The organism is Cryobacterium lactosi, from assembly GCF_004403945.1.
Taxonomy (GTDB): Bacteria; Actinomycetota; Actinomycetes; order Actinomycetales; family Microbacteriaceae; genus Cryobacterium; species Cryobacterium lactosi.
The window spans coordinates 115,055-170,394 of sequence record NZ_SOHM01000012.1 but is presented as its reverse complement, the minus strand read 5'-3'; the positions used below and the strand labels follow the sequence as shown (position 1 = coordinate 170,394).

Below are 55,340 nucleotides of genomic sequence, written 5' to 3'. Positions count from 1 at the left end.
GGTTGTTCGCGTTGGTCATCCTGGCAGTGAATCTCTTCAGTGCCGCCGCAGCGTGGATTGTGCTCCCGTCCCTGATCGTGCCTTTCGCCGCTATTCCTCTCTTCGCCTACAAGGCGTTCACCCTCGGATCAGGCCTGTTCCCGACCACCGAGATGGCCGCCGTCGGTTGGATTCCACATTCGTTGACCGCGTTGATCGAATTCCACGCGTACTCAATCCTGGTCTTCGGCGCCTACCTCCTGGGCCGGTCATGGCTGCGACCCGCGACCATCGGCGCACCCACCCGCCGACAGGGTTACCTTCGCGGACTTGGACAGTTCGGATGGCTCGGCCTTCTGGCACTGGGCTGGTTCATTGTGGGCGCGATCTGGGAGGCATACTCCCTCCGCTACCTCGTTCACCCGCTCAGCGAACTACTGCTCTAACAGCGGTCCCCGCCATCTCGCATCTCCGATGCCGGGAACCGTTAGCCCCCCCCCAACTTCAACCTGAAAGAGGCAATCTATGTCCAATCCAGTCGCTGATCTCGTCGCCGGCTTCCAAGAGCTCGTCGGACAGGTACCCGACTTCTTGCAGCCGCTCATCGTCGCCGCAGCCGGGGCCGTTCCCTTCATCGAAGGTGAAATCTCCGCCCTCATCGGAATACTCGGCGGGCTACACCCGCTCGTCGCCATGTCTGCCGGTGTTCTGGGAAACCTGACCTCGGTCGTGCTGGTCGTTCTGCTCGGCTCTCGTATTCGGTCGGGTGTGGTGGCCCGCCGTTCACGGAATGCTCCGGTCCCAATGATGGCGTATGCCGGGGCCGTGGAAACGGGGCCGGTCAACGAAGAGGACACCGCAGTCGCACCCGAGGAGGTCAAGCCAGAGTCGAAGGGGCGGCAGAAGATCCGCCAGTGGCTGATCCGATTCGGAGTGCCTGGCGCCAGCATCCTGGGACCTCTCGCGATCCCGACTCACTTCACCGCCGCCATTTTTGTCGCCTCCGGCATCAGCAAGGGCAGGGTCATCTTGTGGCAGGCCGTTGCTATCGTGATTTGGACGGGGATCACCACCGTCTCTGCCACACTCGCCACCCTGGTCATCGGGACCTAGAACCAGCACCAGCGGGACGCCATCCCCCGTGCAACCCTCCTGCTGAGCCCCCGGAAACGGGGGTTCAGCAGTTCGTCGTTGCATCCCTGAACTGTGTCGGCGACGCTATGCGGGTTCGGCCAGCCCCGTGTCGTAGGCGAAGATCACAGCCTGCACCCGGTCGCGGGCACCGATTTTTGCCAGAATCTTGCCGACGTGTGTCTTCACCGTCTGCTCGGCGATGAACAGCGATGCGCCGATCTCCCTGTTTGACTTGCCCGCACCGATGAGCACGAGCACTTCGCGCTCACGATCGGTGAGGTCTGCAAGCGGTGCCGAGGTGCGCGGTTTGTGGAGCTTCTGGGCAGCGAACCGGGCGATCATCCGCCGGGTAACGCTCGGGGCCAAAAGTGCGTCGCCCGCGGCGACGACGCGGACCGCATGCACCAGTTCCTCCGGCAAGGCGTCCTTGAGGATGAAACCGCTCGCGCCCGCCTGAAGCGCGTCATAGACGTAGTCGTCGATGTCGAACGTGGTGAGCATGAGGATGCGTGGCACGTGCGCTGCTGGGTAGGTGGAGCCCAGGATCCGCTGGGTCGCTTGGATCCCGTCGAGCTGCGGCATCCGGACGTCCATGAGGATCACATCGGGGTCGAGCCGGGCGGAGAGGTTCACGGCCGCAGCACCGTCGGCGGCCTGGCCCACGACGCGGATGCCGTCGTGTGCGTCCAAGAGTGCCGCGAAGCCGGCGCGCACCATCGCCTGGTCGTCGACGATCAGTACGCTAATTGTCACGGTTCCTCCTATTTCGTACCGGGCTCAGGATGCCACTGAAGCACTGCGTCGACGGTCCAACCACCGTCAGCATCAGAGCCGGCCTCAAAGGTCCCGTCGAGGAGCGCGACGCGTTCACGCATCCCTGTCAGTCCATGGCCTTCGCCCTGTACTGTCGGCATGCCGGAAGCGATGTTGTGCACGCGCAGTCGGAGCATCCAGGGCTCCGTCCGGACATGGACGGATACAGAGGCGCCCGGCGCGTGGCGGACCGCGTTGCTCAGCGACTCCTGGACGATGCGGAACGCCGCGATCTGCACGGTTGCCGGCACGTCGGGGGTCAGGGCGATGAGCTCGAGTGCAACGTCCACGCCGGTGCGCCGGGTGCTGTCGATCAGGGCGGGAATGTCCTCGATGCCCTGTTGCGGGGCGAGTTCCGCGGTCTGGTCGTCGGTGCGCAGCACGCCGAGAAGTCGGCGCATCTCGGTGAGGGATCCGCGGGCCGTGGTCGCAATGTCCGCCAGTTCTTTGGCGGCGTTGTCGGCGAGATCGGGCACACGGTACCGTGCGGTGGACGCCTGTACCTGGATGAGGGACAGGCTGTGAGCCACGACATCGTGCAGTTCGCGGGCGATGCGGTTGCGTTCCTCGATGAGGACACGGCGGGACTGCTCCTGCGCGGTGAGATCTCGCTCGCTGGTGAGTTCCTTCATGGCGCGGATGCGTCCGGCCAGGAGTGTGGCGACTATATATGCGACAACGCTCATCGACGCGGCGACGATGAGATCGGCTGTCGGCGGGTTCGCCGCTGCAACCTCGGGTTGCAGCAGAGGAGCCGCGAGCGAACCAGCATTGCCGACGAGCAGTGGGGTGAGGCCCATTCTCCAGCCGTGCAGGAAGGTGATCACGCCGACGAATGCGACGAACGTGATCAGCGCAGGTACCGTCCATGGCCACGGACCGACACTTTCCGGAATCACGAACAGAGGGAGCAGGAATGCCGCGAGCGAGAACAGCCCGATGGCAATCCGGGGGCTGGGGATGGCGACGAGCAGGGAGCCAGTGAGCATGATGCCGAGCAGGAGCGACACCGGAACAGCAGTACCGTAGATGGCGGCGTGGACGGGGACGAGCACGGCCGCCAGCGCGACGGCGGCGAGCACCAGGAGGATCAGTTGAACTGCGCCCCTCCTGTTGTGTCGCACGGTGCCATCCATGTCGGTCATCTTGTCACGCTCGGCTGGCGAGCCTCGGCCACGGTAATCGTCTCAACGCGTGTGAGGGTACGGGCGAGGCTGTGGCGTCGACGGAAGTCCATCAGCCGATCGATGACCAGGCCGATGACGAGGGCGAGTACGATGCCGAGAAGCGCGCTCAGCAGCGGCTGGTCTTCAAGCCACTGGCCGGCTACGAGACCGAGGCCCGCGCTGTACGCCGCCCACGCAACTCCGGCGACAACGCTGAGTGGGAGGAACCACCGCCAGGGGTAGCCCACGGCACCCGCTGACATGTTGACGGCTACCCGTCCAATCGGGATGAAGCGTCCAGCGACGATCAGGCCCGCGCCGCTGTCTCGAAGACGTCGCTGCGCCCACTCGAAGCTCGCCGCCACTCGCGGTCGCCGCATCCAGCGGAAGCGGGTGCTCCCGACGCCGCGACCGATCGTGTATCCGATGTTGTCGCCGATCATCGCGCCGAGGGCCGCCACGGCACCGAGGACGAGTAGGTTCGGGCCGCCGGCGGATACCGCGACGGCCGCGGCGGCAACGAGCACAGTCTCGCTGGGGATCGGAGGGAAGAACCCGTCGACAATCGCTACCGCGAACATGACGAGGTAGAGCCACGGGGAGGCGACCGCCACAGTGATGAGCTCATTGATGAAATCCATAGCCTCGACGCTACGAAGAGTGGTGATGCCAGGGCATCACTCGGAGGTATCCGCGCACCCATACCGCGGAGCTGTCTTGCTCGTTCACCACGCATGTCGCCACACGATCAACGAGTGTTCGCTCTGACCGCCGCAGCAATCGGCATCGACCCAGCGTTGAGTTCGAGAATCTGCCTGCCGATGCCTGGAGTGTGGAGGAGCTGCGCGAGAGTGCGGGCAACGTCCTCACGAGCGATCTGGTCATGCAACTCTGCTGGACCGAGGGATACGGTGCCGATACCGGGCTCGTCAACGAGTAGCGACGGGCGAAGAATCAACCAATTGAGACCGCTCCGGCTGAGCGCAACATCCGCCGCCTTCTTCACAGCGAAGTAGTACTCGACATCATCGCCGAGGTCGCGCTCGCGCCAGGACTCTGGGAGCACCGACACCAGGGTGAAACGCTCGATACCCGCGATCTGTGCTGCGTCGATTGCTTTTTTGACACCGTCTCCGTCGATTGCTTTCGACGCGGCTCTGCTCCCACCGTTCGAGCCCGCGCTGAAGACGATCGCATCGGCATCACCGAAAACCACCGCAAGGTCGTCCGCCGACAAACTCTCCAAGTCGCCAACCTGCGCTTGGATGCCGCGAAGCTCCAGCACGGCGCGCTGGTCCGGTTGGCGAACCAGCCCTCGGACTGCATCCCCACGTCCGCGGAGCTCATCAGCCAGCAGGCTGCCGACCCCGCCAGAGATTCCGATGATGAATATCTTCATTGTGAATGTTCCAGACACCTATTCGTGCTTCGGCACCGTGACCCTTGTGAAGGAGCTCGGCAAGTTATTGACTATTTAGACAAATTCTACGCCATCGACCGGTGGAATTGGGGCCGTGCGGGCTAGCATGAATGCATGGCCCGCCCGCGTAAGTTCAAAGAGGAAGACGTTGTCGCTGCCGCTTCCGCAGTATTCGCGTCCAAGGGGTACGCGGGTACCACGATGGACGACCTCGCTGCAGCTACGGGTTTGGGCAAGCAGAGCATCTACAACTCGTTCGGGGGCAAGCTGGAACTGTTCATCCGCGCCTTCCAAGCCGATGGGGCGGATGCTGTGGCGATTGCAGAAGCTGCGCTTGACGATTCCGAGGGAACTCCTCTGCAGAAGATTCACGCTCACGTGATCATGACCGCGGTGACGGCTTCCACGAAGGCTGGAACCAGTTCACTGTTCACAAAGGGAACATCAGAGCTCTCGGCGTCCTTGTCCGAAGTGGCCGGAGCCGCTCTGAAGGTGTACTCCGATCTGGAGACTGTCTATCGGGGCTGCTTGGTCGATGCGCAGGAGTACGGCGAAATCGACCCGGCATCGGATGCTGAAGCCCTCGCGACCTTTTTTGTCAGCTTCCTGCGTGGGATCGAAGCCCTCGGATCGGCTGGAGTCTCACGCGACCGCCTCTTGGCGGCGGCGCTCACGGCGATCAACTCCCTGCCGCTCACGGAGCACGGTCAATCTGTCGTGGCCAGCGATTCCATGGCGCCGGAAGCGACGATGCCCGTCTAAGCCATAGAGGCGACCGAGTTTGGATCGACAATCCTTCGGTGCCCCCGGATGCTTATTCCACCTTGTCGAGCAAACGGGAGATCCGCGTCTCCGGCCGGGCGACGATCTTCAACCTACAGATCGGGCTCGACGACTACACGATCTCGACGGGCATCATCAGTGACGACCTCGACCCGGAGATTGTCTCCGTCCCACTCGATGTTGACGAACGCATCGAGATCGGCTGGATCGGCCATTTCGCGATCCCCCTCACCGAACAGGCACAGCGAGACCTCGCTGAAGCATACGTGGAACCACCAAGATGTGAGGCACGTGGGGGAGGGACACGGAGAGCACCTCCATACCGCGGCCGAGATGACAGAACGACTCACTAAGGTGGGTCGAACCGGAGAAAACGCGACCACAACCAGAAAGCCGAAACGATGACCAGAACGCAGCTTCTGGCAGAGATCGTCGGGTTGCCTCACGGGCGGGCGCGACAGATCCTGGTGACTGGTGAGGCCGGCATGGGGAAATCGACCGTGATTGGCGACGCCGCTGTTGGTTTTGCGAGGGCGGGCTTCATCGTCCTGCGGGCTGCGCCGTCGTTCGCCGAGCGTTACACGTCATACAGCATGCTGTGGGACCTGTTGGCGCCGCTGGATTGGACCTCGTTCACCAGCGTGCCGGCGGAATACCGGTCGTTCCTGGAAATCGCACTGGGTCGCCGACCCGCCGCTGCCGAGTTGCCGTCGCTCGCGACAGCTATCGCGTTCGAGGGGATCCTGGCCGAAATCTCGGCGAGAACACCGGTTGCGATCGTGATCGACGATGCCCAGTGGGCGGATGCCGAATCCCGGGCAACGGTCGAACGCGCTTTCAGGCGATCGGCCAGCCACCGCGTTTACCTTGTCGCAGCGAGTCGGCCGACCGCCGATTCCCCCAGCAGAGCCCTCGATCTTGGATTCGACCTCGGTGATGAACGCGTTCTTGAAGGTCTGTCGGTGGAGGAACTCGACGGTGTGATCCGTCCAGGTTGGCCGTCGACCCTGACCCGGGCCCAAGTGGTGTCCCTGCGCGAGCATACGGGTGGCAACCCGCTCTGGGCGCTTGAGCTGATGAGCCGTGGTTCCATCGCGGACATCGGTGCCCGCATGCTCGGCACGGTGGCGGTACCCCCGTCGCTTGCGGGGACTATCGCTGAACGGTTGGGCGGCTTGGGTGCAGAGGCCAGCGAGGTTGTGTCGATTGTCGCGTTGCTGGGGCATCCGAAACTGGATCTTCTGGCAACCGTGCTCTCCTTCGCCGGAATCCCCCATGACGCCGTCGACGCCGCGGAGGCCGCCGGCTTCCTGTCCTTGACCACGGAGACTGCACGGACCCGGCATCCCCTTCATGCTTCGGCCGCGGCTGCCAGGCTCACCCCCGGCCGTCGGCGAGACCTCCATCGATTTATCGCCGATGCGGTGCACGATCCCGTCGTCAAAGCGCAACATCTTCACCTATCGAGGCCAAGTGGGCCCGACGAGCTGATCGCCGCGGCCCTCTCGGAAGCGGCGGTCGTCATGCGCCAGCGAGGAGCCCGACTTCGTGCGGCGCACTTCGCTGCCCAGGCGGTCGGGCGCACGGATCCTGCTTCCGACCGCTACCCGGCTCGAGTGCTCAGTCAGGCGCAGCAACTCTCCTCGGCCGGTGACCTGGCTGCGTGCCTGAGCGCCCTCGAGCAGCTGAATGCGAACCGTCTTGATCTGCACCAATATGACGCTCTCCTGGCGCTGTCGACCAGTGCCCTCGCATCCATCCGTGGCAGGGACCCAACGACAGCTTTCCTGCGCCAGCGCGAACTCGAGGCTGTGGGCGATCCAGAGCGGCTGGCTGTTGTGCAGGCACACATGGTTGCTGACGATCTGATGACGGTCACCGAGCGCGGTGAACTCTCCAGTGCGTCATTCAACCGGCTCACTGGAGTCGACACGCCGAACGCCGTCCACCGTGCACTCCGGGGCACCATTCGGTCTCAACTCGATGCCGGAGGTGGCCTCAACTCCGACCTTGTCGAGGACTGTACCCGACGTCAAGGTATCCAGATCGTCTCGGGCCTCGAGGACACGGGCCTGGCCGCGACCGGTTTCCTGGCCCATCTCACCGACGACGTGGCCAGGTCGCGGGTGGCGCTGAATGAACTCGTCGCCTGGGCGAAGCGGGAGGGGAAAGACGGGATTGAGCGAGTCTTTCTCGCCCACGCCGCGCATGTCGAGCTGACCGGTGGCAACGCCGGGGAGGCGAGGATTCTCCTGGCCGAGTCCGGTCACGCTGCCGAGGCGGCTAGGCTGCCCGCAAGCGTGTTGCCGATAGTGGGCCTGATGCTGGTGACCGATGCCAAGCACGATGCACTGCGGCAGCTGATCGAGCGGTGGCAGCATTCAGATGTCGGCACGGGCCAGTTCGTTGAACTCATCGTTCCAGCCCTGCGCGGGTTCTCGGCCTTCGCCCTGCGCGACTGGCCGGCTGCCGTGGACCTGCTCAGGCACGCCGCGGCAGTCGCGGATTCGCTGCAATTGGTCGAACCCGGCAGTCGGTTCCGCATCGACCTGCCCTTGATCGAGGCACTCGTCATGACGGGGAACAACGATGAGGCGCGGGATCGCCTCGCCATCCTCCGCTCGTTCCTCGAAACGAGGAACCGTCCGCTGTCCCAGATTGGCCTGCACAGGCTCAGTTCGATGGAACTCGCGGCGGCCGGACGGCTTGAGGACGCACTCACTGAAGCGGGGCTTGCGGTCGACGCTGCTGTCCGGGCCGACCGGTCGGACGAAGAGGCGCGGTGTCGCCTCCAGCGGGCGCGGGTACTGACGCGACTGCGCAAGGTAACGCTCAGCAGACGAGAGCTCCAGGTTGCGTCAGAGCGCGCGGAAGAGAGCGGGAGCGCAGGTGTGCGCGAGCAGGTCGAGTGGGCAGTGGCTGCATCTCGCAGGTCCAGGCCGGGCACAGAGCTCACCGCGGCTGAGCAGCGAGTGCTGGTGGCGCTGGTGGCGGGACAGACCAACAAAGAGATCGCGGCCGAGCTGTTCGTGAGCATCCGTACGGTCGAATCGCATGTCTCGGCGATCCTGCGCAAGACCGGAGCCACGTCCAGGTCCAAGCTCAGAATTCCGCGCTGACCCGTCGCGCCAGAACGCGGGGCCCCGACGGCTCGGCCTGGCCGACTCGCCGGGTATCCGTGGCGATGTCAAGGAGCGCGCCTGAGCCGGCACTCGGACGTGGCTGACGAAAGGTGCTTAGCGCTTGATGAGTTCAGCCGCGCGTTCAGCGATGGCGTACACCGTGGCGTTCGTGTTAGCCGAGACGGGAGACGGCATGATGGATGCGTCTGCCACTCGAAGGCCCCGGATGCCCCGGACACGAAGCTCAGGGTCGACCACGGCGAGCTCGTCGGTACCCACCCGGCAGGTGCCGGCGTAGTGGAAGTAGACCAGCAGGCTCTCCTTGAGATAGTCGTGCACGTCATCCTCGTCAGCCAGCGGTCGCCCGGGCTGGGCCTCGTTCCCACGCCACGCGGACAGAGCCTCAGCGCGACCGATGGCTCGGGCGACTCGGAGCCCTTCCTTCATGACCTCGACGTCGCGAGGGTCCGAGAGGTAGCGGGGGTCGATGAGCGGCCGATCGGCAGGATCGGCGCTCCGCAAGCGCACCGATCCTCGACTGCGCGGAAGCATCGCCGAGAAGCCGATGGCGTACCCGTTATCGGGGCCGGACAGGGTCTGGGCCCGGTAGGGCTGGCTGATCAGGAGGATCTGAAGATCAGGTCCGGCAGCCGAAGGGTCGGTGTGAACCAGTCCGATCCCCTGACCCCAGACGTTGCTTGGATTGGTCTCGAGCGGGGATGCTGCCTCGTAGAGCACCGTCGACATCGGGTGATCATGAAGATTGGTGCCGACACCGGGAAGGTCCAGCGCGAGGTCGATGCCCAGCTCGGCCAGATGATCGGCCGGACCAACACCCGAGAGCAGCAGCAGCTGAGCGGAGCCGATCGCCCCCGCGGTGAGGATGACCTCCCGGTGGGCAGTCGCGGTCACCGATCCTCCTGCGAGGGTGTATTCGACCCCGGTGCACACGCCGTCGGAAATCACCAGACGATTCACTGTCGCCTCGGTGACGACGTCGAGGTTAGGCCGTCCCAACGCGGGACGAAGGTACGCATCGGCGGCGCTCTGGCGAACGCCGTGGTGTACGTTCACGTCCGCCAGCCCGAAGCCGGTCTCGAGTCCACCGCTGATGTCTTCGGCCGGCGCGTAGCCGAGCTCCGCGGCGGCGGCCAAGCCAGCGATGACAACGGGGCTCGGATCAGGGGTGGGGCCGACCGTCAGCGGGCCGTCGGTACCGCGGAGGGATCCGTCGCGCTCGACAGCGGACTCGCTGCGCCGGAAATAGGGGAGTAGGTCGTCAAAACCCCAGCCCTCTGCGCCCTGCTGCGCCCAGGAGTCGTAGCTGGACCGGTGTCCGCGAGCATAGGTCAGCCCGTTGATGCTTGACGAGCCGCCCAGGGCGCGTCCTCGCGGTGCAGCGATGGTCCGGCCCGTGAATTCCTGCACGACAGTAGTGTCGCCCCAACTTGCAGACGATCCGAGGAGCATGGGCCACACGACCGGAGTCGCCATGTCGGGCAGCGGAGTGCTTGCTCCGGCCTCGAGCAGGAGGACACGGATGCGAGGGTCCTCGGTCAGTCGTGTGGCGATGACGCTGCCGGCGGTGCCGGCCCCCACCACGACGTAGTCGTAGGGGGTCTGTGAGAGTGCGTGGTTGGTTGTGGCTGACTGAATGGTGGTTGACATGGGTCTCCGTTGGTAGGGGCGGAATGTCGACGCGACATCCTTCCCTTACGAAGTTAGGGATTTCCGGCAGCGATTCCATCGGTGAAAACACTGACCTGTCACCCCCTCAACTCCCTCGAGACAGAACTCGGTAGTTCCACGGGTGCCTGAACAATCCGAGGCTCCTAACTTGGGTGTTCCAACCGAAACCCAACCGAAAGTTCTCGATGGCCCCCTGCAGTCCCAGGAACAGATCCAATTTCATGAGCCGGGCGACTCCGCTCACAATCGACATGGTCGCCGTGCAAAGGCGAACCGTCGCGGTTCTCGTCGCCGGTCAAATCCTCGGCGGCCTGGGGATAGGGGCGACGCTCTCGCTCGGTTCGGTGCTTGCAGCAGATGTGAGCGGGAACGACGCCTTCGCGGGTGCTGCTGCCACCCTCAGTACCCTCGGAGCCGGATTGGCCGCGCTCCCGCTCGCCAGGCTCACCGAGCGATTCGGTCGCCACACGTCGCTCGCCGTCGGCACGATGATCTCCGTCCTCGGCACGATACTGAGCGTGCTCGCAACGGCGCTGGTTGTGTTCCCCCTCCTGCTGCTCGGATTCACCTTCCTCGGCGCCGGAGCCGCCGTGGGCCTGCAGTCACGCTTCGCGGCGACGGATGTGGCCAGCACCCGGCACCGCAGCCGAGACCTATCGATCGTGGTCTGGTCTGCGACTATCGGGTCTGTGGCGGGACCAAATCTGGTCGGTCCCGGTGAGGTCGTCGCGGCCTGGGTAGGGATGCCCACACTCACTGGTTCATTCTTGATCGGGGTGGCTGCTCAATTGGTGGCCGCGATCGTGTATTTCGCGGCGCTGCGTCCTGATCCCTACTTCTTGGGCCGCGCAGGCACGGACCAACTCGAAATAACCCAGCCCGAGGTTGCCAGCCGTAATCGTGGCCGGGTGCTCCTGGCCATCTCCGTGCTGGCGATCAGCCATGCCGTCATGGTGTCCGTGATGTCGATGACTCCAGTGCATTTGATGCATCACGGCGCGCCACTGGCTGAGATCGGCGCGACATTGAGTGTTCATATCGCGGGAATGTACGGGCTCTCCCCGATATTCGGTTGGCTGAGTGATCGGGTCGGTTACCCAGCCGTCATCCTGGGGGGACAGATCCTCCTCGGACTTGCTCTTGCCGTCATCTCTCAAGGCAGCGTCGGGATCGGTCTCGTGTTGCTCGGGCTCGGCTGGAGCGCGTCGACGGTGGCCGCCTCTGCGATGCTCAGTAGCCTGCTCTCGGGAACCGCGCGTGCCCGGGTTCAAGGGCGTAGCGACCTGGTGATGAACCTGGCGGGCGCGCTGGGCGGAGCGATCGCTGGTCCGGTGCTGGCGACTGCCGGTTATGAGGGCCTTTCAGCAGTGGCCGCGATCCCCGTGGTCATGGTTGTGGTTGCGGTCACTATCGATGCACTTAGGGCAACCCAACCATCCCCCCTACGACTGAGATGAGACGCCATGCCGAACCCCCACATCAGAATCGCGAATGCACCTGGGCTCCTCTCGAGGCGCCCCACCAAGCACCCTGGAGAAATCATGAGATCTAAGAAGCGCATTGTCATCACCGGGGCCAGTGACGGTATCGGCGCGGCGGCTGCCCGCCGGTTCCGAGAAAATGGACACGATGTCGTCGTCGTCGGACGTTCGCCGAACAAGACCCGCGCTGTTGCCGAGGCGATCGACGCACCGTACTTTCTTGCCGACTACTCACGTCTGGACGACGTGCGGTCGCTTGCTGCGTCGCTGGCGGAGGCGTATGGCCGGATCGACGTTCTGGCCAACAACGCCGGCGGGGTCTTCGGGGCGAAGACGACAACCATCGATGGCTTCGAAACGACCTTGCAGGTCAACTATCTTGCGCCGTATCTTCTCACCAACCTCCTCCTCGACACGCTGATCCGGAGTGAGGCGACCGTCATTCAGACCTCAAGTGTGGCGGCTCGGTTGTTCGGAAACGTTGATCTGAGTGACTTGAACAACGATCGGCGCTACACGCCACACAAGGCATACGGCGACGCCAAACTGCTCAATATCTTGTTCACACGCGAACTCCACAACCGATTCCAGCGTGTTGGGGTGAGCGCCGCCGCGTTCCATCCCGGATTCATCAGGACTGGGTTTGCTGCGGAGTCGAGCAGCATCATCATGCGGCTGGTTTACAGAAACCCCCTGGTGAAGGGTTTTCTTGGCACTTCCGAGAGGGGTGCGGACCAGCTCGCGTGGCTCGCGGAGGCACTGCCACATGACGAGTGGGTGCCGGGGAACTATTTCGAAGCGCACGCGGTGGCACGGCGAATCAATCCGCAAGGGGCCGACGATGACATGGCTCGTTCCCTCTGGACCGCCAGTGCCGAAATGCTCGGGCTTGGCACCGGGGTCCGGCATTTGGGCTGAAGACGAGCGGTGGTGAGGCACGTTCGCGTTCGTCCGTGGTTCCACGGATGCAGGCTCCCGCTGCTTTTTCTAATCTCAACAGATGACTACACCATCAACATCAAACGAAACTTCAATCACACCAGGGGGAGTAGTGCTCATCTCGGGTGCGTCATCAGGCATCGGTATGGCTTCGGCGTTGGCGCTCGCTCAAGCGGGATGGAGGACTATCGCGACAGTGCGCGACCCCAACGGATCGCGGAAGCTGCTTATCGCTGCAGAGGCCCAGGGAGTGGCGCTCGACGTGCAGCACCTTGACGTCACTGACCCGGAGTCGGTTGAGAAGGTCCGGAGCTACGTCGACGATACCTATGGGCGACTGGACGCCGTCGTCAACAACGCTGGTTCAGCGGGCCTGGGCACTATCGAGCTGATGACGATGCAGAATTTTCGCGCCTGTATGGAGGTCAATTTCTTCGGCGCGGTCACAATCACGAAATCAATGTTCCCGCTATTGCGTGCATCGCGCGGTCGGATACTCAGCATCAGTAGCATCGCCGGCGCCCTGGGGCAGCCGTTCAACGAAGCGTACTGTTCGTCCAAGTTCGCCCTCGAGGGCTTCATGGAGAGCCTGCACCCTGTGGCGAGAACCGTCGGAGTGACGGTGTGCCTTGTCGAACCGGCGGCCGTCGCCAGCGCCTTCGTCGCGAATGCGGACGTCGACATCCCGGGAATGCTGGACGACGCCGGCCCCTACCGTGCGGCAATGGAGAAGTCGCTCGCTCGCACTCAACGCCAATTCGAGCCGTCCAAGGCGGAGACGTCAGAAGCGGTGGCTGCCGTAGTGGTCGACCTGCTCGAGTCGGCGGAGCCACCTCTGAGAACCCAGACGACACCGAATGCTCGTGCGATCGTTGCCTTGAAGATCGCCGATCTGGACGGGAGCCGGGTGACTGAGCTTACGCACTCCTGGCTGGCCGACCCGGTACGAGAGCCGGCGAGGGTCGCTGGCCTGCGTCCGCAAGGCGCCTCCCCGCTTCCTGAACCGGCTCCAATCTGGCCCTGACGGATACCGTGACGACCGCCCGGCTCGGAGGGGTCAGGGTGTGCCCCGCCTCGCCCTTGACCGGAAGTGGCTCGCGGGCGGGGCGGGGACTTGGGCGGATCAGCGACCCGCGGAATGGTCCAGAGCTGGAATGCCGGGGTCTGTGAACAGAGGTTGGCCGTCCTCTGAGCCGGTGTGCTCACCGTGCTCGTCGAGCGGCAACCATGATTCGAACACTGACGCTTCCAACGGGAGGGGACGGGCGCCCGTGACGGTGATGGCACCCGGTCGGTCACCGCCCGCGAGGAACTCCGACACCACAGTGTCGACGCCGTCAGTGCCGTACGGGAAGGCGCCGTGCGCTCCTTCGTTGTCGATGAGGAGGAGGCTGGTGTTCGGTAGCTCCGTGCCGGTGGTTCGACCGCTCTCCAGGGGGGTGAGCGCGTCGAGTTCACTCTGAATAACCAGCGTCTCGGGGAAGTCCGCCGGCGGGTCCGGCATACTTAGCTCGCTCGGCCACCACGCGCACAGTGGCGGCGCGTCGAGTCGGCCCAGTTGCTTGGTGAACGGTGCGACGGCGGCGGTCTTCGCGTTCTCGGCAGTCCAATACTCCGCCCCCTGCGTCCACTGACCGTCGTTGCAATAGACGAAGTCAACGGTGCTGGCGAAGGTGCGCGTCTCCGGCTCTGCGGGAGCGGGCTGTGATTGAAGAGCGATCTGTGTGCGTGCGGCATCGACAAGTGCGGTGGGAATAACCTCCGGGTCGAGTCGGTCCAGGATTCGGGAGGCCGCGCTTGCAGAATCGACTGTCGGGGCTGCCGGGCTGTCGGCGTCCGACTCGCCCTCGGCGATGATCTTTTGCACGAGTTCGGCCGCGACGGGGTAGGCGACATTCTTGTTGAACGTGATCAACGCTCCCGTGTTGGTCCAGACGAGCCCGGCCGCTTTCGAAAACGCCGGTTGCTCGGTGGCCGCGAAGTATCGCGTCCAGATTGCTTCGGGATCGTCCCCGAGACCGTAGACGGCGTCGTTGCGAGCGATCCAATTCATGAGGTGGAGGCGGAACTGTCGATCGAAGCCGGTGTATTGCGCCGACAGGAAATGCTCCATCGAGTCTTGGGTGACATCCAGGGCAGAATCGAAGACCATCCGGTCGATGTTCTCAGGAAAGAGCGACCCGAACCACGTGCCGAGCCAGGTGCCATACGACGAGCCGAAGTAGGTCACCGAGGGCGCTCCGACCAGATGGCGGATGAAGTCCATGTCGTAGGCGGTCTGTTCGGAGGTGACGGTGCGCACGTCGGGGTCGTCGGAGCAGGCCGTGGCGATCGCCTCGAGCTCACCCTCCTCGCCCGCTGCCGGGTCGTACCGGTACTCGCACTCCACGATGCTGCTCTGGCCGATGCCGCGCTGGTCGAAGCTCACGAAGTTGGTGGTCGCTCTCAGGTCGGGCGTTCCTTGCTGGATCTGCGCGGCGAAGGGTAGCCCGGGCGCAGCCGGACCACCCGGGTGGATGAGCACCGTGGAGTTGTAATCGGGATCGTCGGTCTCGATGTTCTTTGCTTGCGAGATGCGCAGGTCCCAGGTCTTTGTGGGGTCGGGGTTGTTCCAATTCCGAGGCACCTTGATCGTGGCGCACTGCACATTGCTGATGTCGGTGTCTGCGGGATCGAGCGCGCCCACGTACTCGCAGTCATCCCACGAGAGTTCCTGGTCGGCGAGCGGGCCGGCGAGTGCGGCGACGTCGGGCATTTTGGTGTGCTCGCTTTCGGCAGCGGTAGGGCTGCAGGCGCTCAGCAGCCCCATGCTGACCACAGCGAGCACGGCGATCAAGGGCCTCGCTCCGGATCGATTGTTGGCGGTCGATGTCATGCAAATCTCCTTGTATCGGCGTGAGATTCCATCACACGCTATGACCTTGGGCCCAGGTCAAGCCGGGCCTCAACACGCTCCATAAGATTCAATTTCCTCGACCGATCGGCGACGTGACCTCACGCCCGCTTGACCGTCGCGGTGGGGTGTGGCCGTCGCGCTGCATCCTGAGAGCAGCACGGTCAGCGAGACTGCTGCCGTAGTGCCACCGCGTCACCGGGATCCATGACACGGTGTCACTACCGTCACAACCGGGCGGCGAGGAGAGTTGCAGACTATGAAACTTCTCAATCTCGCCCTCAACGGAGTCACGGCGCTCTCCGGCACAATCTTCATCGCCTACTTCGGGCTGCGCAACAACAATGGGGTACTCGCATCCTTGCCCGATAACATCTCGGAGATCTTCATTCAGAATGAGGGCATCCAGTTTGTGGCCCTTGCCATGGTCGTAGCGGCGCTCGCGGCCAAGGTTCCGGTAATGAGGGTGCTGAAGCGCAAAGAATCAGAGAGCCGGATGTGACCAACACCGACCGCGGGACCGGAGACGCAGCGACAACACGACGCATGCGTCGAATCGCGATGCTCACAGCGATCGTCGCGATCGCCCCTCTGAGCATTGTCGGAGTCGTACTCACTGCCCAGTCCTGGTGGGAAGGGCTCATTGTCGTTGCTGGGCTCCTCATCTTCCTCGTCGTGTTGAAGGAATGGAGCCTCGATGGGTACCCGCGCCGCGCGGTCTTCGTCCTGATCTACGCCGGCTGCGCTTGGCTGGTCGGTGCCCTGACGTTGGCGGGCCCGTTGGGGTTTGTCCCGTTTGCGCTCATCGGTGCGCTGCTGATGGCGCGGCTGCCGAATCATCGGTTACTCATGACCATCGCGTTTTCTCTCGGCGTCGGGCTCGTCGGTGCCACGGCTCTCATCACACGTCCGCCCGCGCTGGACCTCGTCGACTCGTATATCCTCCTGCCCATTGCCGGCTCGCTCTTCATCGCCGGTGTCGTCGCTGTGAGCGAACGCTCATGGCTGGTCGTGCGTCGTCTTGAACGGGCAAAACAGGCCGAGGCGGAGCTCGGGATCGCTCAAGAGCGAATGCGGTTCGCCGGGGATCTGCACGATATCCAAGGACACACCCTGCACGTCATCAAACTGAAGACGGCGCTCGCGCAGCGGCTCGTTGTGATCGACCCGGACAGGGCGCAGAGCGAACTTGGGGAGATTCGCCGGCTCGTCGACGACACGATCCGGAAGACCAGGGAGCTGGCATACGCCCGGCACGAGATTGAGTTTTCGGCCGAACTCGAAAACGCGCGACGGCTGTGCGAAGCCGCGGGGATCGACGTGCAGGTACGTCAGAACAGCGGTCCAGCCATCGCGGTTCATCCGCTGCTTTCACACCTCTTGCGCGAGGCCACGACGAATCTGCTGCGCCATGCCAGCCCGCGCCACGTGTCGATCACGGTGTCGCCGGGTCGTGTCGAGATAGAGAACGACGGAGTCGCCGACGGCCACGAATCCGAATTGAGGGGACTCGCCCGCCTGCGTGCACGCATTGAGCTCGCAAACGGCGAACTTCATACCCGCCGGTCGCCCGGTCGGTTTACCGTTTGGGCAATCCTCGATGCCGAAGACAACAACGATTCTCCTCGCCCGACCGCTGAAGCCGGGGGAGTACCACGATGACGGGCGACAAGATCAGTGTTGTGCTCGCGGACGACGAGCAATTGCTCCGATCGGCGATGGCGGCCCTGCTTCCTCTCAGCGGCGCGATCGAGATCGTTGCCGAGGCAGAAGACGGGGCCGCAGCCGTCGAAGCGACTCTGCGATGCCGGCCACACGTACTTGTCATCGACCTCGAAATGCCCCGGATGGATGGTCTCGAGGCCGTCGAATTGATCCTGCGTGACCTGCCCACGCAGACGATTCTCATGCTCACCCGCCACGCCAGACCCGGTGTCCTCCGTCGTGCCCTGAAGCTCGGAGTGCGCGGGTTCATGAGCAAGGCGGCCGACCCCGAAGAAATCGCCGACGTCATCCGGCATCTGCACGAGGGTGGGCGCTGGATCGCACACGATGTGCTTGAGGCTTCCGTCGTTGACGACAACCCGCTCACCGATCGCGAGGTCGACGTCCTGCGCGAGACGAGCGACGGGTACTCCGTGAAGGACATTGCCAAACGGCTGCATCTGGCATCGGGTACGGTTCGCAACTACCTCTCGAGCAGCATGCAGAAGACCGGGACTTCCACTCGCTACGACGCCGCCCGCCTGTCCCGCGAACGCGGCTGGCTCTAATTACAGGGTGGCGTCCGGTTCTACCGGATACGCCCTGCTTCGTACGAGGCGAACAGCGAGCCAAGCCGCACGTCAGAAGGCGAGCATCGGTGTCCGGTAGTGACGCTGTGTCATAGGTCTCGGTGACACGGCGGTACTACAGCCAGGTCGCAGGGTCGAGTGCAATTGAAGGTATGACAGACCAGGCGCGGTTCCACCGCAAGCCTTTCCAGACCACCGTGGAAATCTCCGTGCCTTTCTCATCCTCAACGCGATCGTGTTCGGCTTCGCACTGCGTCGAATCAGGCTTGTTCACGGCCGAGAAGAACGGAGAAAAACAGCATGGCATGGAGCACTAGCCAACTAGCAGAACTCGCGGGCACAACGATCAAGTCCGTCAGGCACTATCACAAGGTCGGGCTCCTGGACGTGCCTGAGCGAAAGCCGAATGGATACAAACAGTACGGAGTCGCCGACCTCCTGCGCCTGCTGCAGATCACGCGGCTCGCCGAACTGGGTGTGCCATTGGCGCAGATCTCCGCCCTTGGCCGCTCCGACGAATACGCCGACGGTGTGATCATTGTGCTTGAAGCTGAGCTTGAGGCCACGATCCAACGCCTGCAACGTGCCCGCAGCGAACTTGCGCTGATCCTCCGGCACAAAGCGCCCCCGGAACTCCCGGTGCAGTTCAGCGATGTCGCTGTCGATCTTTCCCCGGTCGACCGCGCGATGATCATGGTGTTCTCGAGGATCTCTAACGAATCGGCCATGAGCGAACTGGCAAGCATGATACGTGACGAGCCGCGTACTGAATCAAGTGCTGAGTTCGAGGGACTCGCGGGGGACGCCGATCGGGCCACCCGTCAGCGTCTGGGCGCGGCTCTTGCCCCAGCCCTGCGCCGTGCAGTCGAGGAGTATCCGAGGCTCATGAATCTTGCTTCCATGGGATCGCGCGGCACCGTGTTCACCAGGAACACCCTGGCCGCGGCTGCTCAGGACCTGTACAACTCCGCGCAGCTCGAAGTGCTGTACCGCGCTCATCTCATCGCCACGGAGGATGCGAAACTGCTCGCTGACCTGGAAGCGGCTCTCGACGCGAAGGCGGCAGCGGGGGGCTCAGTCGTGTAGGTAAGGCCCGGCTGTTACCGGGCAGCCCGATTTTTCCCCCCACGAAGTACGACCAGGAGTACCAAATGACCACTTTCATCGATGACCAGCTCGTTGTACGACAAAAAACCACGCCGGGATGGCCCGAACTTGTCGCCGGCGCGGCGGCCTTCGCCGCGTCGTATGCCCTCGTCGCGGTGGCCTTACCCCTCATCGAGGATGACGCGACCGCGGGTGTCGTCGGGCTGGTAGTTTCCGGACTGATGGGCATGATCGCGTTGGCGGCCGCCGTCGTTATTCGCATCAGGGGACTGTCCGCCTTCGGAATTCGCCGCGCGAAAAAACGACACCTGATCGTCGGCGCTGCGCTGGGAATTGTCGTCTGCGCCGTGGGATCAATTGGCAGCGGACTCTACATAGTGATGAGCGGCGATGCTCAGAACATTCAAACGACCTACCAGGCCGGAGCAGCGGGAGGTCTGATGTCGCTCCTAGTCACCTTCGTGGCCGGTTCGATCATCACCCCGATCGGAGAAGAAGCGTTCTTCCGCGGCGTAGTCGCGAACACGCTGCTCGCCCGCTTGGGCCCATGGGTCGGCATCATCGGGAGTGCTGCCGTTTTTGCGGTCGCACACGGAATCAATCCGGTCATGGTCGCAGCATTCCTCGTCGGAATTGTCACTGCCATCCTGTTCCGCTGGTCCGGCTCGATCTGGCCCGGCGTAGTGCTGCACGGTGTCAACAACACAGCGGCCCTCATACTTCCCGTCATCATCGCCGCCGCCATCAACTGACCAGACACGGCAACACGAGGGGAATCGAAATGACCATGTTCAGAACCACAGGAACGCTGCTGCTCGCCATCGGTTTTGCGATGCTCACACTCGCGTGGGTCATCACAGACCCGTACGCCAACGACGCGAATATCGGCGCCGGCGGGTTGAACTTCTTCGGCCGACCGGCGGCGGGGAGCGGTATCGTGATTCTCGTGGCCGATGCGGTCCTCAGGGCCAGGCGCAAACGCCGGGTGGCGCGACCGAGCGTTAGTTGATGGTTGGACACGTGTTCTCAGAAAGAATGGTCAGCGGAGCCCGCCGTGCCCTCGGTGCAGTGCTGGCGGGGATGCTCGTTGTCGGCGTGAGCGGATGCGTGGGCCAGCGACCGGATGTCGCTGAAGAATTCACGGCCCAACGTGCCGTGCCTTCAGACACGCCCTCAGCGGTCCCGATCCCCGCTCCTGAGCGTTCCAACGCCGACGCCCAGCTCTTCCACCCCGAGGTAGGCCAATGCGTCGATGTGAGGAAAGACGGTCCGACTGGTCCAGAGTCCGTCGTTCCCTGCAACGAAACACATGACGATGAGGCCTATGCACACGTCACGCTAGACGGAAGCGACGGCGCTGAGTATCCCGGTGAGGCCACCACCCAAGAGCTCGCTAACAGTCTGTGCCGACAGGAATTCGCGGACTTCGTCGGCGTCCGCTACGAAGACTCGGTGTTCGAGTTCCTACCGATGTACCCGTCCGAGAGCAGCTGGAACCTGCACGCGGACAGGAGGGTCACCTGCTTGATCTGGAACCCCTCGGACAGCTTGACCGTGTCGCTTCGGGGTGCGGGTTACTAGGGCCATGCGGGCCGTGACCCTTGCGGAAGTGGAAGCAAGCTGGAGAGCAAAACCATCAGGCTTTCGACCAATTCTCGGGAGGCCCGTTCAGGATCCGAGGTATTGGCGATCCACAGGGAGCCGAGCAGGGCTGCTCCGCTAATCAGGTGCGACATCGCTTCAGCGTTGACGGTGCGTATCGAGCCTTCCTCCATCAATTGTTGAAGGTTGCCCATCGTCATCTGCAGGCAGGTCAGTTGACGCGGCCAGTGCGATGGATCGCCCAAAACGGCCGGACCATCCAAGAGTACGACGCGCTGAATCTCGGGCTCAGTGGCCATCTCGACGTAGGCAACGAGTTCGTTGGTGAATCCTTCCCAGCGTGACTCTGACTGATCAAAGATCTCCAGGAGTCGCTCGGTCATCTCCGCGTCAATCTGGTCGATGACGGCTTCGAGCAGGCCGCGCTTGCCGTCGAAATGATGGTAGAGCGCACCGCGGGTCAGGCCCGCCTCCGCAGTCAACTCCTCTAGTGAGGTAGCGGCGTATCCCTTCGCAGCGAAGGTTCTTCGCCCTGCTGAGATGAGCTTGGCCCGTGTCTCGATGATCATGTCGGCTCGCGTACGTCCCATAGTCCCGTTCCTCTTGACATACATCATGTATGTCAACTATGAATTGATATACACAATGTACGCCAAACTACGACGGGCGCCACGCCAGATCGGGTGACTTGACCAAAGTGACGACTCAAATACTTGAGAATCGACAAGAAATCACCGTCGGCCTGATTATCAATCCTGTTGCTGGCATGGGTGGACGCGTAGGGCTGAAGGGGTCGGACGGTGCCGCGACGGTTCAAGAAGCCAGGCGCCGTGGAGCGCAGCCGCAGGCGTCAGAGAGGGCGCACATTGCGCTGTCCCGGTTGGCCGCCGCAATGCCAGGACTGCGGGTTCTCACCGCAGGCGAAGACATGGGTGAGACTGCTGCTCGTGCCGTCGGCTTCACGCCTCTGGTGGTCCACCGGCCCGAAGAGGTCGACACGGTCAGCGCGGACACGCAGGTGTCTGTCGCCGCGATGTCGAAAGCGGGCGTTGATCTCATTCTCTTCGTCGGCGGAGACGGGACTGCGCGTGACGTCCTCGCTTCCAAAGCGCAGCATATTCCCATGCTCGGTATTCCGGCCGGAGTGAAGATGCACTCGGCGGTTTTCGGAACGAGCCCGCAAAACGCCGGACAACTTGCCGCGTTGCATCTGGCCCGAGATTCGGCCGCGGCGGTTCGAGAAGCTGAGGTCATGGATCTTGACGAAGACGCAATCCGTGAGGATCGGGTTTCGGCCCGGCTCTACGGCTACGCCCTCAGCCCCTACGAACGGCGCCTGTCCCAGAACGCGAAGGCCGGCGCGGGACCCGGCGAGGAGGCGACGCTAGACGCGATCGCCCGGAAGGTGGCGGCACGGATGCGCTCAGGTGTTCTGTATGTTCTCGGACCGGGGACAACGACGCGGCGGGTCTCCACATCCCTTGGTCTTCCGTCCACCCTGCTGGGTGTGGATGCTGTTCTTGACGGCCGGCTTGTCGGGCGGGATCTCGACGAGCAGGGACTCCTGCGCCTCATGGCGGACCGGGAATCGTACCTCGTAGTCGGAGTCCTCGGGGGACAGGGCAGCCTCTTCGGCCGCGGCAATCAGCAGATCAGCGCGGAAGTCATTCGGCGCACCGGCCGGGACCACATCATCGTCGTCGCCGCTCTGGAGAAACTGATTTCCCTCGACGGTGAGCCACTACGCGTGGATACCGGTGATGCGGAAGTCGACACGATGCTTACCGGACACATCAGAGTTCGGACCGGTCTGGAACAGGACACGGTTTACCGGGTGCAGGCATGAGGCCTGTGTCCCTTCGTGACAAAAACAAGGAGATAGATATTCGATGAGCGTTCCCACCCCGCATCCCTACATGGCGAACTCAGTTCCCGCGCTACAACGCGAGATGCTGGATTCAATCGGCGTCGACAGCGTGGAGGAGCTGTTTGTGCAAATCCCCGAAGATCATCGCCTGCAGCGGCCGCTCAACCTGCCGCCGAGGCTGAGCGAAAACGAGCTTCGTCGCCACTTGATCCGCACACTGTCCAAGAACACGACCGCGGAAACCAATCTCAGTTTCCTGGGCGCAGGCATCTGGCAACATCATGTCCCTGCTGCAGTCGACGAGATCGTTCGCCGCAACGAGTGGCTCACCTCAGTCTTTGGGGAGCCCAGCTCCGATCACGGGCGCAACCAGGCCTGGTTTGAGTTTTGCAGTCAGCTCGGAGAGCTCCTCAATATGGATCTCGTCGGCCTACCTGTGCGCAGCTGGGGAACAGCGGCCGGCCACGCACTGCGCATGGCTGCTCGGCTGACGGGGCGCAACGAGGTCGTCATCGTGCGTGCGATCGATCCGGAGCGACTTTCCGTCATCCGCAATTTTTGTGAGCCACCAGAAATGGCGAGCCACATCGGAATCCGGCTTGTCGACTTCGATGCCGCGACCGGACAAATCGATATGGAAGATCTTCACCAGGCTGTCGGACCCCAGACGGCCGCCGTCTATTTCGAGGTTCCTTCCTATCTCGGTGTGATCGAGAGCCGAGGCTCGGAGATCGCTGCCATTGCACACGCCGCCGGCGCGCAGACAATCGTCGGCGTCGATCCGATCTCACTGGGCGTGCTGTCCGCACCTGCCGATTATGGTGCAGATATCGTCGTGGGCACGATCCAGACGCTCGGCGTACGCATGCACGCCGGTGGCGGCGCCGGCGGATTCATAGCCTCGAGCGACGACCCGCGTTACGCGGCCGAATATCCCGCACTGCTCATCAGTATTTCCGAAACACTCGTGGCGGGTGAGCACGGCTTTGGTCTCAGCCTGTTTCATCAGTCCTCCTACGGGCTGCGGGACAAAGGCAACGACTGGACCGGACACTCGGTGTACATGTGGGCGATCGCTGCGACCGCATATATGGCGATGATGGGACCGCGCGGTTTCGAGGAAATCGGCGCGCAGATCTTGCAACGAGCCCATTACGCATCGCAGTTACTTTCCGAGATCGACGGGGTGGACGTGCACTTTCCTGCCGGGTTCTTCAAGGAATTCGTCGTCAGCTTCAATGCGACTGACAAGAGCGTCGCCGAGGTCAACCGCACACTGCTCGACGACGGCATTTTTGGTGGCAAAGACCTATCGACCGAATTTCCCGAGCTCGGCCAGAGCGCGCTCTATAGCGTTACCGAAATTCACACTCTTGCAGACATCGAGCGCCTGTCAGGCGCGCTGAGGAAGGCGATCGCATAATGACCGAGAAATTGAAGGAGTATCACGCTCCTGTCTGGAACGAATCCAGCATCATGGAGTTGGGATATCCAGGTCGCCGCGGTCTCCTGTTCTCCGAAGCCGAGCCGAACATACGCGAACGGTTTCCGGAACCAGAGGCTCTCATTCCAGCCTCCATGCGTCGCCGCAGTGCCCCGGCATTGCCCGAGATGACGGAGCCGGAAGTGCTGTATCACTACCTCCGCCTGTCGCAGCAGACACTCGGCATGATGGGGATGAGCATCTTCGGAACGTGCACAATGAAGTACAACGCACAGATCAATGAAGCCATGGCTTGGCGGCCGGAGGTCACCGAGCTTCACCCACTTCAGCATGAAGATACCCTTCAGGGGGCGCTCGAGGTCGTATATGGCATGGACACCATTCTGCGAGAGCTTTCGGGCATGGACCAGTTTGTCTTTCAGGCCGGTGGCGGGGCGGACGCGGCGTACACCAGTGCGGTGATCACCCGGGCTTACCACGCTGCCCGCGGCGAATTGGCGCAGCGCGATGAGATCATCACGACGATCCAGACTCACCCCAGCAGCGCAGCCACCGCTGCCGCGGCGGGCTTCAAGGTGATTACCCTCATGCTGGACGAAAACGGCTATCCGTCGCTCGACGCGTTGAAGGCAGCCGTGTCGGATCGCACTGCGGCGCTGATGGTCAACAACCCCGACGACATGGGGGTGTACAACCCGGAGATGAAGGAATGGGTTCGCATCGTCCATGAAGCAGGTGGTTTGGCCTTCTACGATCACGCGAACTTCAATGGCGCGATGTCAAAACTGCGTGCGCGAGAGATCGGCTTCGATGCGTGCATGTTCATGCTCCACAAGACCTTCGGCGCACCGAAAAGCGGCGTCGGCGGCCCGGCAGTTGGTGCCTATGGCTGCTCGGAGGAGCTGGCGCGTTACCTGCCGGCACCGGTCGTGACTTACGACGGTGATCGATACCACCTGGACTACGACCGCCCGCACACCATAGGCAAGATCCGCGAGTTCTGGGGTAACCTCCCCGTCATCGTGAAGGCCTATGCCTGGTCACGCTCGATGGGTGCAGAAGGGATCGCACAGGCATCGGATATCTCCGTTCTCGCCAACAACTACATGGAGAAAGGCCTGCTCGCGATTCGTGGGGTCACTCGCTCGCACCCGAATGCTTCGACGCCGCGCCTCGAGATGACGCGCTATTCACTTCAACAGCTCAAAGAGGACACCGGCGTTGATGTGCACGATGTTCAAAACCGGATGACGGACTTCGGCATTGATGCCATGTGGACAAGTCACGAGCCATGGCTCGTGCCTGAGCCTTTCACCCCAGAAGCAGGGGAGATGTACGGCAAGGAGGCGCTCGATCGCTGGATCGCAGTGCTGGCTCAAATCTCAGATGAGGCCTACTCCGATCCCGGCTTGGTCAAGACTTCCCCCCACAATCAGGCGATTCATCGGCTGAAGGCGGGCATGACCGATGATCCTTCCAGCCGAGCCATGACCTGGCGCGCGTTCCTGAAGAAGCGCAACAACGGAGCGTTAGGCGCCGGGCCGCACGACCCGGCTTCGTAGAGCCGCTGCGGACGGCCGCAGCACGCCAGCCGACGGCGCACCGACCGTGACCACCACGGCCGGTGCGCCGAGGCTCGCGCTGAAGTCGCCAATGGAGCGGACCTCCTGGGGTGACCGAGCATTCGACTAGCGTTCAAGGAGCACGGCTGCACGGTGCACATGCACCAGTAGAGTCCTGGGAGGAGTCCGTCGTTGGGCGGGCAGAGATGGAACCAATGAAAGCTCGACTAGCGCGATCGGCCATTTTGTTTCTTCACGGGCTCACCTCCTCGGGGAATACTTGGGCGCCCCTCGCCCGAATGGCTTCCGAACACGGCGCGATTGTCACGGCGCCTGATCTGCGCGGGCATGGTGAAGACCCGAGTTCGAGTGGCTTCAGAATCGACGATTACGCCACAGACGTCTTGGCCATCGCCGCTCCAGCGGGCGGCTGGGACTTGGTCGTGGCGCACTCGCTCGGGGGAACTATCGCAGTGCGAATCGCGTCAAGCAACCCGCATTGGGCGAAACGGATGCTGCTGCTCGATCCTGTGATCGAGCTTGCCCAGGCCGCCGCCGAGGATGCCCTCGCCGACAATCTCGGCGCGCTCAGTAATGTCGTGGTTGACGACGTGATGCGGCACAACCCGCTGTGGTCGCGGGAGACCGCTGAGCTGAAGGTGCGCGACGTTCAGCAGGTCACCGCCGACGTCGTACGGCAGTCGATCGAGGCCAACTTGCCGTGGAGCTTGTCGCCCGAACTCGCTCTGGTGAGTGCGACTACGCTGATCATCGGCGCCGACCCAGCCATGGGGGCTCCGTCTGTGGGCCCCGATGACGGCCCGATCCTAGCGGGGTCCATGCCTCACGGGCGGTACGAGATGGCCCAAGGCACCTCGCATTCCGTGCACCGCGACAGGCCTGACATCGTGTTCACAGCAATCACAGAATTACTGCACAGGTGACTTGTTTTGCGGCACTCGTCGCCGAAGGCTACGCCGACTGTCGTCGTCGCAGCCGGATTGAGCGCCGGTGGGAGACGCTGCCCTCGAATCCACAACGGGGCCGGCGTTAGCCGTCCCCGCCTGGCAATTTGTGGCTGACGGCCGCCGCGGCTCGTCCCCGGTCACTACGAGACGGCTGAGGACACCTACAGGAGCATCTGAATGAGCGGGTGCACGAAGTACCGAAGCGAGTACGCCTCCCATACCGCGCCGACGATGAGAAGCACCAACGCGGGGAGCGCCAGAAGACCGATCTGCTTCAGGCCTAGAACGTAGCCCCTGCGGCGACTCTGGGCTCCGATCCTGCGCGGGAACAGCCAACTCGTTCCCAGGCGGTATGCGCCGAGGGCCACGAGAATATAGGCCTGGACTTCGATGACGAAGGTCAGGGAATGGGGGATGAGCGCCACCCACCCTTGCGAGGAGGTCGGCACGAGTGTGATGCCTATCTGGAATGCCCAGTATCCGAAAAACGCGAGCCCCGCGAAAGGCACGATGAGCGACGGCAGCACGATGGTCAGCAGGCTGAGCCGAAAGACATTGACTCCGAGGATCACCAGGGCGAACAGTGGCGGGATGTTCACCAGCCAGCTCACGAGTTCGACGGTGCCGTCTTCAACCAGCGCCTCGCCTTTGGCCGCAGTGAGCGCAGGAAATGCGAGTCCGATCAGGAAGCCGATGATAGCCAAGCCGTACGTGGCGAGGTTGATAATCAGGTAGACACGCATGTTCTCGCGGACGATTGCAAAGGGGCGCCGCCAGAGCGGCGGACGCTCGGTAGTTGCGTTGGAATCAGGTAGTGATGTCATGTGTCCCATCACACCCCAGCATCCAGCGCGGGTGCAGTGGCGAGACGTCATCACAATGATGTGACACTGCATCACTACCGTCGGCACTCCGCCTACGCGATCGTGGAGTTCATGAAACTCCTCGATCTGGCGCTAAACGCCATCATTGTCCTCGGCGCAACCGTCTTCCTTGCCTACGTCGGCTTCTTTTACTTCGACTTCGGCCTCTTCATGACCCTTCCGACGAACATCGTGGACATATTCCTCCGGAACGGGGCGTTACAGTACGTAGGCCTTGGGTTCGCCATCGCGGCATTGATCGCGAAACGCCCCGTCGGCCGCGAGATCAAGCGGCAGGACGCCGGGAACTGGAGCTAACCATCGACGACCGCGCACAGGGCGAGGCGCCCAGCATCACGCGAATGCGTCGGGTGGCGATGGTATCGGCTGTCGTTGCCATCGCGCCCCTGAGCATTATCGGTATCGCGCTCACCGCGACTTCCTGGTCGGAAGGGTTGACCGTTGTTCTAGGGTTCGTGGTCACCCTCGCACTGCTGCGCAAATGGAGCTTAGATGGGTACCCGCGCCTGGCAATCCTTGCGTTCATGTTCACCGCTGCGTCGTGGATCATCGGGGCGCTGACAACCTCGAGCCCGATCGGTTTCGTGCCGATGGCGCTCATCGGCGCGCTCCTGCTCGCGCGTACACGCAGACGCCGGTTATGGATCGCGGTATTCGCGCTCGCGGTCGCGACGATCGGGGCGAGCTCATTCGTCTTCCAGCCCGCGAGTTGGGCTCTCGCCGCCGAGTACGTTGCGCTACCCGCTCTCGGGACGTTATTCATCATCGCGGTGATCTTGCTCAGCGAGCAGGCCTGGCAGGTCGTGCGGCGGCTCGAACGCGCGCAGGAAACAGAGGCAGAGCTTGCGGTCGCGCGTGAGCGGATGCGCTTCGCAGGTGACCTCCATGACATCCAGGGCCATTCACTGCATGTCATCAAACTCAAAGCCGCACTCGGCCGACGTGTGGTTCGTGCCGATCCCGACCGAGCCGAGACGGAGTTCAGAGAGATCCGCCGACTCGTCGACGACACGATCGCGGAAACGAGAGCGCTGACATATGCGCGCTATGAGTTGAATCTGGTGGCCGAAATCGAGAACGCCAAGCAGCTCGTTGAGGCTGCGAATGTGGCCGTCGAGGTGAAATTCGATGACACAGGCGCGAGTGCCGCACATCCCCTGCTGGCACAGGTATTGCGGGAAGCCACGACCAACCTGCTTCGCCATGCGCGTCCGACCATTGTCACGATCACCGCATCGCCGCGGTCTGTGGAGGTCGCCAACGACGGCGCGGTTGATACGGGCGTCTCCCCGCTGAGGGGACTCGCACACCTTCGGGAACGCGTGGAGAGCGCCGGCGGCGCGCTACTGGTCGAACGATCACCGGGTAGGTTTGTCGTGTCCGCTCGGATCGATCCCGAGATCATAAGCAGTGGGACCGGGGGCAACAGATGAGTGAGGCGGATCCGATCAGGATCATTCTGGCCGATGACGAGCACCTGTTACGGGCGGCCCTGTCGGCGGTCCTCACTCTCGACGGCACCATCGATGTCGTGGCGCAGGCGGAGAACGGCAAAGAGGCCGTGACCGCGACGCGTCAGTTCTATCCGGATGTGCTTGTCATTGACCTCGAGATGCCTGAGATGGACGGCCTCGAGGCAGTCAAGTCGATCCTCCTTGAGACCCCCGAGCAACGCGTGCTGATGCTCACCCGGCACGCGCGACAGGGTGTCCTCCGGCGCGCGCTCAAGCTCGGGGTGCAGGCCTTCATGAGCAAGGGCGCTGACCCGGAGGAGATCGCCGAGGTCATCCGCAAGGTGAACAATGGTCAGCGCTGGATTGCACACGATGTCCTCGAGGCCTCGGTCGTCGACGACTCGCCACTGACTGAACGCGAGGCCGAAGTCCTACGGGAGACGCGCGAAGGGTACTCGGTCAAGGACATCGCCAGGCGATTGCACCTCGCACCTGGCACCGTTCGAAACTACCTCTCGTATGCAACCCAGAAGACCGCGACCACAACCAGGCACGACGCAGCGAGGGCAGCCCGCGATCGCGGCTGGCTGTGACCGTCAGCGCTCCTTCATCGACCTGACGATGACGCGCAATGCTACTCCGGGTCGTCTGACGTAATGCTCTCATCCTGTAGCAGTGCGTCGGCGAGGAATGCGGCTCGCTGCAGTACATCGAGCTGCACCGGGCTGTACAGCGCGAGCACCGCCTCGACCATTGTCTGTTCGTCTGCCTGTGTGGACTTCGATAGGCGGGCCTTCGGGTCTTTCAACCAGGGATAGTCGATTAGATTTCGTGCATGAGTTGGCGCGAGTTTCTCGGCCAGTCGTTGCTTGGTCGTTTCGTCTGCATCGGCCGGAAGGGAGTTCAGCTCGTCATTGATCGCGTAATCGTCGGACTCGACCATTTTCCGCAGGTCAGCGAGAGTGTCCGCGTCATAGACCTGCGTGTAGATGTGAATGATCGAGCTGTCGGCTTCCGAAAGTCGAGAGGCAACCGACGCGAAACCCGGTGGCGCGTCCGCGGGCGCGCCGTCTCGGAGGACGGCGGCGATTTCGGCGCGCGCGCTCTGCAGATCCGCGATGCTTGCGGCGAGGCCCGCGTCGACGTCCCGAAGCGTATCCGGAGTTATCTCGGCGCTGGAGCTCCCCTCGCCGATCTGCGCGAGTGGAACTCCCAGGTCGACGAGCCGCCGGATCCGAAGGAGGCGCACGAGGTCTAATACCCCGTACTCCTTGTACCCGTTGTACCGACGTTCCGGCTCACCGAGGAGCCCGAGATTGTGATAATGACGGATTGTGTTGACCGTAGTTCCCGCCAATCCCGCGAGTTGTCGTGTACTCCACGTCATGTCAGCTCCTAGTTGTGATTTCACCGAGCGATGGTGGGTGGCGACTCGATCGTACGCATGGGCTGCGCCATCCTCAGGATGTCGTCGGTCGTGGTGGCAGGGCGGAGTGGGCGACGCTCACCCTCGCCACCGATCAACAGAGGTCCATGGCCGTGATGCGACCATACAGGTGCTGCGTTGGCGTCCGTGAACATTACGTAGATGGTAATCGCTCCACCTGCACCGCGTTCTGCCCGAGCGCTCCCGGGCCGCGGGCATGACGCTCGCTAACGGTGTGACGATCGACTGGGTCGCCACCGAAGGCGACGAAGCCGTCGCGCATGCGTCGGACGACGCATTTTTCCACCATGGTGCCCCGTGTGAAGTTCTCAAGAGCTGAGCTGACTAGGTAGCGTACGAGCAACGAGGGCGGGTCGACTCGCGCCCGGTCATGATTCCGTACGCTGCGATCCTCACCAGCCGAGGAGCGCTAGGGCGCCGGACGCAACGATCGCGATAAGAGCTGTCCACAGGACGATCGCGATGACTTGCCACATGACGACCCACCCTTTCGGGACGCCTGAAGCAACGAAGAACGCGGCGGTCAGCATCGTAGGCAGGGCGAGAGGGGCGAGGATGCTCGCGCCGGGGACTCCGAACTTGACCATCCAGCGGCGGAGCCGCGCCCGGCCCTTCGCACGACCGGTCGGCTTCGCGGCGGTGTCGGTGGCGGCGTCGGGGGCGTCTGCGGGCAAGTCGAGTCCACCGGCAGCAACCAGCACGGGCTTCGTCGCACGCCGCGCAACGACGCCCTCACGGATGCGTGACCCCAAGAACACCACGACAAGGACGCAGAGGATGTTGCCGGTCGCGCCTGCGATCGCGGCCACAACGGGGTTGATTCCTGCGAGGATTCCAAACGCCGTCGCGCCCTCGCCCTCGATATACGGGATCGCGCCGGCGAGAGCGACGATCAACGGTTGGAGGATGTCGGGCACCTGCTCGATCGCGCTCCGCAACCACTCGTAGGGATTGTCCATGTCATACCTTTCTCAAGAGTCCCTATCCGTGCCGGCCGTGCGGCCGGCGGCGTGAGACAGATCTAGTGAAGACCATGTTCCCGCCACATGGTCAAGCGACCCCTCCCCACAGCGGGCGCCCTTGACCACGTGGCGGGAACACCGTCTTCACTAGATGTCACTAGTCGAGCCGGTGATCCCGGAGGCTACCCAACGAATGGAGTCTGTGATGGCGTGGAGCACACGCGAGGTGGCAGATCTTGCCGGAACGACGGTGAACACGGTCCGTCATTACCACCAGTCCGGGCTGCTCGAGCAGCCAGAGCGCAGGTCAAACGGGTACAAACAGTACGGTGCCCGCCATCTCGTGAGGCTGCTGCAGATCCGGCGGCTCCGCGACCTCGATCTTCCACTCGCGCAGATCGAGTCATTGGGTCTCGGCGGAGAGACACGGTCGGCGGCCTTGCTGGCAGTCGACGCGGACCTGAGCGTGAGCATCGACCGACTTATTCGTGCGCGCACCGAGATCCGGGCGATCCTGGACGGGACTACGGCCACCGGTGTGCCGCCGGGATTTGCGCACCTCGCCGGCAGGCTGTCCAAGCCGGAGCGCGCCCTCATGCTTGTGTTGTCGCAGCTTTACGACGAGTCAGCGATGGCCGACCTGAAAAAGATGGTCGAGGCGGAGGCGGAGGATGCCGGCGTCGAATTCGATTCGCTGCCTCCCGACGCTGACTCCGCCACCCGGCAACAACTCGCCGAGGCGCTTGCCCCGCAGCTGGCTCAACACATCACCGACTGTCGATGGCTGGTCGACCCGGCGATGCATCATCCGAGGGGTTCGCGCATCACCCAAGAGACACTCCTTGAAACAGCAGTGGAGCTGTACAGCGAGTCGCAGTTGGACGTCCTCGCCCGCGCGAGCGTTATCGCAACCGAGCTGGCCGCCGAGAGCAGTGACCCGACGTCGAACACTCTCGATCGTGGAGACCACGATGATCGATGATCCCGGAAAAGCGATAGCGCTTCTGCATCACGACGTGCCGGCCAGCCCGCCGGGGCACACCCCGTCGAGCTCAGTTGGTTGTGCAAATGGAGCATTCAACGACGTCCTCGCCGCCCTCCCCAGCTCCTAACCCATCAGTTCACCCGATTCGAAAGAGGCTTATGCCAACCATGACCATCCGTCCACCCCGTACTGCCCTGATCACAGGTTCAACCAGCGGAATCGGTCGAGCGACCGCGCTCGCTCTCGCCAGGACTGGTGTGCACGTGGTCGTGCACGGTCGAGACGCGACTCGTGGCGAGGCCGTCTGCGATGAAGTTCGAGCTGCCGGCGGAGGAGCCACCTTGCTCTTGGCGGATCTCGCCGATCCACGGCAAGTGTCGCAGTTGGCTTTGGACGCCGAGGCGATAACCGGCGGGTTGGACGTCCTGGTGAACAACGCTTTCCAGGCCCAGTCGTACACTCCGAGCGCGGACAACTCTGCCGCGGAAATCGATCTTGTATTCGCCGTCAACGTGCGCGCTCCATACCTATTGGCCGCGGGCATCGCTCCCCGGATGGCGGAACGGGGTCACGGGTCGATCGTCAACGTGTCGATGGCGGCCGCACGCAAGGCCGTGCCCGGAATCGCGTTGACCAGCGCATCGAAGGCCGCATTGGAGTCGCTGACCCGCGGCTGGACCGCGGAATACGCATCGTCCGGCGTGCGGGTGAACACGGTCAGCCCCGGGGTTGTTCTGACACCGGCGAATGAGCACCTCAGGGGCCAGATGGAAACGTTCGCTCAGTCGACTCCATCGACGCGGCCGGCCACAGCGAACGAAATCGCCGACGTGATCGTCTTCCTTTCGTCGCCAGCTTCGGCGTCGGTGTTCGGGGCCAATCTTGCAGCCGATGGCGGCATGGTCATCTCCTAGGTGCGCGCCGATGCGCGGCGCAGAGGTCAGTGTGATCTCATGGTCCTCGGGCAGCGACCTCCACGTCCTGCTTCTCCACAGGAACCGCTCAGTAAAATGGGAACTCTTCTCATTTGGACACACCTCGAAAGGCGTTGACCGCTACTGTGGGCTCACCAGCCTTGGCCCTTCGGGCCATTGACCGGCCATGCACGACTTCACTTCGAACGCGAGAGCTTCGATCGCCGAGTGGTGGGGTGACGTTCTCATGATCGAAACCCTGCTCCTCTTACTGCTCGGCATCGTGATCACCCTGGTGATCATCGCGGCCAACGGCTACTTCGTGGCCCAGGAGTTTGCCTACATGTCGGTGGACCGCAACCGGCTCGGTGCCCGAGCGGCGGCGGGGGACGCTTCGGCTGTCCGCGCCCTCGCCGTCACCAAGCGCACGTCGTTCATGCTCTCCGGAGCGCAACTGGGCATCACCGTCACCGGCTTACTCGTCGGCTTCGTCGCGCAGCCGCTTATCGGCGAATCCCTCGGCACTCTCCTGGGCGGGGTCGGCGTGTCCATGGCGGTCAGTGTCACCCTCGGGACTGTCGTCGCCCTGGTGCTCGCGACAGTCGTGCAGATGATCTTCGGTGAGCTGTACCCCAAGAACCTCGCCATCGCGAACCCTGAACCCCTGGCGCGCGGCCTGGCCCGGTCGACGACCATCTACCTGGCAGTCTTCGGATGGCTGATCGCCGTCTTCGATTTCGCGGCCAATGCCCTGCTGCGTTTGCTACGCATCGAACCCGTGCACGATGTGGACTCCAGCGCCACGGCTCAGGACCTCGAACGCATCGTCTCGGACTCCCGCGACAGTGGTCACCTGCCCGCGGAACTGTCCTTGATGCTTGACCGGATCCTCGAGTTCCCCGAGCAGGACGTGGAACACGCGATGATTCCCCGTTCGCTCGTCGCCACGGTGCGCCCCGACACCACCATCGGTGAGGTGCGCCAGTTGATGGCGCGTGCGCACACCCGCTACCCGGTCGTGGACGATGAGAGCCAGCCGTTGGGCGTGGTGCAACTCGCCGACGTGCTCGGTACAACTCTTTCCGTGGACGCCCCCGTGACACAACTCATGCAGCCTGCTGTCGTACTGTCCACGCTGACCAAGCTGCCGGATGCCCTCGCCGAGATCACCCGTGCACACAACGAACTCGCCTGCGTGATCGACGAGTACGGCGGATTCGCCGGAGTGCTCACCCTCGAAGACCTCGCGGAGGAAGTCGTCGGCGAGATCACCGATGAGCACGATGAGACCTCCGCTCCATCCGTCGACCCCGACGGCGACTCCGTCTGGCTCATGAGCGGCGACGTCCACGTCGACGAAATGCACCGCGCCATCGGCTACGAGCTGCCCGAGGGCGACTTCGAGACCGTCGCCGGACTCCTCATCGCCGAACGCGGCGGCCTGCCCCTCGCCGGAGACACCATCCACGTCCCGCTGCCCGACGACCCCGCCGACTTGGTGCGGGACGACGAAGTACATAGGTCCCTGGAGATCGAGATCCTCACCATCGAACGCCACGTACCGCACGAAGTACGCGTGACCCTGATCGAGACCCTGGGCGACGACAAGAGTCCCGAACGGGATGCCGATGACACCACGGAGGTTGACCGATGAGCGATGGACTTGTCGTCACGATCGCCACCGTCCTACTGATCGCGCTCAGTGCGTTCTTCGTCATCATCGAATTCGCCCTACTGGGCGCACGCCGCCACCGTCTCGAGGCCACCGCGGCGACGAATCGCTCGGCCCGCGCCGCACTCAAGGGCGTGAACGAACTGACCCTGATGCTCGCCGGCGCACAGCTGGGCATCACTGTATGTACCTTCGCGCTCGGCGCCGTCACCAAGCCCGCGCTCGACTACTGGCTCGGGCCGATCTTCTCGGCCTGGGGGATGCCTGAGTGGGCAGCTGGCGTACTCGCCTTCTCCCTCTCACTCCTGATCGTGACTTTCCTCCACCTCGTGGTGGGCGAGATGGCACCGAAATCGTGGGCCATTGCGCACCCCGAGACCGCGGCGAAGGTGATCGGGATCCCGTCCCGCATCTTCATCTGGCCCTTCCGCCCTTTGCTGCATTGGGTGAACAGCATCGCCAACAAGCTGGTGGCCGCATCCGGTGTCGTGCCGGTGGAGAGTGCCGCCGTCGGCGGACAGAACGCTGAGACTATTCGTCACCTCGTGGAGCTGTCGGCCCGCACGGGCATGCTCGACAGTTCGTTCCAGAACCAGCTGGAAGGCGCGATCGAACTCGAGACATTGCGCCTCGACGAGCTCGTCGACGTCACCGTCACTCCCACCGTCGTGTCCCGCGAGGCAACGGTCGCCGACGTGCAGCGTGCTGCTGCTCAGTCTGGCCACATGCGCATCCTCGTCGGCGACCTCGCCGCCGGCATCCCCGGCGTCATCCATGTTCGGGACACCTTGGTCGACGCCCTGGATGCCCCTGCCGCTCCGTTCGTACGATCCGCCCTGGCACTGCCGGGGGAGACCCCGGTGTACGAGGTCCTCGCCCAGATGCGAGCGACGAGCCAGCAGCTCGTTGTTGTGGTCGACGCCGGTGCTTTCCGGGGGATCGTGACCCTGTCCGACGTGCTCCCGCGGCTGCTCCCTCGCACCGACGGAACGGCGGCGGTGACGGTCGGCTAACCGAGTGCCTAGAAGGCCTGGCGCCACTCGATAATAGTGTCAGCCACCTGATCCAGGTCGGATTCGAGCAGGAAATGGCCACCGTCGACGAGTTCGATCCGAGCGTGCGGGGCATCGCGGCTGAATGCCTCGGCGCCGGCCGCGGCGAAGATCTCGTCATTCCGGCCCCAAATCGCCAGAACGGGCACACTGGATGATCGCAGCCACTCGTGGAGTGCGGGGTACAGTGCGCGGTTGCTCGCGTAGTCCCTGAAGAGTGCAAGCTGCACGAGGTCCAGTCCCGGCCGGCCCAGAAGTGCGAGGTCGTGTTCCCAGGCATCGGGGTCAACGGTCGTGGGGTCGGGGACGCCGTGCAGGTACTGCCACTCGACGGCCGTGCGCTCAAGGGCTGGACGTAGTGCATCCCGTGTTTCCGTCGTCTGTTCGGCCGCGTCGGCCCAGATCGCGTCCCAGAACTCGGGGACGAAGCCCTCTTCGTAGGCGTTGCCATTCTGGGAGATGACACCCTCAACGGCTGTGGGATCGGCGAGAGTGAGGCGCCAGCCGATCGGGGCACCGTAGTCCTGCACGTAGATCGTGTACTTCTGCACGCCTATCGTTTTGAGAAACCTCTGTGTCACAGCGGTCAGCGCGTCGAAGGTGTAGTCGAAATTGGCGACGGACGGTGCTGACGAGCGGCCGAAGCCGATGTGATCGGGAGCGATGACTCTGTAGCGGTCGGCCAGCAGTGGGATGAGGTGGCGGAACATGTGTGAGCTCGTCGGGTATCCGTGCAGCAGGAGGATTACCGGGGCATCGGTCGGACCGGCCTCGCGCCAGAAGACGTCGAGACCATCGATCGAGACAGTGCGGTGGTGGACAGCAACCATGAGTAACCCCTTTGGATTGTTTTAGTGGTTATTGAGACGGTAGCATAGGTGCAGCGCAGTGGACAGGATGGATGATGGAGAGTGACCGTGACCGATGAGGACCTGTTACTGGCAGTGCTGAACAGCGCGCCGGTTGTCGATGGTTCGGTCATCGACGAGCTTGATGGCGTTGCCGGTGGCACCTTTGCCCGCCGCCTGGGAGGCTCAGGCTCGCAGCCTGAGGTCTCTCAACTTCGCCGGGTGCGAGCGGCGGTGCACGCAGTGATTCGGGACCCTGCGAACTCCGGTGTCGCTGCGCTGGCCGCGGTACTGAGCCAGGTCGTGCGCACTCCCGAGGTCACTCTCTCCGGGGTCAGGTGGGAGGTGCGTGCACCTGCGGATGATCTGCTCGCTGTCCGGGTCGTGCTCGCCTGGTCAGATAGCGTCGAGAGGCACCCCGGTCGCTTGCGGCCGTGCGCCAATGTCGAATGCAACCTCTTCCTCGTGGATCACAGCCGTCCGGGCAGCGCGAAATGGTGCTCTATGACCACCTGTGGCAATCGGATGAAAGCGCGCGCGTACGCAAGCCGCACGCGGTCGGCCTGAGCGACTCGGATCATCCGCTGGGAGGATGACGGTAGCTATACACTCTGCGTATAGTCGGGATCGTGGACAACTCAACAACTCTCCTGGGACTCCTCAGCGTCCAACCCAGCTACGGGTACGACCTCAAGTACACCTACGACCGCTATTTCGGTTCGCACAAACCTCTGGCTTTCGGGCAGGTGTATTCCACACTCGCGCGGATGGCGAGCAGCGGTCAGATCGTCGCCCTTGGAGGCGAAGCCGGGGGCGGTCCAGACCGTAAGAAGTACGAGGTCACTGGCGAAGGGCGACAACGGGTGTCCGACTGGATGTTCACCCCCGATGTGCCGTCGGCGGCGCTGCAGAGCAACCTGTTTGCAAAGACCATCGTCGCGCTGCTTGTCGACGATGACGCTCAGGTCCTCCTTGATGCCCAGCGGACCGAACACATGGCACGCATGCGTGCCCTCACTCGGGAGAAGCACGGCGCCACCCTGGCGCACGTCTTGCGGTGCGATCACGCGCTGTTCCACATCGAGGCAGACCTTCGCTGGATAGACCTAACGGGTGCGCGGCTCGCGCAGCTGAAGAAGGAGATTGCAACACTGTGACGAATCCAGCCGTATTTGCCCAGCCGGCTAGCGCTGGCGGGGCCGCACCGATTATTCAGGCCCGCGGTCTTGTGAAGACATTCGGACAGACCCAAGCGCTCCGGGGCATCGATCTTGACATTGACCGCGGTGAGGTCGTGGCGATCATGGGACCGTCTGGCTCAGGCAAATCGACATTGCTGCACGCCCTCGCCGGGGTCATCGTTCCCGACGCCGGCACTGTGACCGTGGACTCGAGAGTGATCAGCGTCCTGCGAGAGCCGGAACGCGCCGCTTTGCGCCTGCGAAAGTTCGGCTTCGTCTTTCAGTTCGGACAGTTGCTCCCTGACCTGACAGCACTCGACAACGTCACCATTCCGCTGCTACTCGCGGGGAGAAAGCGAGCTGACGCCATCCGTCAATCGTCCGCCTGGCTCGACAGGCTCGGGTTGGCTGGAGAGGCTCGGCAGCTGCCGGGAGAGCTGTCCGGCGGTCAGGCGCAGAGGGTGGCCATAGCGCGCGCACTGGTGATGAAACCGATGGTGTTGTTCGCGGACGAACCTACCGGGTCCCTCGACTCGTTGGCCGCCGAAAACGTGCTGACCGCGATGCTGGATCTTGTGCGTGAGGAAGGAACCACCGTGGTGATGATCACGCACGACCCCCGCACGGCGGCCTATGCCGACCGCGAGGTTATCGTCCGCGACGGCCAGCTCTCCGCTGCCCACGCACCGCAGACACTTACGTCGGCGACACCATGAGTGGAGCGGTGAATCCTGCGATCCTGCGCCTTGCGTTGCTCGGCAGTCGCGGCTCGTGGCGCAGGCTGGTCGGCATCGCCGCAGGGGTCATGCTGGGGGTGACGCTGTTCCTCCTGCTCTGGGGGGCGTATCAGGGCCTCGCTGCGAGGGACACAAGAACGTCGTGGATGAACCTGAACGGCTCATATTCGGACGATCTCGCTGCGAGTTTTGAACCGAGCGATTCGCAGGCGCTCGTCACCCAGGAGAGCGATTCCTACCGCGGTCGATCCATAACGCTGATGAACATCGCCGCGCCACCCACCACATCCCTCAACATCGATGGGCTGCAGTCCACACCGCGGTCCGGCGAGTACTACGCCTCACCCGCGCTGCGCAGCCTCGTCGCCTCGGCACCTGCGGATGCGCTCGGGGATCGTTACGGCAAGATGATCGGGGTCATTCCCAACGCGTTGTTGGCCAGCCCCGACTCGCTCACGGCCGTGGCCGGCCGACCGGCCGGCACGCTGGTCGAGCGCAGCAACGTGATGCTGGTGAATGATCTCGACGGCCGGGCGTATCCCTTGAGCGGCAACTACCAAACCGTGACCGTGATCGGAGGGATCGCGGTTCTCCTGCCAGTCCTGCTTTTGGTGAGCATTGTGACCCAGCTCGGTGCTGCGCAAAGGCGCGAACGCTTCGCCACTCTGCGGTTGATTGGCGCGGGGCCACGGGTGGTCACGACGATCACGGCGTGGGAGACAGCCGCGACGTCGCTGATCGGAGGAGTGGCCGGCGTAGTTCTGGCTTGGTTGCTGCGGCCGCTCGCGGCGCTGGTGAACGTCAACCAAGGGACATTTTTCGCCTCAGACCTGACAGTGTCGGTGCCGATATCGGTGACCGTGGTTCTCGCGACTGTTGTCGCGTCGACCCTCACCGCGATCTTTCGGATTCGCTCGACCCAGATCGGACCGTTGGGCGCCACGCGACAGATCGCGGAACGTCGCCCCACCTGGGTGCGGTTAGTGCCCCTCTCAGCGGGCATGGGAACGCTGCTCTCGACCACGCTTGGTGTTCTGTTGGGGGTGCCCATTCCGATGGTCAGCATGCTGATGATCGGCGGGTTCGTGCTGACGGCATTGGGGTTGATCGTTGCCGGCCCGTACCTCACGCTATTCGCCAGCCGGGTGATGGCTCGGTTCAGCAGGTCAGCAGAGGGAGTCATCGCTGCTAACCGTATCCGGCGCACACCTGCCGCCACCTTCCGCGCGGTGAGCGGCCTCGTCATCGCTGTCTTCATGGTCTCGGTCTTCGCAGGAGCCGCCACCACCGGGACCCCACCGGCTGCGGTGGCCGGTTCCGTGCCCAGCAGCACCCTCATCCAGAACATCACGGGTGAACTCGGACCTGCCCAGAAGCTCGACAACGACATGGATGCAGCCCTCGCCACCGTCGAACGGGTGCCGGGAGTAACCAAGGTCGCCACGTTGTTCACCACCGATGGTTCCGACCGGTCGCTTGATGGCATGTTCGTCCTATCGGCGGGGTCTGCCCAAGCACTCGGCTTTGACAACCTGCCCTCGGGAGAGTTCTTCGGCCTCCCATACGGATATACGTCCGCCGTCGACGGACCAGCAGCATATGAACCAGTGCTCGCAGACACCGTGACCGGCGAGAGCCTGTTGTTCGCGAGTGTGGTCCTGGTCGGCACCGACGGAACCATGGCTGCCCTGGAGCGAGCTCGTACGGCGCTGACGCTCTCGTCACTCGGCCCGATCGCACAGGGGACCTCGGGTACAGTCGCTGAGCTTCACGCCGCAGGTTTCGACAAGATGGCCGCCAGCTATGCAGGCCTCGCCTATTTGGGGATCGGTGTCGCCACCTTCATCGCGGCGTTCTCCTTGGCGATCTCCGCGGTTGCTGCCGTGCTCGACCGCAAGCGGGTTCTTGGTCTCCTTCGGCTTCTGGGCATGCCCGTCAGCTCACTTCGCCGCATCGTGAGTTACGAGGCCGCCGTTCCGCTGCTCGCGGTCGTTGCGCTCTCCATCGGGCTGGGCTTTGCCGTTGCCCAGCTGATTTTGGTGGGACTCACAAACGGTACGCGAACGATTGGCTGGCCCGATCCACTCTTCCTGGTGGCCCTGGTGGCCAGTGCCGCGCTCGCCGCGGCAGCCGTGGTGACAACCTTCGGCGCCATTCGTCGCAATACCGAGGTCACATCCACCCGTTTCGAATAATCGATAGCAGCGTCTTAGTCCGGACGCGCCAGCGTGGCCAAAGTCGTCGCGAACGCAGTGGACACGACCTGCGCGACGAGGGAGGCCACGATGATGTCCGAAGCGGCCTTCGCGCCCCACTCGCCGCGTTCGAACTCCTTGCCCCGAGTGTAGATGCCACCGGACCACGGGATGTCGGCGTGCATCGCGGGGAGGCTATTGCTCGCCGAGAGCAGCGCGATGAGCGCAGCTGTGCGGCCATCCGCCGCGGCGCCGTCTACCAGCGCCGCCCGAACGGGGCCGAGCAGGCGTTCCCGTGTATCGGTGTCGCCGCCTTCAAGTGCATGAGTCGGAAAGAGCCCCAGAAAACGGTGCGGAACCCGGCGGATCTCCCCCCGGTCCACGAGCCGGTTCAACGTGGTTTCCCGCGACCGCGTGCCGATATCCACTACGAGCGATCTCATGCCTCTCGCAGTAGACGGTATGCGATCCCAGGCTCCTCCCAGAAGCGGATCCGCCGGAGCGTCCCCGACAGCGCGCACGCTGCGCTTACCGTCGAGTTCGATGTTCTTTCGAAGAGCGAGTTCGGTGAGCATCGCTCCGCCGAGGGTATACATCAGTGGCAGCCCCTCACCGGCGATGGTGCCGTCCCGGGGGTTGAACAGAAGCAGCATGAGTGCCTCGGGCAGGGTCGCCTCGGCAGCTGGGTTGACAGCCGTGCCATCCGACGGGACGTGCGCAGCATCGTCGCTCACTTCATCCCTCCGTCGACGGCGATCTGAGCATGCAAACGTCTCGTCCCCAGCATTGTGTCCTCCACTTTCGGTAGAGAACACAGTAAAGACCATGCCCTAGGGGCACAGTCAAGCCCGATCGTGAGCCTTCGCCCAAGACAGCGACTCTCCACCGCCGTTGGGGCGCGGGGTCGGTGTCGTCAGGTCATTTGACTCTGCCCCTAGGGCATGGCGTTGACTGTGGGCAGTTCCACTCGGCGGTTGCGAGGGGGATCGACCGATCCGGCGAGACTCGGCACGCCCACTGAAGACTGGAAGCAGACACGATGAGCAGGACCTCCGACAACGGGGCACGCGGCGAGAATTCCGCCCAGGCTTCGCCTACCGGCCGGCGGCCGAGGCGAACCCTCGCCATCGGGCTCGCCGCGGCCCTCATCGTGGCGTTGGCCGCGGCCGGCGCGGTGTGGAAAGTGACAGCTGCAACGACTGATGACGATCTCCAGTCACTGGTGGATGGACTCGTAGACGGAGGGTATCCTGCGGCTGTGGCTACCCGGACCGACGCGGATGGCACCGCCCACGAGGTGCGCGCCGGCGTCGGCGACCTAGCCAGCCGCGTCCCCGTACCGGCAGACGGTGAAGTGCGAATCGGCAGTGCGTCCAAGACATTCACCGCTGCGGTGGTCCTTCAGCTCGTCGAGGAGGGCAGCGTTGACCTCGACACTCCCATCGATCACTATCTACCCGGGGTTGTGACAGGCCCAAGCGTGGAGCCCTCAGCCATCACCGTGAGGCAGCTGCTCCAACACACCAGTGGTCTGCCGGAATATGCGGACCTCATCGCCGCCGACGCGTTCGCGGTTCGCAACACCTACCGGTCGCCACGCAGCATGCTCGATATCGCCGCCCAGCGGCCGGTGAGCTTCGCGGCGGGCGAACGATACGAGTACAGCAACACCGGCTATCTCGTGCTCGGGCTGCTCGTCGAGGCGATTTCGGAGCGTCCGCTCTTCGAACAGATCGACACCCGGATCGTCGCACCGCTTGGTCTTGAGCACACCTACCTGCCCACCCAGGGCGAACGGGAAATCCGGGACAGCCACCCCAAGGGGTATCACGTCGATACAGGCGGGGACCTTCGAGACATTTCCCAGGCCGACCCGTCCTGGACATGGGCGGCTGGAGCCATGGTGTCGACCCCGAGCGAGCTGAACGGCTTCATGCGGGCACTGCTGAACGGCGAGCTCCTCGGTCAGGCCACAATGAAGCAGATGCTGACGGGTGTTCCGACGGGCGAGGAACTGTTGCCCGGATCACAGTACGGACTGGGAATCGAGAGCACTGAACTGAGCTGCGGAACCGCATGGGGCCACTCGGGGGACATTCCCGGATTCCAGACCCGCAACGCGGTTGCGGCCGACGGCACGGCGTTCACCGTCACCGTGACCGCCTTGCCGTGGGCAATCTTCGACGGTCCTGACGATGAACTGCTCAAGCGATATTTGGTGGTCATCGACACGATCGACACGGCCCTCTGCGACCCTGCCTCGCGCCCTTAGCGCCTGGAATTCAGGGATGAGCGCCGAGTGTGCGCTCCTCTCGGAGCACATTCAGCGCCCCCAGTCGGCCGACCGCGCCTGTCTCTTAGTCGTTCGCGGCGTCGAGGGCGACCATTGCGGCAGCAGCGGCTTCGGCTATGAGTCTGTCGTCGGACTCGGCATCCGGCTCGGCTTTGCTCGACATGACCGAGATGATGATGGGTGCCCGACCGGGCGGGCGGATGAGGGCAAGATCATTGCGGGTACCGTAGCCGCCCGAACCGGATTTGTCGCCAACTACCCAGTCCGTTGGTAGGTCGGCGCGGACCAGGGTGTCGCCGGTCTGAGTGCCTGTCAGCCACGTCTCCAGTTGTGCTTTCTCCCCGCCGCTCAGGTGCTCTCCGAACAGGTATTCGTTGAGGTTCGTGGCGAACGCTCTCGGCGTGGTCGTGTCCCGATCGTCCCCAGGCACCGCCTCGTTCAGGTCCGGTTCGATTCGGGACACAACGGTGGTGTCGTCGCCGAGGTTGCTCAGGTCAACGTCGAGGGCGGTGGGTCCGTCAAGTGCCTCGAACATGAGGTTCGCCGCGGTGTTGTCGCTGACGGTCATCGCGGCGTGAGCGATTTCACCCAGTGTCATCGAGCCGCCGACCCGGGGCTCGGTGACCGGGGAGTACGGCACGATGTCCGACTCTTCGATCGGCACCGGGGTCGCCAATCCGGCCAGCCCCACCGTGTCGAGGAGAGCAGCAGCGGCCATGGCCTTGATAGTGGACGCGTACGCAAATCGTTCATCGTCTCTCCAGGAGATCTCGCTGCCCGTTCCGGTGTCCAATGCATAGACGCCCAGGCGTGCATCATAGGTCGCCTCCAGTGTCGTGAATTCCGCGGCGCCGTCGACGGGCTGTGCCGGGGGCGCGGACGGCGGCACCGAGCTCGCGTCCGTTGACGGGGAGGCCGATGCGCATCCGGTGAGCACCAGCCCTGCAAGAGCGACAATCGTGAACTGTGCCCGCATGTATCGGGAAATCGGAGAGGTCATTCGCCAATCCAAACCCATGTCCTAGGGACAGGGTCAAATTGGAGAGGAGACTTCCGGCTTCAGTTTCTCGGCTGTGGCGCGCCACCGCCCCGGCGCCGCGGCCGACTGAGTGCGCATTCATCATGGTTGCATCCGTGGGTCTTCTGTCGGATCGAAGTACTTGGGCGGGCAGCCGGATGTGATGGCATCGGGACGGTATTCGAAGTGCCACGCCTCGTTGTCGTAGATCTGGCATAGACCGTACCTGGCGCCGTGTTCCGATAACCAGACCACTGCGTCGAACGAGCCGACGTCGACCGCGTCACCGGAGACGTGTGGCGACGTCTCGGCGGTGGCCACCCAACGAGACGCCTCCTCGACCGATCCGTACTCGGCGACTCCATCACTACGCAGGCGCTCTTGCTCCTCAGCCGAGCGCCAGCCGCTGTTCACTTGGAAGAACACATCATCTTTCTCAGCATCGGCGGCTGACCTCTGCAGGGCATCGCGAAGTTGCGGTTCAAGCTTCGCAACCGTGGGATTGTCGTCATCGAACGCCGTGACGACCTCCGAATCGGGCCCGACCAGCGAGTCGTCTGGGCCTAGTGGCGCCACCAGCACGAGGTACAGGCCGACGACTCCGACAAGCGCGACAACAATGAGGGTCAACGCAATGACAAGCATGCGCTGGGAGCGTCGGTCCGATACTCGGGGCGAGGTTCGATAGGTCATGTGCCGAGCAAAGCCAACCTGCCGTTGCCTCGTCGTATGCGTTTACCGATACGCCGAGGATAGGTCGCGGCTCGTACTATGAGGGCATGCGTGTGCTGATCGTCGAGGACGAGCCCTATCTGGCCGAGGCCATCCGCGACGGTCTGCGCCTGGAGGCGATCGCGGGAGACATTGCGGGTGACGGCGACGCCGCGCTCGAACTCCTCAGCATCAACTCCTACGACATAGCGGTCCTGGACCGCGACATACCGGGTCCATCCGGTGACGAGGTCGCTGAGAGCATTGTCGCTTCGGGCAGCGGCATGCCCATCCTTATGCTCACAGCCGCGCACCTTCTCGACGACAAGGCCTCGGGATTCGAGGTCGGAGCCGACGATTACCTCACCAAGCCGTTCGACCTGCGCGAGCTGGTCCTCCGGCTGCGGGCGCTCGACCGCCGACGAGGCCGGAACAGGCCGCCCGTGCGGGAGATCGCCAACCTGCGGCTTGACCCGTTCCGCCGCGAGGTCTATCGCGACGGCCGTTACGTCGCTCTCACGCGCAAGCAGTTTGCCGTGCTCGAGGTGATCATGAGCGCCGACGGGGGAGTCGTCAGCGCCGAGGAGTTGTTGGAGCGAGCATGGGATGAAAATGCCGACCCGTTCACAAACGCGGTGCGCATCACTGTCTCGACCTTGCGCAAGCGGCTGGGTGAGCCCTGGCTGATCGTCACCGTGGCGGGAGTCGGATACCGGATTGAAGACCCCTCCAGTCCCGCCGGCACCACCGTGATTGCGCCGCCCGCTCGCCCGGAGGAGGGCCACCCTGACTAGGGCGCCGGGACTGAGCGTACGGCTCAAGCTCACCCTGAGCTATGCCGGCCTCGTGGTGCTGGCCGGGGGTCTGCTGCTTGGGGTCGTTTGGGTTTTCCTGCTCCGCTACGTGCCGGAAGAACCGATCACTGGGACGGCCGGGTTCGCCCCGAACCGCTCAGACCTGGTGGAGGCTTTCCTGCCGGCTGTAGCGGCCGTGCTGATCTTCTTGCTCGCCTTCGGACTAGTGGGCGGTTGGGTGCTCGCGGGAGCGTTGCTCGCACCCCTGGTCCGTGTGACTGATGCCGCGCGCAAGGCAACGGCAGGGTCGCTCTCCCATCGCGTCCAACTCCCCGGTCGTCAGGATGAGTTCCGCGAACTCGCCGACAGTTTCGACACGATGCTCTCTCGGCTCGAGGCACATGTAGCCGAGCAACAGCGTTTCGCGGCCAACGCCTCTCATGAACTCCGTACGCCATTGGCAATCACCAGAACGCTGCTCGAAGTTGGGAGCATCGATCCGAACCGCAACACGGACGAGCTGATCAGCCGTCTTCGCGTCGTCAACACTCGGGCGATCGACCTCACGGAGGCACTGCTTCTGCTCAGTCGCGCAGACCGTCGCTCGTTCGCTCGTGAATGCGTCGATCTCTCGCTCGTGGCGGAAGAGGCAGCCGAGACGCTCCTGCCACTCGCTGAGGAACGCGGGGTGGCCGTCGAGCTCGAGAGCGAGATCGCCTCGGTTCTGGGATCCCAGGCGCTTCTGTTGCAGCTGGCGACGAACCTCCTACACAACGCGATCGTCCACAACCTTCCGACGTCTGGTTCGGTCTGGCTGAGCGCTGCCGTGCGGCCGAGCACCGTCACGCTTATTGTCGAGAACACCGGCGCAGAGCTGTCCCCTGACCTGGTTGCAACGCTGACAGAGCCATTCCAGCGCGGTAGCGGGAGAATCCGCAACCACGATGCGGGACTGGGACTGGGCCTGGCGATCGCGAAGAGCATCGTTGAGGCTCACGACGGCCGGCTCACCCTCACCCCGCGTCCGGGCGGTGGGCTGAGCATACGCGTCGAGCTGCCCGCGGTTGGCGCCGATGTCCACCAGCGCGAGTCCGGGCTGCCCTAGCCAACCGGTCTGGCGTACTCGTGAATCGGTTGACTATGCCCCAGGGGCATGGTCTTGACTGTAAGTTGTCAGCCACGCGGCCGTAGCGAAGGGAACAACCGAGATGACGTGGAGTACGAAGCAGCTCGCTGAACTTGCTGGATCAACGGTGAAAGCCGTGAGGCATTATCACGCGATCGGGCTCCTCGACACTCCGGAACGGGCATCGAATGGCTACAAATTATACGGCGTGGATCACCTCGTGAGGTTGCTGCAGATCAAGAGACTGTCCGACCTCGGCATGCCCCTCGCTCAGATCGCCGCCATGAGCGAGCCGGACGCAAGCCCGGACGACGCATTGCGCGTGATCGACACGGATGTTGCGGAGAGCATCGAGCGGCTCCAGCGAGTCAGAGCCGAACTGGCTCTCATTCTGCGCCATCAGACCCCGACCGACCTTCCTGCGGGATTCGGCGAGGGCGCTTCCGAACTCAGCGACGCGGATCGCGCACTGCTCCTCATCTACTCGCGAGTCTTCACCACTACGGCGATGGAAGACCTCCGCGAGATGGTGCAGGACAAAAAGCGCAGGCCCATCGATGCGGAGTTCGACTCGCTGCCGTCGACCGCGGACGAGGCCACACGGCAGGAACTGGCGGAACGCTACGCGCCGTACATGCAGGAACTCACCGCCACCTATCCCTGGTTGAGCGAACCAGGCAAACGCGCGCCCGGCGGCAGAGTATTCGCGGGAAGCGTGGTCGGCGAGGCGATCACGGCTTTGTACAATCCGGCGCAGATGGACGTACTCGGGCGCGCGCATGCCGTCTTGCAGGCCGCCACAAACGACTGAGACGGACACGCGGAACATGCCGGCCCTCGATCATCACCTGGCCGGCGGGGCGGATGGACCACGGTTGGAAAGTATGACGGCGAGTTCGTGGCGGATGCGGCGAAGCCGCCGGACCTTAGCCTCGAGTTCGGCGTCCAGTAAGCGGAGCGCGGCGTCAGGAGCCTGATCGGCGCGGTCGCTCGGGGCGATCTGGCCGAGCGGGATGCCGAGGTCGGCAAGCCGAGTGATCTGCAGCAGGCGCACGAGATGCGGGACCTGATATTGCTTGTAGCCGTTCGCGAGACGATCAGGCTCATCGAGAAGACCGAGCTTGTGATAGTGGCGCACGGCCTTGACGGTCGTGCCGGCAAGTTCTGCGATTTGGCTGGTGCTCCAGGCCACGGCTGCTCCTTTCCGTCAATGAGCGGGGCTGTCACCAAGTTCACTATCTGCCCTAGGGGCAGAGTCAAGGCCGGCATCTGCAGTGCCACCTTTCCGCCCGCCGTCCGGTCATGGTCTTGTGGGCGAGGGCTTGAGTGTGCCCCGGGGTCACGGTGTGTCATGAGGGATCAGCACGACACAGTCAACCCAAAGGCACACAAATGTCCACTGGAAAAACCCGGCTCCGCGCCGGTGTACTCGTCGCCGGCTTGCCGGTGATTCTCGGCCTGGCCGCGTGTGCGGCGGCACCTCCGGCCACGGCCCTGGTCGCCACCGACACGGAATCTGTCACCCACGCCGGTAACGGCAGGGTGCCGGAGGGCGCGGAGTGGACCCAACACTACTTCCCGTCATCCGACGGGTCCGATACCGATCTGCACGCCGATGTCCTCTTACCCGAAGGACTGGCGGAAGACGAGCAGGTTCCCGTCATCGTTTCGGTCGGCGCGTACTTCGGACACTCCGGGGAGGCGCTGGTCGCCGGCGATGAAGAACACACGGGCCCATCCGATCGGTTCGGTGACCTCATCGAGGGCGGGGAGCTTTTCGACCGGGGGTATGCATTGGTCATGGTCGACCTGCGGGGCTTCGGCGGCTCCTCCGGATGCCTGGACTTCATGGGCCCAGGTGAACAGGCAGACGTGAAGGCTGCGATCGAGTGGGCGGAGAGCCAGCCGTGGTCGACGGGGTCGGTCGGTATGTACGGCAAGTCGTATGACGCGATCACGGGGCTGGTGGGTAACAACCTCAAGCTCGACGCTCTCGATGCGGTCGTCGCCCAGGCGCCGATGTGGGATCTGCACCGGAGCGTTCGATCCAACGGTGTCCCGCGAGCGCCGATGGTCGACACGGCGCGCAGCTACAACGAAACAGCGAAGATCCCAGCTCTGCCTGATGATGACGATCGCTACCGGGCCAACGCAGCATACGAACTCGAGGTGCCGGAATGCGAGGTCATGAACTCATTCGGTTACAAGACGGCCAACCCCGACTCGGAGTTTTGGGCGACCCGCGACCTGGCAGCACAGGCGGCCGGCACCGACACACCCCTGTTCTTCACTCAGGGACTCCTCGAGTCGGTGACTGCTCCCGAGGGGATGCAGGAGTTTCTTGCCAACCACACCGGCCCACAGCGCGGCTGGCTTGGACCGTGGGAGCATATCCGCGGCAATGACCGCGACGGCGAGGGGACACTGAAGGCTGGCCGTGAAGGGTGGTTCGACGAAGTCATGGCCTTCTACGACGAGCATCTCAAGGGGAAAGAACCCGCTGTCGACGTGCCGGCGTTCTCCATCCAGGACAGTACTGGCAGCTGGCGAGCCCAGGACACCTGGCCCGTCGTCGAACGCGACGCAAACATTGTTCTGAGCCCCGGCTCGTACGTCGACGATGGCGCCGAGGGTGACCTTACGGTCCAAACCGGCAACAGCTACATCCAGTTCTCGCAGCCGCTCGAGCAGGAAATCCGCATCACCGGTACCCCGCGCATCACCTTCGACGCCACCGGGCATGGGAACGTCATGGTCAAACTGCACGATGTCGCCCCCGACGGGAATGCCGTGCTGTTCGACGAACACGTCTCCGTGGTGAAGCCGGGCACAACAACGTTCGACCTCAAGTCCACCGACTGGACCCTGCCCGCGGGCCACGTCTTGGCCGTGGAGATCGGCACGATCGAGTCCGGGGTCTTCAGCAACTGGATCGACACCCCATCAAACGAGACGATCGCGGTCACCAACGCGCAACTCGATCTCGCGCTCGACGACCCAGCTGATGACCTGTCGACGCCGGGTGAGCAGGCCCTCTACCTTGACCTGTATGTCGAGGTGTCGAAGCAGGAGATTCCCATCGGTCCGCCCGTGTTCTCGGTACCGGCCATCAGCGAACCGTCCTCCGAGAACTGACTGGTGAGCACGGCGGGCGGCGGCACCACGAGCAGGGCGTCGCGCCCCTTTCAGAGCAGAGCGGATGCCGCTTGCTGCGAAAGCCACATCTCGGCGTCGTCCCACGACCAGGAAAGCTTGCGCAGCTCTCGCCAGGGGCGAAAGCCGAAGTAGAACCAGAGCACGTCTGAAGCGCGGCCGGCATCCAGGGGCGCGTGCAATGCGGCCACCCGGGCGGCCGCGACCCCGAGCCGTGCGCGGTACTGCGCTTCGGAAGCCGCGATTGTCTGCGTGAACTCCTCACTCGTGGCCGCATTGTCATAGAGCTCGCCGAGGGCCCACGAGTGGCGTTCGAAAATCACCCTGGTGCCGTGCGCGATGTGCGCGATGATGCGGAGTGGCGAGTCTTCAGATTCCACTCCGGCCAGTGTGGAGTCGATGTCCGCATCGCTGGTCGCCTCCTCAAAGATGGCCAGGAGCAACTGGGGCTTCTTGCCGACGCTCACGTAGATCGTGTTGAGGGACACCTGGGCTTTCGCCGCGATCTCGGCCAGGCTCGCCGCGGTGTAGCCCTTGTCCTCGAAGACGTCCAGGGCGGCTCGAAGAATGGCACGGCGGGTCTCAGCCGCGCCCTGGGCGCGACGCGGAGAGGCGTAGGTCCGTGTCGTCATGGTGTGATCGTACAGGCTTCCGCACGGTCCTTATTCCGCCGGGTGGCTGACCTTGCATTAATTCATTGTGTGACCGTACTATGAATAAATGAACCCTTATCAGAATGCTCACGCACTCACTGCCCGGCAGGTCTTCGAGGTCCTTGCGACGGGGGATTTGCGACTCGCCCAGCAAGTAGCTCACCCGGAGTTTTGCAACCGGGAAGCCGCCGTGGCCCCCTCCGCGGCCTCGAACCCGGGCCCCGGTGGCCTCCTCGCCTCCAGTGCTTGGATGCGCCACGCCTTTTCCGACCTCCACTTCACGATCATCGATTCCGCCGAAAACCACGACTTCGTCTGGCTCCGGCTACGGATGACGGGAGTACAAACGGGTGCCTTCGTGCAGTACACCGGGGGCGAGCTGGCCCAAGCCATACCGCCGACCGGGCGAACGATCGACGTCGAACAAATCCACGTGCTCGAGATGCGTGACGGGCTGGTGATCGGCCATGAGGCGGTGCGTGACGATGTCACCATGCTCGGGCAGCTCGGGGTCTTCCCGCCCAGCCCCGCAGCGGGGTTACGGATGCTCGGCTGGAGCCTTGTCGGTTTCGCCCGCCGGGAGGCCCGCGCGGTGAGCGCCGAGGCCGACCGTGCCGCTTCGATGATCGTTGGCCGAGCCGATGTCTGACGGTGCGGCCGTGGGGGTCGGAGACCGAATACTCCTGGACCCTGGCCATACCGGCCTGGCCGCGCTGGTGTGGGCCGAGGTCGAGATCGTTGCCTTCGTTCCCAACCCGACGACCCTGCCCTGGAACACGGGGTGTGACTTCCCGTATCGCGTGGGGTATTCGATCCCACGGGAACCAGGCGATGCAGCACCGCCGCAGCGTGGGACTCTCTGGCTCTCCCGCGTGGGAAGCGACCTCGAACGCGCAGTGCGCCGGATCGAGCATCAGCCGAGCTGACGGGCGGCAGGTCAGGCGTCAGCGGCGGGGGAGCGTCTCAGAGGAACACAGGGTACCGACTTCAGTGGGCGAGCGAGTAGACGCCCACGGCTCCGGCCGCGGACAAGGCCACGGCAGTGCCGACCGCGTAGCCGTCCGGATGGGCGGTCATGAGGTCGAAGGTCAGCACCGAGTCGGTGGGTGCGCCGGGACCGGTCAGCCGAAGGTCAAGTCGCACGGTCGAACCGCTGAACGACGACCGCACGATCACCGCGTTGGTGCGGTCAGGGTTCAAATCGAGACTCAGCTGTGTCGGACGCAGCAGGGCGCGGGCCTCGCCTCCGCCGGCGCGGTGGTCGTAGGCGACGTGCAGCCGGCCCAGCGCACTCTCGGCAATCGTCCCCTGCACCTGGCACGGCACGAAAATGGCGTCGCCGAGAAAGTCGGCGGTCTGGGGGCTGGACGGATTCTGGAACACCTGGATGGGCGAGCCCGCCTGGTCGATTCGGCCGCCGGAGATCACGGCGATCTGCTGACCGAACGACAGCGCCTCGGCCTGGTCGTGGGTGACGAGCACCGTGGTGGTGCCGGTGCGTTCGACCGCCTCCACGACTGCATGCCGGGTCTGGTTGCGCAATCCGGAGTCCAGGGCGCTGAACGGTTCGTCCAGCAGCAGGATCCGCGGTCCCGGTGCCAGCGCCCGGGCCAGCGCCACGCGCTGTTGCTGGCCCCCGGAAAGCTCATGGGGGTAGCGCTTCAGCAGGCGCACATCGAGTCCGACGAGCTCGGCTGCGGCATCCGCCTCGTGGCCCCGGCGTTGACGGCCTCGAAGGCCGAAATGGATGTTCTGCGCCACGGTGAGGTGCGGGAAGAGAGCGCCATCCTGGGCGACGTAGCCGATGCCGCGGCGATGCGCCGGCACGAACACGGCGTCATCGGAGACAAGGGAATCGTCGATGCGCACGCTGCCGCTGTCAGGCCTGTCGAAGCCGGCGATCAGTCGGAGCAGGGTGCTCTTGCCGCTTCCCGATGCGCCCACCACAGCCAGCCGGCTGCCGGCCTCCAGCGACAGTGACACGGCGCGCAGAACGGGCAATCCGCCGAGGTCCTTGGAGATCTGTTCGATGGTGAGGGACGTCATCCGCGCTCCCGCTTTCTGGACTGGGTGAAGAGAATCGCTACGGCCGGTGCGGCGAGCAGGATGAGCAGGACCGCGTATGGTGCGGCGTTCGCATAGGCCACGGCGGAGCTGGCCGACCAGAATTGCGTCGCCAGCGTTCTGGTGCCGTTGGGCGCCAGGAGGAGGGTGGCGGTGAGTTCGTTTGCCGCGCCGAGTCCGACCAGCGCCGCGCCGGCGCCGATGGCCGGCAGGATGAGCGGAAGGGTGACGTGCATGCGGGCGACCATCGGCGAGCGCCCCAGCGCCCTCGCGGCCTCCTCGAGAGCGATCGGCGCCTGCGCCAGCCCGGACCTGAGGCTGACCAGTGCTCGCGGCATGAAGATGATCACATACGCGAAGACAACCGTCCAGGTTGTCTGATAGAGCGCCGGCACCGTCCGCAGGGTCACGGTGACCAGGGCCAGCGCCACGATGATGGCCGGCAAGCTGCTGGACACGTAGGTGGCGCCCTCGAGGGTGCGGGCGATGCGTCCGGGATGGCGCACCGCGAGCCAGGCCACCGGCATCGCCACGGCGATTGCCGCCGCCGCGCCGCCTCCGGCGAGGAGCATCGTCTGCACGACGGCGGTGCCCAGCTCCGGCTGGGACCAGGCGGCGGCCCCTCCGGCGATCAGCCACCGCCCGAGGCTGGCCAGTGGAACGCCCAACGACAGCATGACCAGCACGCCGAGGGCCGCCACGGCGACGGGCGCAAATGGGCCGAGGGGGAGGCGCATGCCCGGCCGGCCGCTTCCCGAGCCGACCTTGGCGTAGCGGGCGTGACCCCGGGTGGATGCTTCGAGAACCAGAAGCACCAGGCAGATCATCGCCAGCACGACGCCGAGCGCGCTGGCCGCCGGCCCGGCGAACGTCGACTGATACTGAACCACGATCGCGGTGGTGAAGGTGTCGAACCGGATCAGGGCAAACGCACCGTACTCCGACAGAAGGTGCAAGGCCACGACGAGCCCGCCGCCCCAGATCGCCAAACGCAGTTGCGGAAGCACCACGGTGAAGAACACACCCCAGGAGCCGTGCCCCAGGCTGCGCGCTGTTTCCTCAAGAGACGGGTCGAGACGGCGGATGGTCGCGGCAGCCGGCAGGTAGACGAGGGGGAAATATGCCAGCGTGGCCACCAGCAAGCCCCCGCTCAGACCCCCGAGCGACGGCACGGCGCTGACCCAGCCGTAGCTGCTCACGAAGGCCGGCACAGCCAGGGGCGCGGCGAGCAGAACCGCCCAGAGTCGTCGTCCCGGCAGGATCGTGCGCTCCACCAGCCATGCCCCGCCGACCCCTATGGTCACGCAGAGGGGAACTCCGATCACCACCAGGAGAACCGAGTTGACGAGGAGTTCGCCCACCTTGGGCCGGAAGATCAAGGGCGCCAAGGTGGGCCAACCGACCTGGGCGACGACGGACGCGACAAAGCCAACGGGAACGAGCACCGCGACGGCGATCACGCAGACGAGAGCGAGCAGCAGGGCGGAGGGCCTCGAGCCGGGGCTCGCGATCCGTTGCCGCTGCCCCCGTGGGGCCGTCGACGTGGTCACGTTGTCCATCCTCTCGCCGGAACGAGGTTACCCGATCGGGGTCAGAGGATCCCGGCCTCGGTCATCAGGTCGGTGACCTTGGTGCTGTTCAGGGTGGCCGGGTCCACCACCGGAGCGTCCAGTGTGTCCAGCGCGGGCAACGCCGGATTCGGTGTCACGTCGCTGGCAACCGGGTACTCGAAACTGGTTCCGGTCTGGAGGATGCTCTGTCCGGTCTTGCTCGTGATGAACTTGACGAAGGCCTGGGCGGCCGCCTGGTTCTTGCTGGATCCGAGCACACCGCCACCGGAGACGCTGACAAACGCTCCAGGGTCTTGGTTCTTCAGGTAGTGCAGCGCCGTGTTGGCACTGTTCTCCTTCGTTCCGGCCTGGTCGATGTACCAGTAATAGTGGTAAATCACGCCCATCGGGATCTCGCCGGCGTTGACTGCCTTCATGACCGTGCTGTTGCCCTTGTATTCGACCGAGTTGGCCTTCATGGCCGTGAGCCACTCCGACGTGGCGTCTGCGCCCTTCAGCTCGAGCATGGCCGACACGATGGCCTGGAAGTCCGCGCCGCTCGGCGACGCGGCCCAACGGCCCTTCCAGGCCGGGTCCGCGAGATCCTCCAGCGATGCCGGCAACTCCGCCTCACTGATCAAGGCGGGGTTGTACACCACCACGGTGGAGCGGGCGGCGATGCCTGTCCACGTTCCGGTGGACGGTTTGTAGGCATCCGGCACCTGGTCGAGAACGTCGCTGTCCAGGTCGGCGAAGAGGCCGGCGTTGTCGACGAGCGACATCGCCGGGGAGTTTTCGGTGAGGAACACGTCGGCCGGGGAGGCTGCGCCTTCCGCGATGATCTGGTTGCCCAGTTCGGAGTCCGACCCGTTCCGAAGAGTGATGGTGACCCCGGTCTCCGCGCTGAATTCGTCGGCCCATTCCTGGGTCAACTCTTCGTGTTGTGCGTTGTAGACGGTCAGGCTGGAGCCGTCCAGCGAATCGATCGCCGCCGGCGACGAGGACGTTGTTCCGGCAGAACCGGCGCACCCCGACAGGGCAAGGACGACTGAGGTCGCTGCGGCAGTGAGGAGGATCGTGGAGGGCAGAATTCTCATGGGTCCCTTGGTGACGAGGCGAAAGCGAACAGTAGGAAAGCCTACCCTAAGTAATCGCGTCGTGCCCGGGACCATCGTCGGGCTACTCGGTCGCGGTGACCTCCTCGACCGCTTCGCGGGCACGCCTCATCTGGACTAAAGCACGCACCGGGAGTCCCATTCATACTCAGCGAAGGATGAAGCCTCGGAGTAGCTGAGCTCGCGGGGGAGCGTGATCGTGTGCATGCGCCCCTGCAGGTAAGCGACGGTTTCGAGCGTGTCCGGTTCGCCGGCCGTGGACTCTTCTG

General features: G+C 64.0%; 56 protein-coding genes and 1 pseudogene (2 of these 57 running past the window's edge). 37 read left to right on the top strand and 20 right to left on the bottom strand.

Going from position 1 to position 55,340, the window contains the following annotated elements; all coding sequences use genetic code 11:
* Nucleotides 1–425, top strand: the 3' portion of a protein-coding gene (locus E3T61_RS07250; protein WP_198418653.1) for a hypothetical protein. It extends 211 nt beyond the left edge of the window; 425 of the gene's 636 nt are visible here — the last part of the coding sequence; its start codon lies beyond the left edge, outside the window; its stop codon occupies nt 423–425.
* A gap of 79 nt (nt 426–504) precedes the next feature.
* On the top strand, nt 505–1,092 hold the full coding sequence (locus E3T61_RS07245) for a small multidrug efflux protein (RefSeq protein WP_134640209.1): 588 nt from the start codon (nt 505–507) through the stop codon (nt 1,090–1,092).
* A 105-nt stretch (nt 1,093–1,197) separates the two neighbouring features.
* Here E3T61_RS07245 and E3T61_RS07240 read toward each other — a convergent pair whose 3' ends face one another.
* From E3T61_RS07240 to E3T61_RS07225, 4 genes are all read right to left on the bottom strand, one after another.
* The gene (locus E3T61_RS07240; protein ID WP_134640208.1) at nt 1,198–1,866 is read right to left on the bottom strand and encodes a response regulator; all 669 of its coding nucleotides are present in this window, start codon (nt 1,864–1,866) and stop codon (nt 1,198–1,200) included.
* A gap of 8 nt (nt 1,867–1,874) precedes the next feature.
* Complete coding sequence (locus E3T61_RS07235) at nt 1,875–3,071, bottom strand: sensor histidine kinase (protein ID WP_134640207.1); 1,197 nt, start codon at nt 3,069–3,071, stop codon at nt 1,875–1,877.
* Nucleotides 3,068–3,733 (bottom strand): DedA family protein, encoded by a 666-nt coding sequence (locus tag E3T61_RS07230; RefSeq protein ID WP_134640206.1) that lies wholly within the window; start codon nt 3,731–3,733, stop codon nt 3,068–3,070. The genes E3T61_RS07235 and E3T61_RS07230 overlap by 4 nt, the downstream gene beginning before the upstream one ends.
* A 107-nt stretch (nt 3,734–3,840) precedes the next feature.
* Nucleotides 3,841–4,491, bottom strand: coding sequence for an NAD(P)H-binding protein (locus E3T61_RS07225; RefSeq protein ID WP_134640205.1), 651 nt, complete (start codon nt 4,489–4,491; stop codon nt 3,841–3,843).
* A gap of 135 nt (nt 4,492–4,626) precedes the next feature.
* On the opposite strand from E3T61_RS07225, the gene E3T61_RS07220 reads away from it, so the two are divergent.
* The 3 genes and pseudogenes from E3T61_RS07220 to E3T61_RS07210 all read left to right on the top strand — a co-directional run bounded on the left by E3T61_RS07220 (nt 4,627) and on the right by E3T61_RS07210 (nt 8,414).
* Complete coding sequence (locus E3T61_RS07220) at nt 4,627–5,274, top strand: TetR/AcrR family transcriptional regulator (protein ID WP_134640204.1); 648 nt, start codon at nt 4,627–4,629, stop codon at nt 5,272–5,274.
* Nucleotides 5,275–5,330: 56 nt separating this feature from the next.
* Nucleotides 5,331–5,648: pseudogene (locus E3T61_RS22280) on the top strand (hypothetical protein); the annotation flags it as partial.
* 48 nt (nt 5,649–5,696) lie between these two features.
* Nucleotides 5,697–8,414 (top strand): AAA family ATPase, encoded by a 2,718-nt coding sequence (locus E3T61_RS07210; protein ID WP_134640203.1) that lies wholly within the window; start codon nt 5,697–5,699, stop codon nt 8,412–8,414.
* A 117-nt stretch (nt 8,415–8,531) separates the two neighbouring features.
* On the opposite strand, the gene E3T61_RS07205 is transcribed toward E3T61_RS07210, so the two are convergent.
* The gene (locus E3T61_RS07205; protein WP_134640202.1) at nt 8,532–10,085 is read right to left on the bottom strand and encodes a GMC family oxidoreductase; all 1,554 of its coding nucleotides are present in this window, start codon (nt 10,083–10,085) and stop codon (nt 8,532–8,534) included.
* A 272-nt stretch (nt 10,086–10,357) separates the two neighbouring features.
* Here E3T61_RS07205 and E3T61_RS07200 point away from each other — a divergent pair, with 272 nt between their 5' ends.
* The 3 genes from E3T61_RS07200 to E3T61_RS07190 all read left to right on the top strand — a co-directional run bounded on the left by E3T61_RS07200 (nt 10,358) and on the right by E3T61_RS07190 (nt 13,550).
* Nucleotides 10,358–11,563: an MFS transporter gene (locus E3T61_RS07200; protein WP_241992437.1), complete on the top strand. Its 1,206-nt coding sequence runs from the start codon at nt 10,358–10,360 to the stop codon at nt 11,561–11,563.
* Between the two features lie 84 nt (nt 11,564–11,647).
* Nucleotides 11,648–12,505 (top strand): SDR family NAD(P)-dependent oxidoreductase, encoded by an 858-nt coding sequence (locus tag E3T61_RS07195; protein ID WP_134640201.1) that lies wholly within the window; start codon nt 11,648–11,650, stop codon nt 12,503–12,505.
* A gap of 82 nt (nt 12,506–12,587) precedes the next feature.
* A complete protein-coding gene (locus tag E3T61_RS07190; protein WP_134640200.1) occupies nt 12,588–13,550 on the top strand; it encodes an SDR family NAD(P)-dependent oxidoreductase in 963 nt (320 codons plus the stop codon).
* A gap of 99 nt (nt 13,551–13,649) precedes the next feature.
* On the opposite strand, the gene E3T61_RS07185 is transcribed toward E3T61_RS07190, so the two are convergent.
* On the bottom strand, nt 13,650–15,401 hold the full coding sequence (locus E3T61_RS07185) for an alpha/beta fold hydrolase (protein ID WP_134640199.1): 1,752 nt from the start codon (nt 15,399–15,401) through the stop codon (nt 13,650–13,652).
* A 277-nt stretch (nt 15,402–15,678) separates the two neighbouring features.
* Between E3T61_RS07185 and E3T61_RS07180 the strand changes: the two genes are divergently transcribed.
* The 7 genes from E3T61_RS07180 (at nt 15,679) to E3T61_RS07150 (ending at nt 20,401) form a co-directional block, all read left to right on the top strand.
* Nucleotides 15,679–15,921: a hypothetical protein gene (locus E3T61_RS07180; RefSeq protein WP_134640198.1), complete on the top strand. Its 243-nt coding sequence runs from the start codon at nt 15,679–15,681 to the stop codon at nt 15,919–15,921.
* Nucleotides 15,918–17,081 (top strand): histidine kinase, encoded by a 1,164-nt coding sequence (locus E3T61_RS07175; protein WP_134640197.1) that lies wholly within the window; start codon nt 15,918–15,920, stop codon nt 17,079–17,081. Before E3T61_RS07180 ends, E3T61_RS07175 begins: the two co-directional genes overlap by 4 nt.
* Nucleotides 17,078–17,692, top strand: a complete 615-nt coding sequence (locus E3T61_RS07170; protein ID WP_134640196.1) for a response regulator transcription factor — start codon at nt 17,078–17,080, stop codon at nt 17,690–17,692. The genes E3T61_RS07175 and E3T61_RS07170 overlap by 4 nt, the downstream gene beginning before the upstream one ends.
* 321 nt (nt 17,693–18,013) lie before the next feature.
* The gene (locus E3T61_RS07165) at nt 18,014–18,799 is read left to right on the top strand and encodes a MerR family transcriptional regulator (protein WP_134640195.1); all 786 of its coding nucleotides are present in this window, start codon (nt 18,014–18,016) and stop codon (nt 18,797–18,799) included.
* 65 nt (nt 18,800–18,864) lie between these two features.
* Nucleotides 18,865–19,572, top strand: coding sequence for a CPBP family intramembrane glutamic endopeptidase (locus tag E3T61_RS07160; RefSeq protein WP_134640194.1), 708 nt, complete (start codon nt 18,865–18,867; stop codon nt 19,570–19,572).
* Between the two features lie 29 nt (nt 19,573–19,601).
* Nucleotides 19,602–19,829 carry a hypothetical protein gene (locus tag E3T61_RS07155; RefSeq protein WP_134640193.1) on the top strand — a complete coding sequence of 76 codons (228 nt, stop codon included), beginning with the start codon at nt 19,602–19,604 and terminating at the stop codon, nt 19,827–19,829.
* The gene (locus tag E3T61_RS07150; RefSeq protein ID WP_134640192.1) at nt 19,829–20,401 is read left to right on the top strand and encodes a septum formation family protein; all 573 of its coding nucleotides are present in this window, start codon (nt 19,829–19,831) and stop codon (nt 20,399–20,401) included. The genes E3T61_RS07155 and E3T61_RS07150 overlap by 1 nt, the downstream gene beginning before the upstream one ends.
* Here the strand turns inward: E3T61_RS07150 and E3T61_RS07145 are convergent.
* On the bottom strand, nt 20,398–20,991 hold the full coding sequence (locus tag E3T61_RS07145; RefSeq protein ID WP_198418652.1) for a TetR/AcrR family transcriptional regulator: 594 nt from the start codon (nt 20,989–20,991) through the stop codon (nt 20,398–20,400). The two genes, E3T61_RS07150 and E3T61_RS07145, sit on opposite strands and share 4 nt — an antisense overlap.
* 128 nt (nt 20,992–21,119) lie before the next feature.
* Between E3T61_RS07145 and E3T61_RS07140 the strand changes: the two genes are divergently transcribed.
* The 4 genes from E3T61_RS07140 (at nt 21,120) to E3T61_RS07125 (ending at nt 26,239) form a co-directional block, all read left to right on the top strand.
* A complete protein-coding gene (locus E3T61_RS07140; protein WP_241992444.1) occupies nt 21,120–22,268 on the top strand; it encodes an ATP-NAD kinase family protein in 1,149 nt (382 codons plus the stop codon).
* 43 nt (nt 22,269–22,311) lie between these two features.
* On the top strand, nt 22,312–23,712 hold the full coding sequence (gene gcvPA, locus E3T61_RS07135) for an aminomethyl-transferring glycine dehydrogenase subunit GcvPA (protein WP_134640190.1): 1,401 nt from the start codon (nt 22,312–22,314) through the stop codon (nt 23,710–23,712).
* Nucleotides 23,712–25,295: an aminomethyl-transferring glycine dehydrogenase subunit GcvPB gene (gene gcvPB, locus E3T61_RS07130; protein ID WP_134640189.1), complete on the top strand. Its 1,584-nt coding sequence runs from the start codon at nt 23,712–23,714 to the stop codon at nt 25,293–25,295. Before gcvPA ends, gcvPB begins: the two co-directional genes overlap by 1 nt.
* A gap of 206 nt (nt 25,296–25,501) precedes the next feature.
* On the top strand, nt 25,502–26,239 hold the full coding sequence (locus E3T61_RS07125) for an alpha/beta fold hydrolase (RefSeq protein WP_134640188.1): 738 nt from the start codon (nt 25,502–25,504) through the stop codon (nt 26,237–26,239).
* A 185-nt stretch (nt 26,240–26,424) separates the two neighbouring features.
* Here E3T61_RS07125 and E3T61_RS07120 read toward each other — a convergent pair whose 3' ends face one another.
* Nucleotides 26,425–27,096 (bottom strand): stage II sporulation protein M, encoded by a 672-nt coding sequence (locus tag E3T61_RS07120; RefSeq protein WP_198418650.1) that lies wholly within the window; start codon nt 27,094–27,096, stop codon nt 26,425–26,427.
* Between the two features lie 102 nt (nt 27,097–27,198).
* Here E3T61_RS07120 and E3T61_RS07115 point away from each other — a divergent pair, with 102 nt between their 5' ends.
* Genes E3T61_RS07115 through E3T61_RS07105 form a run of 3 tightly spaced genes read left to right on the top strand, consistent with a single transcriptional unit; the run spans nt 27,199 to nt 29,194 of the window.
* Nucleotides 27,199–27,444 carry a hypothetical protein gene (locus E3T61_RS07115; protein ID WP_134640187.1) on the top strand — a complete coding sequence of 82 codons (246 nt, stop codon included), beginning with the start codon at nt 27,199–27,201 and terminating at the stop codon, nt 27,442–27,444.
* Between the two features lie 59 nt (nt 27,445–27,503).
* Nucleotides 27,504–28,580, top strand: coding sequence for a sensor histidine kinase (locus E3T61_RS07110; protein ID WP_241992442.1), 1,077 nt, complete (start codon nt 27,504–27,506; stop codon nt 28,578–28,580).
* Entirely contained in the window at nt 28,577–29,194 is a 618-nt protein-coding gene (locus E3T61_RS07105) for a response regulator (RefSeq protein WP_134640185.1), read from the top strand. The genes E3T61_RS07110 and E3T61_RS07105 overlap by 4 nt, the downstream gene beginning before the upstream one ends.
* A 41-nt stretch (nt 29,195–29,235) precedes the next feature.
* Here the strand turns inward: E3T61_RS07105 and E3T61_RS07100 are convergent, their stop codons facing one another.
* On the bottom strand, nt 29,236–29,988 hold the full coding sequence (locus E3T61_RS07100) for a MerR family transcriptional regulator (protein WP_134640184.1): 753 nt from the start codon (nt 29,986–29,988) through the stop codon (nt 29,236–29,238).
* Nucleotides 29,989–30,440: 452 nt separating this feature from the next.
* The gene (locus E3T61_RS07095) at nt 30,441–31,007 is read right to left on the bottom strand and encodes a small multidrug efflux protein (RefSeq protein WP_134640183.1); all 567 of its coding nucleotides are present in this window, start codon (nt 31,005–31,007) and stop codon (nt 30,441–30,443) included.
* A 208-nt stretch (nt 31,008–31,215) separates the two neighbouring features.
* On the opposite strand from E3T61_RS07095, the gene E3T61_RS07090 reads away from it, so the two are divergent.
* The 4 genes from E3T61_RS07090 (at nt 31,216) to E3T61_RS07075 (ending at nt 35,594) form a co-directional block, all read left to right on the top strand.
* Nucleotides 31,216–31,992 carry a MerR family transcriptional regulator gene (locus E3T61_RS07090; RefSeq protein ID WP_134640182.1) on the top strand — a complete coding sequence of 259 codons (777 nt, stop codon included), beginning with the start codon at nt 31,216–31,218 and terminating at the stop codon, nt 31,990–31,992.
* Nucleotides 31,993–32,078: 86 nt separating this feature from the next.
* Nucleotides 32,079–32,909 (top strand): SDR family oxidoreductase, encoded by an 831-nt coding sequence (locus tag E3T61_RS07085; protein ID WP_198418649.1) that lies wholly within the window; start codon nt 32,079–32,081, stop codon nt 32,907–32,909.
* Nucleotides 32,910–33,156: 247 nt separating this feature from the next.
* Nucleotides 33,157–34,563, top strand: coding sequence for a hemolysin family protein (locus E3T61_RS07080; RefSeq protein ID WP_134640253.1), 1,407 nt, complete (start codon nt 33,157–33,159; stop codon nt 34,561–34,563).
* Complete coding sequence (locus tag E3T61_RS07075) at nt 34,560–35,594, top strand: CNNM domain-containing protein (RefSeq protein ID WP_134640181.1); 1,035 nt, start codon at nt 34,560–34,562, stop codon at nt 35,592–35,594. The genes E3T61_RS07080 and E3T61_RS07075 overlap by 4 nt, the downstream gene beginning before the upstream one ends.
* Before the next feature lie 8 nt (nt 35,595–35,602).
* On the opposite strand, the gene E3T61_RS07070 is transcribed toward E3T61_RS07075, so the two are convergent.
* Nucleotides 35,603–36,463 carry an alpha/beta fold hydrolase gene (locus E3T61_RS07070; RefSeq protein WP_134640180.1) on the bottom strand — a complete coding sequence of 287 codons (861 nt, stop codon included), beginning with the start codon at nt 36,461–36,463 and terminating at the stop codon, nt 35,603–35,605.
* 87 nt (nt 36,464–36,550) lie between these two features.
* On the opposite strand from E3T61_RS07070, the gene E3T61_RS07065 reads away from it, so the two are divergent.
* The 4 genes from E3T61_RS07065 to E3T61_RS07050 all read left to right on the top strand — a co-directional run bounded on the left by E3T61_RS07065 (nt 36,551) and on the right by E3T61_RS07050 (nt 40,594).
* On the top strand, nt 36,551–37,048 hold the full coding sequence (locus E3T61_RS07065; RefSeq protein WP_134640179.1) for a CGNR zinc finger domain-containing protein: 498 nt from the start codon (nt 36,551–36,553) through the stop codon (nt 37,046–37,048).
* A gap of 62 nt (nt 37,049–37,110) precedes the next feature.
* Nucleotides 37,111–37,638 (top strand): PadR family transcriptional regulator, encoded by a 528-nt coding sequence (locus E3T61_RS07060; protein WP_134640178.1) that lies wholly within the window; start codon nt 37,111–37,113, stop codon nt 37,636–37,638.
* Complete coding sequence (locus E3T61_RS07055; RefSeq protein ID WP_338145514.1) at nt 37,539–38,378, top strand: ABC transporter ATP-binding protein; 840 nt, start codon at nt 37,539–37,541, stop codon at nt 38,376–38,378. The genes E3T61_RS07060 and E3T61_RS07055 overlap by 100 nt, the downstream gene beginning before the upstream one ends.
* Nucleotides 38,379–38,386: 8 nt before the next feature.
* The gene (locus tag E3T61_RS07050) at nt 38,387–40,594 is read left to right on the top strand and encodes an FtsX-like permease family protein (RefSeq protein ID WP_166793170.1); all 2,208 of its coding nucleotides are present in this window, start codon (nt 38,387–38,389) and stop codon (nt 40,592–40,594) included.
* Nucleotides 40,595–40,608: 14 nt separating this feature from the next.
* Here E3T61_RS07050 and E3T61_RS07045 read toward each other — a convergent pair whose 3' ends face one another.
* Complete coding sequence (locus E3T61_RS07045) at nt 40,609–41,328, bottom strand: GOLPH3/VPS74 family protein (RefSeq protein WP_241992436.1); 720 nt, start codon at nt 41,326–41,328, stop codon at nt 40,609–40,611.
* A gap of 416 nt (nt 41,329–41,744) precedes the next feature.
* On the opposite strand from E3T61_RS07045, the gene E3T61_RS07040 reads away from it, so the two are divergent.
* Nucleotides 41,745–42,866 carry a serine hydrolase domain-containing protein gene (locus tag E3T61_RS07040; RefSeq protein WP_166793169.1) on the top strand — a complete coding sequence of 374 codons (1,122 nt, stop codon included), beginning with the start codon at nt 41,745–41,747 and terminating at the stop codon, nt 42,864–42,866.
* An 85-nt stretch (nt 42,867–42,951) separates the two neighbouring features.
* On the opposite strand, the gene bla is transcribed toward E3T61_RS07040, so the two are convergent.
* Together bla and E3T61_RS07030 are read right to left on the bottom strand one after the other, a co-directional pair.
* Nucleotides 42,952–43,887, bottom strand: coding sequence for a class A beta-lactamase (gene bla / locus E3T61_RS07035; RefSeq protein ID WP_134640174.1), 936 nt, complete (start codon nt 43,885–43,887; stop codon nt 42,952–42,954).
* 120 nt (nt 43,888–44,007) lie between these two features.
* Nucleotides 44,008–44,550 (bottom strand): M15 family metallopeptidase, encoded by a 543-nt coding sequence (locus E3T61_RS07030; RefSeq protein WP_241992435.1) that lies wholly within the window; start codon nt 44,548–44,550, stop codon nt 44,008–44,010.
* Between the two features lie 134 nt (nt 44,551–44,684).
* Between E3T61_RS07030 and E3T61_RS07025 the strand changes: the two genes are divergently transcribed.
* The 3 genes from E3T61_RS07025 to E3T61_RS07015 all read left to right on the top strand — a co-directional run bounded on the left by E3T61_RS07025 (nt 44,685) and on the right by E3T61_RS07015 (nt 47,347).
* Nucleotides 44,685–45,410 (top strand): response regulator transcription factor, encoded by a 726-nt coding sequence (locus E3T61_RS07025; protein ID WP_134640172.1) that lies wholly within the window; start codon nt 44,685–44,687, stop codon nt 45,408–45,410.
* A gap of 10 nt (nt 45,411–45,420) precedes the next feature.
* Nucleotides 45,421–46,515 (top strand): sensor histidine kinase, encoded by a 1,095-nt coding sequence (locus tag E3T61_RS07020; protein WP_277613729.1) that lies wholly within the window; start codon nt 45,421–45,423, stop codon nt 46,513–46,515.
* A gap of 103 nt (nt 46,516–46,618) precedes the next feature.
* Complete coding sequence (locus E3T61_RS07015) at nt 46,619–47,347, top strand: MerR family transcriptional regulator (RefSeq protein WP_134640171.1); 729 nt, start codon at nt 46,619–46,621, stop codon at nt 47,345–47,347.
* 33 nt (nt 47,348–47,380) lie between these two features.
* Here E3T61_RS07015 and E3T61_RS07010 read toward each other — a convergent pair whose 3' ends face one another.
* Entirely contained in the window at nt 47,381–47,728 is a 348-nt protein-coding gene (locus E3T61_RS07010) for a MerR family DNA-binding transcriptional regulator (protein WP_134640170.1), read from the bottom strand.
* 200 nt (nt 47,729–47,928) lie between these two features.
* Between E3T61_RS07010 and E3T61_RS07005 the strand changes: the two genes are divergently transcribed.
* Complete coding sequence (locus E3T61_RS07005) at nt 47,929–49,671, top strand: CocE/NonD family hydrolase (RefSeq protein ID WP_134640169.1); 1,743 nt, start codon at nt 47,929–47,931, stop codon at nt 49,669–49,671.
* 50 nt (nt 49,672–49,721) lie between these two features.
* Here the strand turns inward: E3T61_RS07005 and E3T61_RS07000 are convergent, their stop codons facing one another.
* Entirely contained in the window at nt 49,722–50,321 is a 600-nt protein-coding gene (locus E3T61_RS07000) for a TetR/AcrR family transcriptional regulator (RefSeq protein ID WP_134640168.1), read from the bottom strand.
* An 88-nt stretch (nt 50,322–50,409) separates the two neighbouring features.
* Between E3T61_RS07000 and E3T61_RS06995 the strand changes: the two genes are divergently transcribed.
* A complete protein-coding gene (locus tag E3T61_RS06995; RefSeq protein ID WP_134640167.1) occupies nt 50,410–50,991 on the top strand; it encodes an ester cyclase in 582 nt (193 codons plus the stop codon).
* A gap of 10 nt (nt 50,992–51,001) precedes the next feature.
* Complete coding sequence (locus E3T61_RS06990) at nt 51,002–51,268, top strand: hypothetical protein (RefSeq protein ID WP_134640166.1); 267 nt, start codon at nt 51,002–51,004, stop codon at nt 51,266–51,268.
* 61 nt (nt 51,269–51,329) lie between these two features.
* Here the strand turns inward: E3T61_RS06990 and E3T61_RS06985 are convergent, their stop codons facing one another.
* The 4 genes from E3T61_RS06985 to E3T61_RS06970 form a co-directional block, all read right to left on the bottom strand.
* Complete coding sequence (locus tag E3T61_RS06985; protein WP_134640165.1) at nt 51,330–52,388, bottom strand: ABC transporter ATP-binding protein; 1,059 nt, start codon at nt 52,386–52,388, stop codon at nt 51,330–51,332.
* Nucleotides 52,385–53,965 carry an ABC transporter permease gene (locus E3T61_RS06980; RefSeq protein WP_134640164.1) on the bottom strand — a complete coding sequence of 527 codons (1,581 nt, stop codon included), beginning with the start codon at nt 53,963–53,965 and terminating at the stop codon, nt 52,385–52,387. The genes E3T61_RS06985 and E3T61_RS06980 overlap by 4 nt, the downstream gene beginning before the upstream one ends.
* A 32-nt stretch (nt 53,966–53,997) precedes the next feature.
* On the bottom strand, nt 53,998–55,053 hold the full coding sequence (locus tag E3T61_RS06975) for an iron ABC transporter substrate-binding protein (protein ID WP_134640163.1): 1,056 nt from the start codon (nt 55,051–55,053) through the stop codon (nt 53,998–54,000).
* Between the two features lie 135 nt (nt 55,054–55,188).
* Nucleotides 55,189–55,340, bottom strand: partial view of a hypothetical protein gene (locus tag E3T61_RS06970; protein WP_134640162.1) — the final stretch only. The gene runs 193 nt beyond the window's last position; only the last 152 of its 345 coding nucleotides appear in the window; its start codon lies beyond the right edge, outside the window — the gene reads right to left on this strand; its stop codon occupies nt 55,189–55,191.

What these genes read in the sequence shown, in the direction of transcription:
- E3T61_RS07245 (WP_134640209.1), top strand. Translation starts at nt 505, where the DNA reads ATGTCCAATCCAGTCGCTGATCTCGTCGCCGGCTTCCAAGAGCTCGTC.
- E3T61_RS07235 (WP_134640207.1), bottom strand. Translation starts at nt 3,071, where the DNA reads ATGACCGACATGGATGGCACCGTGCGACACAACAGGAGGGGCGCAGTT.
- E3T61_RS07230 (WP_134640206.1), bottom strand. Translation starts at nt 3,733, where the DNA reads ATGGATTTCATCAATGAGCTCATCACTGTGGCGGTCGCCTCCCCGTGG.
- E3T61_RS07225 (WP_134640205.1), bottom strand. Translation starts at nt 4,491, where the DNA reads ATGAAGATATTCATCATCGGAATCTCTGGCGGGGTCGGCAGCCTGCTG.
- E3T61_RS07220 (WP_134640204.1), top strand. Translation starts at nt 4,627, where the DNA reads ATGGCCCGCCCGCGTAAGTTCAAAGAGGAAGACGTTGTCGCTGCCGCT.
- E3T61_RS07210 (WP_134640203.1), top strand. Translation starts at nt 5,697, where the DNA reads ATGACCAGAACGCAGCTTCTGGCAGAGATCGTCGGGTTGCCTCACGGG.
- E3T61_RS07205 (WP_134640202.1), bottom strand. Translation starts at nt 10,085, where the DNA reads ATGTCAACCACCATTCAGTCAGCCACAACCAACCACGCACTCTCACAG.
- E3T61_RS07200 (WP_241992437.1), top strand. Translation starts at nt 10,358, where the DNA reads ATGGTCGCCGTGCAAAGGCGAACCGTCGCGGTTCTCGTCGCCGGTCAA.
- E3T61_RS07195 (WP_134640201.1), top strand. Translation starts at nt 11,648, where the DNA reads ATGAGATCTAAGAAGCGCATTGTCATCACCGGGGCCAGTGACGGTATC.
- E3T61_RS07190 (WP_134640200.1), top strand. Translation starts at nt 12,588, where the DNA reads ATGACTACACCATCAACATCAAACGAAACTTCAATCACACCAGGGGGA.
- E3T61_RS07185 (WP_134640199.1), bottom strand. Translation starts at nt 15,401, where the DNA reads ATGACATCGACCGCCAACAATCGATCCGGAGCGAGGCCCTTGATCGCC.
- E3T61_RS07180 (WP_134640198.1), top strand. Translation starts at nt 15,679, where the DNA reads ATGAAACTTCTCAATCTCGCCCTCAACGGAGTCACGGCGCTCTCCGGC.
- E3T61_RS07170 (WP_134640196.1), top strand. Translation starts at nt 17,078, where the DNA reads ATGACGGGCGACAAGATCAGTGTTGTGCTCGCGGACGACGAGCAATTG.
- E3T61_RS07165 (WP_134640195.1), top strand. Translation starts at nt 18,014, where the DNA reads ATGGCATGGAGCACTAGCCAACTAGCAGAACTCGCGGGCACAACGATC.
- E3T61_RS07160 (WP_134640194.1), top strand. Translation starts at nt 18,865, where the DNA reads ATGACCACTTTCATCGATGACCAGCTCGTTGTACGACAAAAAACCACG.
- E3T61_RS07155 (WP_134640193.1), top strand. Translation starts at nt 19,602, where the DNA reads ATGACCATGTTCAGAACCACAGGAACGCTGCTGCTCGCCATCGGTTTT.
- E3T61_RS07150 (WP_134640192.1), top strand. Translation starts at nt 19,829, where the DNA reads ATGGTTGGACACGTGTTCTCAGAAAGAATGGTCAGCGGAGCCCGCCGT.
- E3T61_RS07145 (WP_198418652.1), bottom strand. Translation starts at nt 20,991, where the DNA reads ATGATCATCGAGACACGGGCCAAGCTCATCTCAGCAGGGCGAAGAACC.
- gcvPA (WP_134640190.1), top strand. Translation starts at nt 22,312, where the DNA reads ATGAGCGTTCCCACCCCGCATCCCTACATGGCGAACTCAGTTCCCGCG.
- gcvPB (WP_134640189.1), top strand. Translation starts at nt 23,712, where the DNA reads ATGACCGAGAAATTGAAGGAGTATCACGCTCCTGTCTGGAACGAATCC.
- E3T61_RS07125 (WP_134640188.1), top strand. Translation starts at nt 25,502, where the DNA reads ATGGAACCAATGAAAGCTCGACTAGCGCGATCGGCCATTTTGTTTCTT.
- E3T61_RS07120 (WP_198418650.1), bottom strand. Translation starts at nt 27,096, where the DNA reads ATGGGACACATGACATCACTACCTGATTCCAACGCAACTACCGAGCGT.
- E3T61_RS07115 (WP_134640187.1), top strand. Translation starts at nt 27,199, where the DNA reads ATGAAACTCCTCGATCTGGCGCTAAACGCCATCATTGTCCTCGGCGCA.
- E3T61_RS07110 (WP_241992442.1), top strand. Translation starts at nt 27,504, where the DNA reads ATGGTATCGGCTGTCGTTGCCATCGCGCCCCTGAGCATTATCGGTATC.
- E3T61_RS07105 (WP_134640185.1), top strand. Translation starts at nt 28,577, where the DNA reads ATGAGTGAGGCGGATCCGATCAGGATCATTCTGGCCGATGACGAGCAC.
- E3T61_RS07100 (WP_134640184.1), bottom strand. Translation starts at nt 29,988, where the DNA reads ATGACGTGGAGTACACGACAACTCGCGGGATTGGCGGGAACTACGGTC.
- E3T61_RS07095 (WP_134640183.1), bottom strand. Translation starts at nt 31,007, where the DNA reads ATGGACAATCCCTACGAGTGGTTGCGGAGCGCGATCGAGCAGGTGCCC.
- E3T61_RS07090 (WP_134640182.1), top strand. Translation starts at nt 31,216, where the DNA reads ATGGCGTGGAGCACACGCGAGGTGGCAGATCTTGCCGGAACGACGGTG.
- E3T61_RS07085 (WP_198418649.1), top strand. Translation starts at nt 32,079, where the DNA reads ATGGAGCATTCAACGACGTCCTCGCCGCCCTCCCCAGCTCCTAACCCA.
- E3T61_RS07080 (WP_134640253.1), top strand. Translation starts at nt 33,157, where the DNA reads ATGATCGAAACCCTGCTCCTCTTACTGCTCGGCATCGTGATCACCCTG.
- E3T61_RS07075 (WP_134640181.1), top strand. Translation starts at nt 34,560, where the DNA reads ATGAGCGATGGACTTGTCGTCACGATCGCCACCGTCCTACTGATCGCG.
- E3T61_RS07070 (WP_134640180.1), bottom strand. Translation starts at nt 36,463, where the DNA reads ATGGTTGCTGTCCACCACCGCACTGTCTCGATCGATGGTCTCGACGTC.
- bla (WP_134640174.1), bottom strand. Translation starts at nt 43,887, where the DNA reads ATGACCTCTCCGATTTCCCGATACATGCGGGCACAGTTCACGATTGTC.
- E3T61_RS07030 (WP_241992435.1), bottom strand. Translation starts at nt 44,550, where the DNA reads ATGCTTGTCATTGCGTTGACCCTCATTGTTGTCGCGCTTGTCGGAGTC.
- E3T61_RS07025 (WP_134640172.1), top strand. Translation starts at nt 44,685, where the DNA reads ATGCGTGTGCTGATCGTCGAGGACGAGCCCTATCTGGCCGAGGCCATC.
- E3T61_RS07015 (WP_134640171.1), top strand. Translation starts at nt 46,619, where the DNA reads ATGACGTGGAGTACGAAGCAGCTCGCTGAACTTGCTGGATCAACGGTG.
- E3T61_RS07005 (WP_134640169.1), top strand. Translation starts at nt 47,929, where the DNA reads ATGTCCACTGGAAAAACCCGGCTCCGCGCCGGTGTACTCGTCGCCGGC.
- E3T61_RS07000 (WP_134640168.1), bottom strand. Translation starts at nt 50,321, where the DNA reads ATGACGACACGGACCTACGCCTCTCCGCGTCGCGCCCAGGGCGCGGCT.
- E3T61_RS06995 (WP_134640167.1), top strand. Translation starts at nt 50,410, where the DNA reads ATGAACCCTTATCAGAATGCTCACGCACTCACTGCCCGGCAGGTCTTC.
- E3T61_RS06985 (WP_134640165.1), bottom strand. Translation starts at nt 52,388, where the DNA reads ATGACGTCCCTCACCATCGAACAGATCTCCAAGGACCTCGGCGGATTG.
- E3T61_RS06980 (WP_134640164.1), bottom strand. Translation starts at nt 53,965, where the DNA reads ATGGACAACGTGACCACGTCGACGGCCCCACGGGGGCAGCGGCAACGG.
- E3T61_RS06975 (WP_134640163.1), bottom strand. Translation starts at nt 55,053, where the DNA reads ATGAGAATTCTGCCCTCCACGATCCTCCTCACTGCCGCAGCGACCTCA.